Source organism: Aeromonas sp. TS_SC_11, from assembly GCF_057318915.1.
On record NZ_CM170470.1, the window covers coordinates 1,699,122 to 1,754,020 of the forward strand.

At 58.6% G+C, this 54,899-nt stretch carries 57 protein-coding genes and 5 tRNA genes (2 of these 62 cut by a window edge); 38 read left to right on the top strand and 24 right to left on the bottom strand.

The window, feature by feature from the left end; translation table 11 throughout:
* From AC1P02_RS08015 to AC1P02_RS08030, 4 genes are all read left to right on the top strand, one after another.
* A tRNA-Arg gene (locus AC1P02_RS08015) sits at positions 1–39 on the top strand; it begins 38 nt to the left of the window's first position.
* A 26-nt stretch (positions 40–65) separates the two neighbouring features.
* Positions 66–142 (top strand) — tRNA-Arg (locus tag AC1P02_RS08020).
* 27 nt (positions 143–169) lie between these two features.
* Positions 170–246: transfer RNA gene (locus AC1P02_RS08025), tRNA-Arg, on the top strand.
* 26 nt (positions 247–272) lie between these two features.
* A tRNA-Arg gene (locus tag AC1P02_RS08030) sits at positions 273–349 on the top strand.
* A 326-nt stretch (positions 350–675) separates the two neighbouring features.
* Here the strand turns inward: AC1P02_RS08030 and pbpG are convergent.
* The 6 genes from pbpG to pepA form a co-directional block, all read right to left on the bottom strand.
* Complete coding sequence (gene pbpG / locus AC1P02_RS08035; RefSeq protein ID WP_277735618.1) at positions 676–1,503, bottom strand: D-alanyl-D-alanine endopeptidase; 828 nt, start codon at positions 1,501–1,503, stop codon at positions 676–678.
* A 136-nt stretch (positions 1,504–1,639) separates the two neighbouring features.
* Complete coding sequence (locus AC1P02_RS08040) at positions 1,640–2,305, bottom strand: DedA family protein (RefSeq protein WP_059168790.1); 666 nt, start codon at positions 2,303–2,305, stop codon at positions 1,640–1,642.
* A gap of 18 nt (positions 2,306–2,323) precedes the next feature.
* On the bottom strand, positions 2,324–3,616 hold the full coding sequence (locus tag AC1P02_RS08045) for a hemolysin family protein (protein ID WP_087757130.1): 1,293 nt from the start codon (positions 3,614–3,616) through the stop codon (positions 2,324–2,326).
* A 184-nt stretch (positions 3,617–3,800) separates the two neighbouring features.
* Positions 3,801–6,653, bottom strand: coding sequence for a valine--tRNA ligase (locus AC1P02_RS08050; RefSeq protein WP_058395343.1), 2,853 nt, complete (start codon positions 6,651–6,653; stop codon positions 3,801–3,803).
* A 65-nt stretch (positions 6,654–6,718) separates the two neighbouring features.
* Complete coding sequence (locus tag AC1P02_RS08055; RefSeq protein ID WP_485184871.1) at positions 6,719–7,174, bottom strand: DNA polymerase III subunit chi; 456 nt, start codon at positions 7,172–7,174, stop codon at positions 6,719–6,721.
* Between the two features lie 174 nt (positions 7,175–7,348).
* Positions 7,349–8,857 carry a leucyl aminopeptidase gene (gene pepA / locus AC1P02_RS08060; RefSeq protein WP_005315741.1) on the bottom strand — a complete coding sequence of 503 codons (1,509 nt, stop codon included), beginning with the start codon at positions 8,855–8,857 and terminating at the stop codon, positions 7,349–7,351.
* A 172-nt stretch (positions 8,858–9,029) separates the two neighbouring features.
* Here pepA and lptF point away from each other — a divergent pair, with 172 nt between their 5' ends.
* Together lptF and lptG are read left to right on the top strand one after the other, a co-directional pair.
* Complete coding sequence (gene lptF / locus AC1P02_RS08065) at positions 9,030–10,142, top strand: LPS export ABC transporter permease LptF (protein ID WP_034524441.1); 1,113 nt, start codon at positions 9,030–9,032, stop codon at positions 10,140–10,142.
* Positions 10,143–10,167: 25 nt separating this feature from the next.
* The gene (lptG, locus tag AC1P02_RS08070) at positions 10,168–11,238 is read left to right on the top strand and encodes an LPS export ABC transporter permease LptG (protein ID WP_005315733.1); all 1,071 of its coding nucleotides are present in this window, start codon (positions 10,168–10,170) and stop codon (positions 11,236–11,238) included.
* A gap of 72 nt (positions 11,239–11,310) precedes the next feature.
* On the opposite strand, the gene AC1P02_RS08075 is transcribed toward lptG, so the two are convergent.
* Positions 11,311–11,832 carry an RDD family protein gene (locus AC1P02_RS08075; RefSeq protein ID WP_485184874.1) on the bottom strand — a complete coding sequence of 174 codons (522 nt, stop codon included), beginning with the start codon at positions 11,830–11,832 and terminating at the stop codon, positions 11,311–11,313.
* Positions 11,833–11,975: 143 nt separating this feature from the next.
* Here AC1P02_RS08075 and AC1P02_RS08080 point away from each other — a divergent pair.
* The 5 genes from AC1P02_RS08080 to AC1P02_RS08100 all read left to right on the top strand — a co-directional run bounded on the left by AC1P02_RS08080 (position 11,976) and on the right by AC1P02_RS08100 (position 16,554).
* Positions 11,976–12,061, top strand: a tRNA-Leu gene (locus AC1P02_RS08080).
* Between the two features lie 605 nt (positions 12,062–12,666).
* Positions 12,667–14,112, top strand: coding sequence for an ammonium transporter (amt, locus tag AC1P02_RS08085; RefSeq protein WP_422502331.1), 1,446 nt, complete (start codon positions 12,667–12,669; stop codon positions 14,110–14,112).
* Positions 14,113–14,303: 191 nt separating this feature from the next.
* Positions 14,304–15,656 carry a 23S rRNA (uracil(1939)-C(5))-methyltransferase RlmD gene (gene rlmD, locus AC1P02_RS08090; RefSeq protein WP_485184877.1) on the top strand — a complete coding sequence of 451 codons (1,353 nt, stop codon included), beginning with the start codon at positions 14,304–14,306 and terminating at the stop codon, positions 15,654–15,656.
* A 117-nt stretch (positions 15,657–15,773) separates the two neighbouring features.
* Positions 15,774–16,286, top strand: coding sequence for a GNAT family N-acetyltransferase (locus tag AC1P02_RS08095; RefSeq protein WP_485184879.1), 513 nt, complete (start codon positions 15,774–15,776; stop codon positions 16,284–16,286).
* An 85-nt stretch (positions 16,287–16,371) separates the two neighbouring features.
* Entirely contained in the window at positions 16,372–16,554 is a 183-nt protein-coding gene (locus AC1P02_RS08100; RefSeq protein WP_096118862.1) for a DUF5363 family protein, read from the top strand.
* On the opposite strand, the gene tppF is transcribed toward AC1P02_RS08100, so the two are convergent.
* Complete coding sequence (gene tppF / locus AC1P02_RS08105) at positions 16,523–17,134, bottom strand: type IVa pilus pseudopilin TppF (protein ID WP_485184881.1); 612 nt, start codon at positions 17,132–17,134, stop codon at positions 16,523–16,525. The two genes, AC1P02_RS08100 and tppF, sit on opposite strands and share 32 nt — an antisense overlap.
* 43 nt (positions 17,135–17,177) lie before the next feature.
* On the opposite strand from tppF, the gene AC1P02_RS08110 reads away from it, so the two are divergent.
* The 7 genes from AC1P02_RS08110 to deoD all read left to right on the top strand — a co-directional run bounded on the left by AC1P02_RS08110 (position 17,178) and on the right by deoD (position 24,380).
* Complete coding sequence (locus tag AC1P02_RS08110) at positions 17,178–17,966, top strand: TatD family hydrolase (protein ID WP_485184883.1); 789 nt, start codon at positions 17,178–17,180, stop codon at positions 17,964–17,966.
* 213 nt (positions 17,967–18,179) lie between these two features.
* Positions 18,180–19,454 carry a NupC/NupG family nucleoside CNT transporter gene (locus AC1P02_RS08115; protein ID WP_005320408.1) on the top strand — a complete coding sequence of 425 codons (1,275 nt, stop codon included), beginning with the start codon at positions 18,180–18,182 and terminating at the stop codon, positions 19,452–19,454.
* A gap of 123 nt (positions 19,455–19,577) precedes the next feature.
* Positions 19,578–19,748 carry a XapX domain-containing protein gene (locus tag AC1P02_RS08120; RefSeq protein ID WP_005320410.1) on the top strand — a complete coding sequence of 57 codons (171 nt, stop codon included), beginning with the start codon at positions 19,578–19,580 and terminating at the stop codon, positions 19,746–19,748.
* A gap of 403 nt (positions 19,749–20,151) precedes the next feature.
* A complete protein-coding gene (deoC, locus tag AC1P02_RS08125) occupies positions 20,152–20,925 on the top strand; it encodes a deoxyribose-phosphate aldolase (protein WP_005320412.1) in 774 nt (257 codons plus the stop codon).
* Positions 20,926–21,031: 106 nt separating this feature from the next.
* Positions 21,032–22,363 carry a thymidine phosphorylase gene (deoA, locus tag AC1P02_RS08130; RefSeq protein ID WP_059112475.1) on the top strand — a complete coding sequence of 444 codons (1,332 nt, stop codon included), beginning with the start codon at positions 21,032–21,034 and terminating at the stop codon, positions 22,361–22,363.
* A gap of 14 nt (positions 22,364–22,377) precedes the next feature.
* Positions 22,378–23,586, top strand: a complete 1,209-nt coding sequence (locus AC1P02_RS08135; RefSeq protein WP_485184887.1) for a phosphopentomutase — start codon at positions 22,378–22,380, stop codon at positions 23,584–23,586.
* 77 nt (positions 23,587–23,663) lie between these two features.
* Complete coding sequence (gene deoD / locus AC1P02_RS08140; protein ID WP_005320418.1) at positions 23,664–24,380, top strand: purine-nucleoside phosphorylase; 717 nt, start codon at positions 23,664–23,666, stop codon at positions 24,378–24,380.
* A gap of 73 nt (positions 24,381–24,453) precedes the next feature.
* Here deoD and AC1P02_RS08145 read toward each other — a convergent pair whose 3' ends face one another.
* Positions 24,454–25,071: an AhpA/YtjB family protein gene (locus AC1P02_RS08145; protein WP_021140887.1), complete on the bottom strand. Its 618-nt coding sequence runs from the start codon at positions 25,069–25,071 to the stop codon at positions 24,454–24,456.
* Between the two features lie 119 nt (positions 25,072–25,190).
* Between AC1P02_RS08145 and serB the strand changes: the two genes are divergently transcribed.
* Together serB and AC1P02_RS08155 are read left to right on the top strand one after the other, a co-directional pair.
* The gene (gene serB, locus AC1P02_RS08150) at positions 25,191–26,201 is read left to right on the top strand and encodes a phosphoserine phosphatase SerB (RefSeq protein ID WP_485184890.1); all 1,011 of its coding nucleotides are present in this window, start codon (positions 25,191–25,193) and stop codon (positions 26,199–26,201) included.
* Positions 26,202–26,255: 54 nt separating this feature from the next.
* Complete coding sequence (locus tag AC1P02_RS08155) at positions 26,256–27,161, top strand: alpha/beta hydrolase family protein (protein ID WP_485184892.1); 906 nt, start codon at positions 26,256–26,258, stop codon at positions 27,159–27,161.
* A gap of 69 nt (positions 27,162–27,230) precedes the next feature.
* Here AC1P02_RS08155 and AC1P02_RS08160 read toward each other — a convergent pair whose 3' ends face one another.
* Positions 27,231–29,609, bottom strand: coding sequence for a PilZ domain-containing protein (locus AC1P02_RS08160; protein WP_485184894.1), 2,379 nt, complete (start codon positions 29,607–29,609; stop codon positions 27,231–27,233).
* Positions 29,610–29,709: 100 nt separating this feature from the next.
* Between AC1P02_RS08160 and radA the strand changes: the two genes are divergently transcribed.
* Positions 29,710–31,074, top strand: a complete 1,365-nt coding sequence (radA, locus tag AC1P02_RS08165; RefSeq protein ID WP_005320438.1) for a DNA repair protein RadA — start codon at positions 29,710–29,712, stop codon at positions 31,072–31,074.
* Positions 31,075–31,166: 92 nt separating this feature from the next.
* Here radA and AC1P02_RS08170 read toward each other — a convergent pair whose 3' ends face one another.
* Both AC1P02_RS08170 and AC1P02_RS08175 read right to left on the bottom strand, forming a co-directional pair.
* Entirely contained in the window at positions 31,167–31,547 is a 381-nt protein-coding gene (locus AC1P02_RS08170; protein ID WP_485184896.1) for a PilZ domain-containing protein, read from the bottom strand.
* A 102-nt stretch (positions 31,548–31,649) separates the two neighbouring features.
* A complete protein-coding gene (locus AC1P02_RS08175) occupies positions 31,650–32,132 on the bottom strand; it encodes an Rsd/AlgQ family anti-sigma factor (RefSeq protein WP_005320446.1) in 483 nt (160 codons plus the stop codon).
* A gap of 341 nt (positions 32,133–32,473) precedes the next feature.
* Between AC1P02_RS08175 and hupA the strand changes: the two genes are divergently transcribed.
* Together hupA and AC1P02_RS08185 are read left to right on the top strand one after the other, a co-directional pair.
* Positions 32,474–32,746: a nucleoid-associated protein HU-alpha gene (hupA, locus tag AC1P02_RS08180; RefSeq protein WP_005305063.1), complete on the top strand. Its 273-nt coding sequence runs from the start codon at positions 32,474–32,476 to the stop codon at positions 32,744–32,746.
* A gap of 101 nt (positions 32,747–32,847) precedes the next feature.
* On the top strand, positions 32,848–33,273 hold the full coding sequence (locus AC1P02_RS08185; protein ID WP_005320448.1) for a hypothetical protein: 426 nt from the start codon (positions 32,848–32,850) through the stop codon (positions 33,271–33,273).
* A gap of 85 nt (positions 33,274–33,358) precedes the next feature.
* Here AC1P02_RS08185 and AC1P02_RS08190 read toward each other — a convergent pair whose 3' ends face one another.
* Together AC1P02_RS08190 and dusA are read right to left on the bottom strand one after the other, a co-directional pair.
* Entirely contained in the window at positions 33,359–33,508 is a 150-nt protein-coding gene (locus AC1P02_RS08190; protein WP_021140465.1) for a hypothetical protein, read from the bottom strand.
* Between the two features lie 2 nt (positions 33,509–33,510).
* Entirely contained in the window at positions 33,511–34,497 is a 987-nt protein-coding gene (gene dusA, locus AC1P02_RS08195) for a tRNA dihydrouridine(20/20a) synthase DusA (RefSeq protein ID WP_058395320.1), read from the bottom strand.
* Positions 34,498–34,635: 138 nt separating this feature from the next.
* Between dusA and zur the strand changes: the two genes are divergently transcribed.
* From zur to AC1P02_RS08210, 3 genes are read left to right on the top strand one after another with little or no spacing between them, the layout of a single operon-like run.
* On the top strand, positions 34,636–35,094 hold the full coding sequence (gene zur, locus AC1P02_RS08200; protein ID WP_005320451.1) for a zinc uptake transcriptional repressor Zur: 459 nt from the start codon (positions 34,636–34,638) through the stop codon (positions 35,092–35,094).
* Positions 35,084–35,545: a chemotaxis protein CheX gene (locus AC1P02_RS08205; RefSeq protein ID WP_005320452.1), complete on the top strand. Its 462-nt coding sequence runs from the start codon at positions 35,084–35,086 to the stop codon at positions 35,543–35,545. The genes zur and AC1P02_RS08205 overlap by 11 nt, the downstream gene beginning before the upstream one ends.
* 4 nt (positions 35,546–35,549) lie before the next feature.
* Complete coding sequence (locus AC1P02_RS08210; protein ID WP_005320453.1) at positions 35,550–35,780, top strand: hypothetical protein; 231 nt, start codon at positions 35,550–35,552, stop codon at positions 35,778–35,780.
* Positions 35,781–35,855: 75 nt separating this feature from the next.
* Here the strand turns inward: AC1P02_RS08210 and brnQ are convergent, their stop codons facing one another.
* Both brnQ and AC1P02_RS08220 read right to left on the bottom strand, forming a co-directional pair.
* Positions 35,856–37,118 (bottom strand): branched-chain amino acid transport system II carrier protein, encoded by a 1,263-nt coding sequence (gene brnQ / locus AC1P02_RS08215; RefSeq protein ID WP_005320459.1) that lies wholly within the window; start codon positions 37,116–37,118, stop codon positions 35,856–35,858.
* A 236-nt stretch (positions 37,119–37,354) separates the two neighbouring features.
* Entirely contained in the window at positions 37,355–38,065 is a 711-nt protein-coding gene (locus AC1P02_RS08220; RefSeq protein WP_059112464.1) for a tRNA1(Val) (adenine(37)-N6)-methyltransferase, read from the bottom strand.
* A 128-nt stretch (positions 38,066–38,193) separates the two neighbouring features.
* On the opposite strand from AC1P02_RS08220, the gene srmB reads away from it, so the two are divergent.
* Positions 38,194–39,417, top strand: a complete 1,224-nt coding sequence (srmB, locus tag AC1P02_RS08225; RefSeq protein WP_005320462.1) for an ATP-dependent RNA helicase SrmB — start codon at positions 38,194–38,196, stop codon at positions 39,415–39,417.
* A 188-nt stretch (positions 39,418–39,605) separates the two neighbouring features.
* Here srmB and yaaA read toward each other — a convergent pair whose 3' ends face one another.
* Genes yaaA through tapT form a run of 3 tightly spaced genes read right to left on the bottom strand, consistent with a single transcriptional unit; the run spans position 39,606 to position 42,590 of the window.
* The gene (gene yaaA, locus AC1P02_RS08230) at positions 39,606–40,379 is read right to left on the bottom strand and encodes a peroxide stress protein YaaA (protein WP_087757148.1); all 774 of its coding nucleotides are present in this window, start codon (positions 40,377–40,379) and stop codon (positions 39,606–39,608) included.
* A 31-nt stretch (positions 40,380–40,410) separates the two neighbouring features.
* Positions 40,411–41,520, bottom strand: a complete 1,110-nt coding sequence (gene tapU, locus AC1P02_RS08235) for a type IVa pilus ATPase TapU (protein ID WP_021140458.1) — start codon at positions 41,518–41,520, stop codon at positions 40,411–40,413.
* Positions 41,521–41,555: 35 nt separating this feature from the next.
* Positions 41,556–42,590, bottom strand: coding sequence for a type IVa pilus ATPase TapT (gene tapT, locus AC1P02_RS08240; protein WP_005320466.1), 1,035 nt, complete (start codon positions 42,588–42,590; stop codon positions 41,556–41,558).
* A 39-nt stretch (positions 42,591–42,629) separates the two neighbouring features.
* Between tapT and AC1P02_RS08245 the strand changes: the two genes are divergently transcribed.
* From AC1P02_RS08245 to AC1P02_RS08265, 5 genes are all read left to right on the top strand, one after another.
* Positions 42,630–43,331 (top strand): YggS family pyridoxal phosphate-dependent enzyme, encoded by a 702-nt coding sequence (locus AC1P02_RS08245; RefSeq protein WP_265466461.1) that lies wholly within the window; start codon positions 42,630–42,632, stop codon positions 43,329–43,331.
* A gap of 90 nt (positions 43,332–43,421) precedes the next feature.
* Positions 43,422–44,246, top strand: coding sequence for a pyrroline-5-carboxylate reductase (gene proC / locus AC1P02_RS08250; RefSeq protein ID WP_485184905.1), 825 nt, complete (start codon positions 43,422–43,424; stop codon positions 44,244–44,246).
* Positions 44,247–44,274: 28 nt separating this feature from the next.
* Positions 44,275–44,826 carry a YggT family protein gene (locus AC1P02_RS08255; RefSeq protein ID WP_485184907.1) on the top strand — a complete coding sequence of 184 codons (552 nt, stop codon included), beginning with the start codon at positions 44,275–44,277 and terminating at the stop codon, positions 44,824–44,826.
* Entirely contained in the window at positions 44,826–45,125 is a 300-nt protein-coding gene (gene yggU / locus AC1P02_RS08260) for a DUF167 family protein YggU (protein ID WP_021140455.1), read from the top strand. Before AC1P02_RS08255 ends, yggU begins: the two co-directional genes overlap by 1 nt.
* An 18-nt stretch (positions 45,126–45,143) precedes the next feature.
* Complete coding sequence (locus AC1P02_RS08265) at positions 45,144–45,563, top strand: DUF4426 domain-containing protein (protein WP_005320482.1); 420 nt, start codon at positions 45,144–45,146, stop codon at positions 45,561–45,563.
* Positions 45,564–45,631: 68 nt separating this feature from the next.
* Here AC1P02_RS08265 and AC1P02_RS08270 read toward each other — a convergent pair whose 3' ends face one another.
* Together AC1P02_RS08270 and AC1P02_RS08275 are read right to left on the bottom strand one after the other, a co-directional pair.
* The gene (locus AC1P02_RS08270; RefSeq protein WP_011899099.1) at positions 45,632–45,931 is read right to left on the bottom strand and encodes a hypothetical protein; all 300 of its coding nucleotides are present in this window, start codon (positions 45,929–45,931) and stop codon (positions 45,632–45,634) included.
* 109 nt (positions 45,932–46,040) lie between these two features.
* Positions 46,041–47,645 (bottom strand): peptide ABC transporter substrate-binding protein, encoded by a 1,605-nt coding sequence (locus AC1P02_RS08275; protein WP_485184910.1) that lies wholly within the window; start codon positions 47,643–47,645, stop codon positions 46,041–46,043.
* 181 nt (positions 47,646–47,826) lie between these two features.
* Here AC1P02_RS08275 and AC1P02_RS08280 point away from each other — a divergent pair, with 181 nt between their 5' ends.
* The gene (locus tag AC1P02_RS08280) at positions 47,827–48,534 is read left to right on the top strand and encodes a ParB-like protein (RefSeq protein ID WP_005320489.1); all 708 of its coding nucleotides are present in this window, start codon (positions 47,827–47,829) and stop codon (positions 48,532–48,534) included.
* A 55-nt stretch (positions 48,535–48,589) separates the two neighbouring features.
* Here the strand turns inward: AC1P02_RS08280 and AC1P02_RS08285 are convergent, their stop codons facing one another.
* Positions 48,590–49,252 (bottom strand): CatB-related O-acetyltransferase, encoded by a 663-nt coding sequence (locus tag AC1P02_RS08285; RefSeq protein WP_461603498.1) that lies wholly within the window; start codon positions 49,250–49,252, stop codon positions 48,590–48,592.
* Between the two features lie 305 nt (positions 49,253–49,557).
* On the opposite strand from AC1P02_RS08285, the gene AC1P02_RS08290 reads away from it, so the two are divergent.
* Positions 49,558–49,986, top strand: a complete 429-nt coding sequence (locus tag AC1P02_RS08290; RefSeq protein ID WP_059112457.1) for a DUF2753 family protein — start codon at positions 49,558–49,560, stop codon at positions 49,984–49,986.
* Between the two features lie 3 nt (positions 49,987–49,989).
* Here AC1P02_RS08290 and AC1P02_RS08295 read toward each other — a convergent pair whose 3' ends face one another.
* Entirely contained in the window at positions 49,990–50,739 is a 750-nt protein-coding gene (locus AC1P02_RS08295) for an enoyl-CoA hydratase-related protein (protein ID WP_485184914.1), read from the bottom strand.
* Between the two features lie 89 nt (positions 50,740–50,828).
* Here AC1P02_RS08295 and AC1P02_RS08300 point away from each other — a divergent pair, with 89 nt between their 5' ends.
* From AC1P02_RS08300 to AC1P02_RS08310, 3 genes are all read left to right on the top strand, one after another.
* Positions 50,829–51,269: a copper chaperone PCu(A)C gene (locus tag AC1P02_RS08300; protein WP_021140449.1), complete on the top strand. Its 441-nt coding sequence runs from the start codon at positions 50,829–50,831 to the stop codon at positions 51,267–51,269.
* Between the two features lie 92 nt (positions 51,270–51,361).
* Complete coding sequence (locus AC1P02_RS08305; protein WP_034283590.1) at positions 51,362–51,991, top strand: TIGR04219 family outer membrane beta-barrel protein; 630 nt, start codon at positions 51,362–51,364, stop codon at positions 51,989–51,991.
* 21 nt (positions 51,992–52,012) lie between these two features.
* Entirely contained in the window at positions 52,013–52,690 is a 678-nt protein-coding gene (locus tag AC1P02_RS08310; protein WP_125729987.1) for an SDR family oxidoreductase, read from the top strand.
* 186 nt (positions 52,691–52,876) lie between these two features.
* Here the strand turns inward: AC1P02_RS08310 and AC1P02_RS08315 are convergent, their stop codons facing one another.
* Positions 52,877–53,827, bottom strand: coding sequence for a LysR family transcriptional regulator (locus AC1P02_RS08315; RefSeq protein ID WP_485184917.1), 951 nt, complete (start codon positions 53,825–53,827; stop codon positions 52,877–52,879).
* Between the two features lie 216 nt (positions 53,828–54,043).
* On the opposite strand from AC1P02_RS08315, the gene aguA reads away from it, so the two are divergent.
* A protein-coding gene (gene aguA / locus AC1P02_RS08320) for an agmatine deiminase (protein WP_485184919.1) crosses the window boundary here: on the top strand, positions 54,044–54,899 show its 5' portion. Its footprint extends 242 nt past the window's final position; the window shows 856 of its 1,098 coding nt (coding positions 1–856); it begins with the start codon at positions 54,044–54,046; its stop codon lies beyond the right edge, outside the window.

Genomic DNA, 54,899 nt, shown 5'->3' on the forward strand with positions numbered 1-54,899 from the left:
ACCAGGTGGTCGGAGGTTCGAATCCTCCCGGGCGCACCATTTTGAGCAGTACCAAAAGTTTGTGAGCGCCCGTAGCTCAGCTGGATAGAGTACCTGGCTACGAACCAGGTGGTCGGAGGTTCGAATCCTCCCGGGCGCACCATTTTTAGCAGTACTCAAAAGTTTGTGAGCGCCCGTAGCTCAGCTGGATAGAGTACCTGGCTACGAACCAGGTGGTCGGAGGTTCGAATCCTCCCGGGCGCACCATTTTGAGCAGTACCAAAAGTTGATGAGCGCCCGTAGCTCAGCTGGATAGAGTACCTGGCTACGAACCAGGTGGTCGGAGGTTCGAATCCTCCCGGGCGCACCATATAGACAGCCTCGACTTAGGTCGGGGCTGTTTTTTATGTGCCGGATCTGGCCAGACAGCCCCTGATGCCTGGCAACATGACCAATCGTCCCCCTTTCTCTTTCCTTATCTATGGGTTTCCACCCGGCTTCATCCCTGCGTTCACCTCGTCCTGCTGATCCCCTCAATACCTTGCACCATAGCGCCATTCTGCGCTCCTCTGCCAAATAGCGGGATGAGCCAAGCCGATGGGCAAGCGTGGCAGGCTCGACGTGACGAGACCCGTAGAGCTGCGGGCAATGAAAAAGGATGCCGCAGCATCCTTTTTCCCATATCTGTTCAGAGACTCAGCTTTTCAGCCATTTACGAATGCGGTTGGCATCGCCGATGGGGGTGCGCTTGCCCACAGAGTTGAGCAGTACTATGGCCAGCTCACGGCTGTCTGGTTTGGCGCGCATCACCAGACAGCGGCCAGCCTCATCGGTGAAGCCCGTTTTGGAGAGGCGCACACCCCAGTCAGGGTTCTTCACCAGCGGGTTGGTGTTGTTGAACATCAGGCGATAGGCGGGGGTGTTGAAGCGCATATCCCGGTTTGCATCCTGAGTGAACTGGCGGATCAGCGGCTGGCGATAGGCGGCGGAGATGAGTTTGGCCAGATCCTGGGCGGTGGAGACGTTGCGCGTCGACAGGCCGGTGGAGTCATGGAAGCGGCTGTTGCGCATGCCAAGCTGCCTGGCTTTGTTGTTCATGGCGCGGATGAAGGCCTGACGGCCGCCGGGATAGTGGCGTGCCAGGGCCGAAGCCATGCGGTTTTCGGAGGACATCAAGGTCAAATGCAGGGCATCACGGCGTGTCACCTTGGTGCCGAAACGGATGCGTGAATAGGTGTGCTTGACGTTGTCCCTGTCATTCTGATCTATGGTCAGGGTCTGGTTGAGGCTCTGTCGCCCCTCCAGTACCACCAGCGCCGTCATCAGCTTGGTCAGCGAGGCGATCGGCCGAACCCGGGTGGCGTTCTTCTGATACAGAGTCTTGCCCGTGTTGACGTCCACTACAAGGGCACTGCTCGATCGCAGTTGCAGTTTGGCCGGGTTGGGGGCAGCCAATGCTGCTGGCAAACCCAGCAGTCCAACCAATGCATATACCAGCGCCATTGCGCTAACCCGACACCGCATACTACCGACTCCGTTTACATCGAAAAAAGGCGCTAGATTCACGCATTTTTACTCTGGTTTTACAAGGGTGCCCGTGGGAATTCACCACTATTTTGGTAAAAAAAGGGCCATCTTGCGATGGCCCTTGGTATTTGACTCACTCTCGTGGGAGAACGGCTTTGCGTTTGCTCAGCCAGCGCCAGAGCAGGGCGACAATGCCCCCCAGCAAGAGCACCAGCGGCAGGTAGAGAATGATGCTGAGAAACTGTGACTCATACTGGGCGGCGAGCTTGGTGTGGCTCAGGTAGTAACCCAGCCCGACCAGCGGGCAGATCCACATGATGGAGCTGATCAGGTTGACGATGAGAAAGCGCCCCTGGGGGATCTCGGTCGCCCCGACGATATAGGGATAGGCAGTGCGTACGAAAGCAATATAGCGGGCGGTGATCAGGGTCAGGATGCCGTACTTGTCCAGCAGATAGAAGACCTTCTCCTTGTGCCTGTCTTCAACATGAGACAAGAGGCGATGGTACATCCTGGTGTGGCCGAGGAAGCGACCCTGCATATAGCCCAGCCAGGTACCGACGAAGGTAGCTAGGATAAGTAGCGGCACTATGCTGAGGGAGAGCACATCCTGATAGATGAGTACTCCCGTCAGGATCAGCAGGCTATCACCGGGCAAGAAGGCGGTGGGGATGAAGCCATTCTCCAGCACCAGAAAAGTCAATAACACGCCACAGACCATAAAGGCCATCTTGGGATCGGACAAGGTCACCAGATCCTGATGCATAAAGGCGTGAGCCAGTTGGTAAAACTGCTCCATTCTTGCAAACTCCGCAGGTTAGCTGGGTTGATCGAGCAAAGGCATGGCGAGCACCTTGTCGATGCGCAGACCATCCATGTCAACAATTTCCAGTTGCCACTGTTCCAGGGTGACCAGATCTCCGGTCCTGGGAACACGGCCAAGGAGCAGCATAATAAGCCCTCCGAGGGTGTGGTAGTGATGTTTTTCTTCTTCCGGTAGTCGAACCAGTCCGAGGCAGTCCTTCAACTCCGGCAGGGGAATGAGGCCGTCCAGCAGCCAGCTGCCATCGGCTCGCTGGAATGCCCAGTTATCCTCGCTGTCTTCCTGTTGAAAATCGCCAGCCAGCGTCTCCAGCAGATCCTGCTGAGTGACCAGCCCCTGCAACTCGCCATATTCGTCCACCACCAGCACCATGTGCTCGGCGTGGGTGCGAAAATGGTTGAGCAGCTCGAGTCCGTTGAGGGTCTCCGGCAACAGGCTGCCATCCTGGGTCAGGGCCGCCAGATCGATGGGCTCCCCCTTGATGTAGGCGTGCAGCACCTTGCTGACGTTGATGATGCCCACCAGATCGGAAAGGCTGCCATCACAGACAGGGAAGAAACTGTGGCGATACTCCACCAGTCGCTGCAGATTCACCTCCAGTGGCAGCGCGAGATCCAGATAACGGATGTCGCTGCGCGGCACCATCAGGGAGGCCAGGCTGCGTTCGTCGAGACGAAACACGTTGCGCAGCATAGTGTGTTCATGATCTTCGATGACCCCGGCTTCCGAACCCTCCGCCAGCATGGCGTGGATCTCCTCTTGGGTCACGTTGGCACCACCATCCTGCTTGGCCTTGAGAATACGCAGGCTGGCGTTGGTGGAGGCCGACAGCAGCCAGACGAAGGGGCGCGTGATGGCAGCCAGCCACATCATGGGGCGGGCTACCAGACAGGCGAGGCGTTCGGCATTGAGCTGACCGAGGCGTTTGGGCACCAGTTCACCGACAACGATTGAGAGGTAGGTGACGATGACGATCACCAGCACGGTCGCAAGCATGCTGCTGCTCTTGGCGGCCATGCCCCACTCCTGCAGCCAGAGTGCCAGCGGTTGGGCCAGCAGTGACTCGCCGTAGATGCCGTTGAGCAGACCTATGCTGGTGATGCCTATCTGGACGGCGGAGAGGAAGTTGGTCGGATCTTCGCTCAGCCTGAGGGCAATGGCAGCAGAACGATTCCCTTCGCTCGCCATCTTGCCAAGGCGGGCCTTGCGTGCGGTAACAATGGCGATTTCCGACATGGCAAAGACGCCATTGAGCAAAATCAATCCAAACAGGATCAATATTTCCATACTGCCACAGCACTCCTGGTAGAAAAGATCGCTGGCAGTGTAATGAATTTGGGGGAAATGCGCTTGTGAAAGCAGGTGATTTGGCTCGCTAAATTTGTATGAAAGTGTGAGTAAACCAGCGGGGATGGGGACAGATAAACAAAAGCCCCCTGTAAAAGGGGGCTTTTTCAGGACAGCAATCGGCTTACAGGGCGGCGATTTCGGCCTGCTGGGTCTCGAGCGTCACCAGCTGGGCACGGTACTCTTCCAGCTTCTCGCGCTCCTTGGCGATGACGGCTTCCGGCGCCTTGGCCACGAAGGCCTCGTTGCCGAGCTTGCCTTCGATGCGGGCGCACTCGCCGACCAGTTTGGCCACTTCCTTGGCCAGACGGGCCAGTTCGGCATCCTTGTCGATGAGACCTGCCATCGGGATCATCAGCTCGGTGGCACCGATCAGCTTCTTCACTGACAAGGGAGCCACTTCACCGTCCGCCAGTACGCGGATGGATTCCAGACGGGCCAGGGACTTGAGGAAGGCCTCGTTGTCACCGGCGCGCTGGGTGTCCTTGGCATCGCACTTGAGCAGCACGTTCAAGGCCACGCTCGGCGCCACGTTCATCTCGGCGCGGATGTTGCGAATGCCGACGATAAACTCCTTCACCCACTCCTGATCCGCCATCGCAGCGTCGTCTACCTTGGCGGCATCGAACTGCGGGAAGGCTTGCAGCATGATGGTGTCGGCGTGCACGCCGGTCAGCGGCGCCACCGATTTCCAGATGGTTTCGGTGATGAACGGGATGATCGGGTGCGCAAGACGCAGCAGGGTTTCCAGCACAGTCACCAAGGTGTGACGGGTGGCACGCTGCTCGGCCTCGGAGCCTTTGCCTAGCACCGGCTTGGTCAGCTCCAGATACCAGTCGCAGAACTGGTTCCAGATAAATTCGTACAGCACACCGGCGGCGATGTCGAAGCGGTAGGTATCGAGCGCGGTGCGGAAGTCGCGGATGGCGACCTGCAGCTGGGACTGGATCCAGCGATCCGCCAGGCTGAACACCATCTCACCACCGCCAAAGCCACAATCCTGATCTTCGGTGTTCATCAGCACGTAGCGGGAGGCGTTCCACAGCTTGTTGCAGAAGTTGTTGTAGCCATCCAGGCGCTTCATGTCCCAGTTGATGTCACGACCGGTAGAGGCCAGCGCCGCCAGGGTGAAGCGCAGGGCATCGGTGCCGTGAGCCTCAATCCCTTCCGGGAACTGCTTGGCGGTACGCTTGCCGATCTTCTCGGCCATCTGCGGCTGCATCATGTTGCCGGTGCGCTTCTCCATCAGGTCTTCCAGGGAGATGCCGTCGATCATGTCGAGCGGATCCAGCACGTTGCCCTTGGACTTGGACATCTTCTGGCCTTCTTCGTCACGGATCAGACCCGTGATGTAGACGGTCTTGAACGGGACTTGCGGCTGGCCGTTTTCGTCCTTGATGAAGTGCATGGTCATCATGATCATCCGGGCGATCCAGAAGAAGATGATGTCGAAGCCGCTCATCAGCACGTCGGTCGGGTGGAAGGTCTTGAGCGCTTCGGTGTTGTTCGGCCAGCCCAGGGTGGAGAAGGTCCACAGGGCGGAGCTGAACCAGGTGTCGAGCACGTCTTCGTCCTGACGCAGGGTGGTCACGGACGGGATGCTGTGCTTGGCACGTACTTCCGCCTCGTCACGGCCCACGTAGACATTGCCGGCATCGTCATACCAGGCCGGGATGCGGTGACCCCACCACAACTGACGGGAGACGCACCAGTCCTGAATGTCGCGCATCCAGGAGAAGTACATGTTCTCGTACTGCTTGGGCACGAACTGGATGCGGCCATCTTCCACCGCTTCGATGGCGGTCTTGGCCATCGGCGCCACGCGCACGTACCACTGGTCGGTCAGCATGGGCTCGATGGGCACGCCACCGCGATCGCCGTAGGGCTGCTGCAGCACGTGATCCTTGATTTCGGCCAGCAGGCCCAGCTCATCCAGCTTGGCCACGATGGCCTTGCGGGCGGCGAAGCGCTCCATACCTGCGAACTCGGTCGGCAGGGCGGCGTCGTAGGCGGTGCTGGGGTTGCCGTTGGTGTCGACCACTTCGGCCTCGGCGCGCACGTGGGCGTCCAGGGTGAAGATGTTGATCATCGGCAGGTTATGGCGCTTGCCCACTTCGTTATCGTTGAAGTCGTGGGCCGGGGTGATTTTCACGCAGCCGGTGCCCTTCTCCATGTCGGCGTGTTCGTCGGCGACGATGGGGATCAGACGGTTCACCAGCGGCAGCAGTATGTGCTGGCCGATCAGCGCCTTGTAACGGGGATCTTCCGGGTTCACTGCCACGGCGGTATCGCCCAGCATGGTCTCCGGACGGGTGGTGGCGACGATCAGGTGATCCTGACCTTCAGCTGTCTTGGCACCGTTGGCCAGCGGATAGCGCAGGTGCCACATGTGGCCCTTGATCTCGCGGTTTTCCACTTCTAGATCGGAGATGGCGGTGTTGAGCTTGGGATCCCAGTTCACCAAACGCTTGCCGCGGTACATCAGGCCATCTTCGTAGAGACGGACAAACACTTCCTGCACGGCGCTCGAGAGACCCTCATCCATGGTGAAGCGCTCGCGCTCCCAGTCCACGGAGTCGCCGAGGCGGCGCATCTGGCGGGTGATGGTGCCACCGGACTCTTCCTTCCACTGCCAAATCTTGTCGATGAAGGCATCACGGCCGTAGTCGTGACGGGTCTTGCCTTCTTCTGCGGCGATCTTGCGCTCCACCACCATCTGGGTGGCGATACCGGCGTGGTCGGTGCCCGCCTGCCACAGGGTATTCTTGCCCTGCATGCGGTTGTAGCGGATCAGGGTATCCATCAGGGTTTGCTGGAAGGCGTGACCCATATGCAGGCTGCCGGTGACGTTCGGCGGCGGGATCATGATGCAGAAGGAGTCTTTGCTGGTGTCGCCGTGGGGCTTGAAGTAACCCTGGGCTTCCCAGTGCTGATAGAGCGCCTGTTCGATGGCGTTGTGATTAAAAGTCTTTTCCATGGTCTCGCCGTAATCTGGATGGATGGAGTCTGGTGTTGATTCGTCGTGGATCGAGGGTGGTGCAGTCAGGGCTGCGCCGGATCCGGTGCGGCAAGGACGGGCTGATCCCTCATCTCGAGGGTATGGCCCGCCTGGCGATAGTGCTTGTAGCGCTCGCGGGCTTGCTGCTTTTGCGTTTCGTCAGTGGGGACAAAATCTACCACTTGAGCGAAGTGTCCTGCAAACAAAGGTGTCTCTCTGGCCAGATTGATGAGGCGGGCGTAGCGCCGTTTCGGCGGCTGATGGCCTATCTCCACCGGCGCCTGACCGCTCTCGCCTTGCAACTGGTGCGGCACGAAACGCTCCGGTGGCAGTTGCCACAACAACTCGTCCAGGCGCAGGGCCTGCGCCTCATCGTCGCAAAACAGGTAGAGGTGGCCTGCGCCCCACGACTCGGCCGACAGTTGGCAGGCGAGCCGTTCGACGGCGCTGGCCTGTGCGTCATCCTGTTCGTTCATCAGGTAAAAAGTCACTTGGCTCATCAGGTTGATCCCGTTTTGCGGTGACGGACTATTGACCGCCGAAGAGGCTGACAGGGAGTTTTCCCGCCTGCTGCTCACTGATTCAAGAATGAAACAAGGAAGAGGCGGGCCTCTTCCTTGTGGTACTGGGCAACTCCCGGGCTTCCGATGCATTCATCGAAAGGGGCAGGGGAGTTACTCTTTTTCTTCGATATCCACGCCTGCCCGGTTGAGCAGGAACTGGGTCAGCAGGGGAACCGGGCGACCGGTGGAGCCTTTGTCCTTGCCACTCTTCCAGGCGGTTCCGGCGATATCCAGGTGAGCCCAGTTGTACTTCTTGGTGAAGCGTGACAGGAAGGCGGCAGCGGTAATGGTACCGGCCGGACGTCCGCCTATGTTGGCCATGTCGGCAAACGGGCTCTCCAGCTGTTCCTGATACTCGTCGAACAGCGGCAGGCGCCAGGCGCGATCGCCGGCCTGCTCGGAGGCGTTGAGCAGCTCGTGAGCCAGCGGGTTGTGGTTGGCCAGCAGACCCGTGGTGTGGTGACCCAGCGCTATGATGCAGGCACCGGTCAGGGTGGCCACGTCGATGACGGTCTCGGGATCGTAACGATCCACATAGGTGAGCGCATCGCACAGCACCAGACGGCCTTCCGCATCCGTGTTCAGCACTTCAATGGTCTGGCCGGACATGGAGGTGAGGATGTCACCTGGGCGATAGGCGTTGCCACCCGGCATGTTCTCGCAACCGGCCAGCACGCCAATGACGTTGATGGGCAGCTGCAACTGTGCCAGGGCATGCATGGTACCGAGCACGGAGGCGGCGCCACCCATGTCGTACTTCATCTCGTCCATGCCTTCGGCCGGCTTGATGGAGATGCCGCCCGAATCGAAGGTCAGACCCTTGCCGACCAGCACTATGGGCTTGGCATCGGCGTTGCCCTTGTATTCGATGATGGCCATCATGGCTTCATTCTCGGAGCCACGGGCTACCGCCAGATAGGAGTTCATGCCGAGCTCGGCCATCTCCTGCTCGCCGATCACCTTGGTGGTGATATTGTCGAAAGAGTCGGCCAGACGGCGGGCTTGGGAGGCAAGATAGGCCGGATTGCAGACGTTGGGCGGCATGTTGGCCACGTCGCGGCAGACTCGGACCCCTTTCGCCACGGCCAGACCGTGGGCGATGGCTTTTTCACCAATGGTCAGTTCCCGACGCGTCGGCACATTGAATACCAGCTTGCGCAGCGGACGGCGCGGCTCGGCCTTGTTGGTCTTGAACTGATCAAAGTTGTAGAGGCCCGCCTTGGTGGTTTCCACCGCCTGACGCACCTTCCAATAGGTATCCCGCCCCTTGACGTGCAACTCGGTCAGGAAGCAGACAGCCTCCATGGAGCCGGTCTCGTTCAGGGTGGTGATGGTCTTGTTGATGATCTGCTTGTACTGGCGTTCGTCGAGTTCCCGCTCCTTGCCACAACCGACCAGCAGCACGCGCTCACTGAGCACGCCCGGTACTTGATGCAGCAACAGCATCTGGCCTGGTTTCCCTTCCAGGTCGCCACGGCGCAGCAGCGAGCTGATGTAGCCATCGCTGATCTTGTCCAGTTGTTCGGCAACCGGAGAGAGACGACGGGGCTCGAATACGCCGACCACGACGCAAGCACTGCGTTGCTTCTCAGGACTGCCACTCTTTACACTGAACTCCATGGAATCTCCTACATCCTAAAGACAAAAGGCACCTTTTATTGAATAATGCGGTGCTTGTTGGGGTATCAGAGGCGGAGCGAACAGCCATAGGCTCCGCAGTTCAAACTGGTAAAAATCCAATATACGGCCCTATTTTTCAGGCATTCGACTAAAAACACAAGTTTACTTGGGAATGACTGTGATCGTTTTCCGATATTTGTTCAGGGAAACCCTGAAAACGCAGCTGGCAGTGTTATTCGTATTGCTGCTTATCTTTGTCAGCCAACAATTTATCAAGATCATCGGCGATGCCGCCGATGGTGAGGTACCGACACGCCTGGTTTCCACCCTGTTGCTGCTCAACCTGCCCAATATGGCCTTGTTGATGCTGCCTATCAGCCTGTTTTTAGCCATCTTGTTTGCTCACGGGCGCCTGTATGCCGAAAGTGAGATGACGGTGCTGCATGCCGTGGGATTCAGCCACCGCTTCGTGATGCGCTGCGCCATGGTGCTGGCCCTGTTGACTGCCGCCGTTGCGGCCTTCAACACCGGCTGGATAGCTCCCCAGGCCAAGGAGCGGGAGTATCAGGTGATCGATGAATTCAAGGCCGATCCGGGAATCTCCTTCCTGCAGGCGGGTCGTTTCATGGAGCTCGACAAGGGACGCCTCGTTGCCTACATCCAGGAGTTGAATGACAAGGGGTCTCTGCTGCAGAAGATCTTCGTGCTGCAACGCTCCCATGATGGCAAGCCGCCCTCTGTGGTGGTCGCGACGGAAGGGGTAGTGACCCTCGACAGCAATGGCCTGCAATGGTTGACCCTGAAAGATGGCTCTCGCTATGAGGGGCACTTCAGCACCAGGCAGTTCCAGATCTCCGAATTTGACGAGTACAGTCTGGTGATCCGTCAGCAGGAGATGGAGCGTTCCAACCGCAAGGCGGCCGCCAGGCCGACGGTCGAGCTGCTGGGGACTCAGGACAACGGCATGATGGCTGAGCTGCAGTGGCGTATCTCGTTGCCGCTCTCCATTCTGGTGCTCACCTTCCTGGTGGTGCCACTGGCGCGGGTCAACCCCCGTCAGGGCCGTTATGCCAAGCTGCTGCCGGCCATCTTGCTCTATCTCTCCTACTTCCTGTTGCTCAGCGCGGCGCGCTCGGCCATCGACAGCGGACGCCTGCCCCATTGGCCGGGTATGTTCCTAGTGCCCCTGGTCTATCTGCTGTTGATCGGCCTGCCGCTCAACTTGCAGGGCACCAGTTGGTGGAACGGGGTGAAAGGACGCTATTTCAACAGAAAATCAGCATGATGCTGCAACTTAGGAATCTCGCCTGATGTTTGGCATTCTCGATAGATATATCGGCAGGGTCATTTTCATGTCGATCCTGTTGTGTGAACTGACCCTGGTCGGGCTGGCTGCGCTCATCAAGTATGTGGAGCAGCTCAAGTCGGTCGGGGAAGGCAACTACGACATGATCAATGCGCTCTATTACGTCCTGCTCTCCATGCCCAAGGAGGCGGTTCAGTTCTTCCCGCTGGCTGCCCTGCTGGGCGGACTCATAGGGCTGGGTCAGCTGGCGACCAGCTCTGAGCTGGTGGTGATGCAGGCGGCAGGCCGCTCCAAGATCAGTATCGTGATGGCGGCGCTCAAGACTGCGATCCCCTTGATGATACTGGTGGGATTGATGGGTGAGTATGTGGCGCCCATCGCCAAGCGGATGGCCGACGACGTCAAGGCTGGCGCGCTGTCAGAGGGGCGATTGACTGTTTCTGCTTATGGGGTCTGGGCACGTGATGGCAACAACTTCGTCAATATCAACGGGGTGCGCAACGATGGCGCACTTACCGGCATCACTCTCTATCGCTTCACGCCAGAGCGTAAACTGATCGATATCCTCCAGGCTCGCGAAGGCGTGTTTGAGCAGCATCACTGGCTGCTCAAGCAGGTCCAGATCACCCGTTTTGACGATCCCGCGCAGATCCTGAGCGAGACGCAGGCCCAGATGGAGTGGAGCTCCGAGCTCACGCCCAAGCAGCTCGGTGTGGTGAGTATCGACCCCGAAAACCTGCCGGTGGCCGGTCTGCTCGACTACATAGGTTATCTGGACGCCAACAAGCAGGACGCCGGGCGTTACAAGCTGGAGATGTGGCGCAAGCTGTTGTCGCCGCTCTCCGTGGTGGCCATGATACTGCTCGCCTCCTCCTTCATCTTCGGCCCGCTGCGCTCGGTGAGCATGGGGGCTCGCATGCTGATGGGGATCATGACAGGTTTCGCCGTCTATGTGAGCGATCGTGTGTTCGGGCCCATCAGTCTGGTGTACGCAGTGCCGCCGATCCTGGCCGCCATTGCTCCCAGTCTGTTGTTTGGCGGTATCTCCTTCTATATCTTGAGCCGCAAACAGTAGCGGCCTGCATAGACCAAACAAGAAGGGCACCCACTGGGTGCCCTTCTTGTTATTCATACCCTGCTCGCCAGATCACTTGTTCAGCTGCTCCAGATTCTCCTGCTTGCTCAACACCACCACTTCGCACTCGGACCAGATGTCCTGAAAGGCGCGGGGTGTCTTGCGGTTGAACAGACACATCAGGTTGCCAAGGCCGAATGCCGCCGTCGCCAGCCGGATCAGGGCCTGGGTGATGCGGATGTTGCTGCCATCCGCATTCTGAATGCGCAGTCGCCAGGCGCGCATGCCTATGGTCTGACCGGCACGGGTCCAGAACCAGGTGTAGAAACCGCAGATGATGAAGGCGAGCCAGGCGCTGTAGATCGGGCTGGTCAGCAACCAGGAAGCGTCTTTGCCTTCCGGAAGGGTAGCTGCGCCGGTTGCCAGCAGCAGATGCGCGACCCCCATACCGATAAAGCCTGCAATGATCAGCAAAGAGATGACCACAAGATAGTCATAGAGCAGAGCGCCGAGGCGGCGTAGCAGACCAGCCGACGGGTAGTGCGGGGTAGCGGTAGAGACAGGTTTTGGTGAGACGGGTGTACGCTTGGCCATCGTTTTTATTCCATTAATATGATGCGGGCATTCTATGTAACTGACCTTGTATCGGCAAGGCGTTGAATAAATGAGCAAACGAGAGCGTGCACAAGAAAAACACCTTGCATGGCATCGCGCCATTCGTATAATCCCTCGCAGTTGCCCGGGTGGCGAAATCGGTAGACGCAGCGGATTCAAAATCCGCCGATGAATAATCGTGTCGGTTCGAGTCCGACCCCGGGCACCATCAACTAATTCAATGACATAAGGCCACCCAAGCGGGTGGCCTTTTGTTTTTTCAGTGCCTGAACAGGATGCAGTCTCGCCAAAGTGGAGGCATGTTCATGACTGTGTCCTGTCAGATCCCGGCCAATATCAAAGACTATCCTTGTTGATGACCTTTGATATTGCGTCAATGCTCGCTTCTCTCCACTGCTTTCTCTCTGTATCCGCATTCATCACGGGCGGTAGCCAGGTATATCCCCGTTGTTACCTGCTGTTTGGTCGTCACCGGTCTGTCATCTGTCCTGGCTTATGCTCTGCTCTATTTCGGTGCGAGCGAGTTACCCTGCACAGCATAAGTGCGCCCTTGCTCCCGCGCTGACGTACCTTGTGCTCAACTCTGGTGCATTGCTCAGCCGGTATGATTACAACATATTGATCTTAAATGATTTAGTGAGTTGGCCTGTTTTATGCTTTGAGATTGCCATGATGCTGGACAAGTCGATGCACTGCCGAGTAACAGTGGTGCAACAAAGTGGATTCAGTGTGCGGCGTAACGCATGGATTCGATATTCATATCAGGAAATGGACCCGGACTGGTGCCGGGACGACAGGGAAGGAGAAGGCAGTATGCTCAAGAGACTCGTGATGACAGGCCTGTTGGCGCTTGCCGCCTTGCTGGCCAGCCCCAGTTGGGCTGAAGAGGTAATAGTGACCGCATCGGTCGATGTCGTGCAGGCAGCGGTGCCAGTGGTGGCTGCCGTGACCATCAACAAGGGGGACAACACCTGGATGCTGCTCTCTGCCGCCTTGGTGATCCTGATGTCGATCCCCGGGTTGGCGTTGTTTTATGGCGGTCTGGTACGTAGCAAGAACATGTTGAGCGTGCTGATGCAGGTATTTACCCTGTTTTCGCTCATCTGCGTGCTGTGGGTGATCTACGGTTATTCACTGGCCTTTACCGAGGGCAACAGCCTTTACGGTTCTTTCAGCAAGGTGCTGCTCAAGGGGGTAACCCCTGATTCCATCGCGGCCACTTTCAGCAAAGGTGTCGGTATCAGCGAGTTTATCTACGTGGTGTTCCAGGGGGCTTTCGCGGCCATTACCTGCGGCCTCATCGTGGGGGCCTTCGCCGAGCGCATCAAGTTCGCCGCCGTCTTGCTGTTCTCGGTGATCTGGTTCACCTTCGCCTACATACCGCTGGCCCACATGGTGTGGTACTGGGCGGGCCCGGATGCCTATACCACGGCTGATGCCGCAGCCGCAGCAACGGCGACGGCTGGTTATCTGTTCCAGCATGGTGCACTGGATTTTGCCGGTGGCACAGTGGTGCACATCAACGCCGCCGTAGCTGGTTTGGTGGGGGCCTATCTGGTGGGAAAACGTCTGGGCTACGGTCGTGATCCCATGACACCGCACAGCCTCACCATGACCATGATAGGGGCCTCCCTGCTCTGGTTCGGCTGGTTCGGGTTCAACGCAGGCTCAGCACTGGAAGCCAATGGCATAGCCGCACTGGCCTTTATCAATACCTGGGTGGCCCCGGCAGCCGCAGCGCTCTCCTGGACGATGGCCGAGTGGGTGATGAAGGGGCGTCCCTCCTTGCTGGGCGCAGCCTCAGGTGCCGTCTCCGGTCTGGTGGTGATCACCCCGGCGGCCGGTTTTGTCGGTGTAGGTGGTGGCCTGGTGATGGGCCTGATTGGTGGCGTGGCGGGGTTATGGGGAGTTCATGGTCTCAAACGCTTGCTTGGCGCCGATGACAGTCTTGACGTGTTTGGTGTGCATGGTGTGTGCGGCATTCTCGGTGCCCTGCTGACCGGCGTCTTTGCCAGCCCGGATCTGGGTGGTACCGGGGTGTGGGACTATGTCACCAACCAGGTTGCGCAGGGTTACTCCATCCTGACTCAGGTGAAGATCCAGGCTATCGGGGTTGGAGTCACCATCCTCTGGTCCGGTGTTATCTCTGTGGTGGCTTTCAAGCTGGTGGATCTGATGGTCGGTCTGCGAGTTAAAGAAGATGCGGAGCGTGAAGGGCTGGATGTCACCACCCACGGTGAGAAAGCCTATAGCCTGTAACCCAGTCGTGGCCCTGTGCCAACAAGAGTGCGCCGCCGGTTATGCCGGCGGCTTTTTTATGCCTGCAAAAGTAGAGTGCGCTTTACCCAACCTTTTATGCCTGCAATTTGGGCAGATCTCCGCTAAACTCTGCCACCCTTAATGGGCTTGCCCCATTTTCCCCATCATTTTCTATGCCTTTGGAGCCGCTCATGCCGTTAGTGGGACATCAACACCAGATCAAGATCCTGGAACTGACTGACAAGGGAGATGGCAAAGGACGCCTGTTCGACCGCCCCCTGTTCGTCGAGGGTCTGCTGCCCGGTGAGCAGGCGCTGGTGGAGCTGACCGAGGTCAAGCCGAACTATCTGCACGGCAAGGTCACCGAGCTGCTCCAGCCCTCTGCCGATCGGGTCGCCGACTTTTGCCCCAACACAGAGTGCGGTGGTTGTCAGGTACGCCCGCTGGCCTATCCGGCCCAGCTCAAGCTCAAGCAGGCTCTGGTGCAGAGCGCACTGGAGCAGGCCGGGTTGGGTAACACCACAGTCAACCCCATCCTCGGCATGGAGAGCCCGTTCGCCTATCGCAACAAGGCCCAATACGCGGTGCGTGGCTGCGAAGCCGGTGCCGAGATCGGCTTTTATCGCAAGCACTCTCACGATCTCATCACCGCCGACGATTGCGCCGTGCAGGACTCGTTGCACGTGGAGCTCAATGCCCGTGTGCGCAACTGGATGCGCGAGCATGACATCGCGGCCTATGACGAGGTGAACCACACTGGCTGCGTGCGCAACCTGATGACCCGCAAGGGTTTCAAGAGCGGTGAGCTGATGGTGGTGTTGGTGACCCTGGGTGAAGCGCTGCCATTCGAAGCGGAGCTGCTGGCTACCCTGAGCGATCTGCCCATCACCACCCTGGTGCAGAACATCAACGATGAGCGCACCAACCGCATTCTGGGAGCCAACAACCGGGTGCTGCTGGGGGAAGGGGTGATCCGCGACAAGATCCATGAACTCGAGTTCGAGATCTCGCCGCTCTCCTTCTTCCAGAACAACCCGACCCAGACTGACGTGCTCTACTCCAGCGCCCTCGAGTATGCCGAGCTGACAGGCAACGAGACTGTGTTCGACATCTATTGCGGTATCGGCACCATCTCCCTCTTCCTGGCTGGCAAGGCCGCCAAGGTGGTGGGGATAGAATCGGTCGAGAGCGCCATCAGCGATGCCCGTCGCAACGCGGCCCTCAACGGCATAGAGCACACCGAATTCCATGTGGGCAAGGCCGAGCAGCTGATGCCCGAGCTGTACGCCCAGGGCGTGACCGCCGATGTGGTGGTGATGGATCCGCCCCGCAAGGGTTGTGACAAGGCGGTACTGCAGACCCTGGTGGCCATGGCGCCGCGCCGTCTGGTCTATGTCTCCTGCAACCCGCAGACCCTGGCCCGCGACCTCGCCTGGTTGGTCAAGCAGGGCTTTGTGCTGGACGAGGTGCAGCCGGTGGACATGTTCCCTCACTCCATGCACGTTGAAGCTGTTGCCAGACTCAGTCTGCCTGCCGGCAAGTGATCTGCCGGTATCGCCATTGATTGAACTGGCCAGATGGCTCTGATAAAAACGACTCCAAATGGAGTCGTTTTTTTTATGACCGTGATCCGGCACTGCAGCCAAACAGGGAGGGTGAGCATGACGATTCGTCTGGCAAACGTGGAGGATGCGGCGGCGCTGGACCACTTCTTCCAGCAACTGGATCGGGAGACCCGCTTCATGCTGTATGAGGCAGGGGAGCGCCCCTCCGATGTCGAGGGTCAGCGCCAGCGTCTGGCGGCTATGCGGGTCAGCTCCAATCAGCGGATGTGGCTGCTGAGCCTGGGCGGTGAGGTGCAGGGTTTTGCCGTCCTGTTGGGAGGGAACATGCATCGCAATCGCCATTGTGCGCTGGTGGTGATGGGGCTGCGGCCGAGTGCGCGCGGTCAGGGCTGGGGAGAGCGGTTACTGCGCACGCTTATTGAGGCGGCCAGCGATCTGGGTATCAACCGGCTGGAGCTGGGTGTCATGGCCCATAACGAAGTGGCTCATTCACTCTACCGCAAGTGTGGTTTCAGGGATGAGGGGCTACGGCGGCAGGCGTATCGACTGGATGAGGGCTATGTCGACGAGATCAGCATGGGGCTGCTGTTGCCGTCCGAAGCGCCATGATGCCGTTGGCCCGATTGTGCTTGGCCGGTATGAGGCAATGGAGCAGGGTATAGAACCGCTTTATAGCAACCCCAAGGAGCAGACGATGAAAGGTGTCTTGTTACGCTGGCTGGCCCGCTACGATGCGTGGTGCGAGGAGTGGGGACTCACCCCGGAGAACCGGCGCTGCTGCATGCCGGTTCGTTATGATGACGATGAGACAAAGAAGGCTGCGCCAGAGTGCGATGCAGAGTCTCTCAATCAAAATTGCGAGTCACGACGCCAGTAACGCTGTTGTAGTCAAAACTCAAGCCATCCGGGTAAGCTGGAAAGCGGGAGATGGAGTCACGCAGGGTATAGCGGCAGTTGTCATGGCGCAGCTGTCCGTCGATCTGGGCATCGGCCGGGATGAGTTGTGAGATGTAATCGCTCTCTGCATCAGTATGAAGTTCATCGCTCGCTGTCTGATTGGTATCGAGCAGGCCTTCGAACAGACTCTCGCAATCATCCCGGCTACTGACGGAGATCTGATCACTGTCGCCACCCGGGAAAATGGTATCGGGGCTCTGGCCTCCCTGGTCTTCCTTGGTGCCCACCGGCCAGCCAAACCGGTTGATGTCGAGATCCTGCTTACCCATGCCGCTAAAGTTATAGAGTGCCAGCGGCTCCCCTCTCGTCTTGACCGCCCAGCCAGCATGGGCCAGTTGCACCGCACCGGCAAAGCTGGCTGCGGTGGTGGAGACAGTGCTCTTGAGCGCATCATCCTTGATATTGATGAAGCGGGGCAGGGCGATGACGGCCAGGATCCCCAGCACTATGATGACCAGCACCAGTTCAATCAGGGTAAAGCCAAGGTTCGAGTGTTTCATTATTGAGTAGACCCATCAAATACGACAAACAGGTGAAAGTGACATGCAACTGATCGACACCCATTGCCATCTCGACTTTCCGGTCTTCGATCCCGACCGGACGGCGCTGCTGGCCGAGTGCCGGCAGTTGGGGGTCGGCGAGTATATCATTCCCGCCGTGGGGGAGGAAAACTGGACCCGGGTGATGGCGTTGAGCGAACAGCATGCGGGCATTGCCTATGGACTGGGTATTCATCCCTGGTACGTGGGCGCCCAGACGCCAGGGGTATTGACCCGGTTGCAAGGATGGCTGGCTGCCCGGCCCCGCGGTCTGGTGGCGGTTGGGGAATGCGGGCTGGATCTGCGCTCCCATGTGCCGCAGGAGGGTCAGCTTGAACTGTTCGAGGCGCAAATCAGGCTGGCCATGGATCATGAGCTGCCACTGATAGTCCACTCGGTACGGGCCAACGATACGGTCGCGAAAATATTGCGACGCTTCAAACCGGCCAGAGGCGGAGTCATTCACGCCTTCAGTGGTTCCCTGCAACAGGGACAGGCGTTCTGGCAATTGGGGTTTCGGTTGGGCGTCGGAGGAGTGATCAGCTTTGATCGGGCCAACAAGACACGGGAGGCGATCCGCGATCTGCCGCTGGAAGCCTTGCTGCTGGAGACGGACGCGCCGGACATGCCGTTGCAGGGTCAGCAGGGGGCGCCAAACACCCCCGCCAACTTGCCAAAAATTGCGCAACTATTGGCCGAGTTGCGGCAACAGCCATTGTCTCATGTTGCTTCGGTGTTACATGAATCCACTTTGCGTACTTTCCAGATTGAAAGAGGCTTTGGTAACATTTGATTAACGCCAGGTTGCGTTTTGCTGAAAGTTGCAGGGAGTAAAAATCGTTTGCGGTCTAATTTGGCGACCTTCAGCGCATTTCATGCTTATAAAATGTGACCAGCATTCTACTTTGTCTTCCCGTAATTAGTATAATGCGCACCCTTGATTGACAGCAGAAATACACAAGTTGTTAACAAGCTGGAAGGTGCTACTAAAGAGGAAGTGTTAATAATGAATTTGATAATGGGTCTGGTGGGGATGGCAACGCTCATCCTTATCGCGGTGCTGTTTTCCAGCAACCGCAAGGCAATAAGAATTCGCACCGTGGCCGGTGCCTTCGCAATCCAGGCTGGTCTGGGTGCATTTGTACTGTATGTCCCTGTGGGTCGCGATATTCTGGTGGGTGTATCTGATGCCGTTTCCAGCGTCATCGGTTATGGCCAGAATGGTATCGACTTCCTGTTCGGTGGCCTGGTCAGCAACAAGATGTTTGAAGTGTTCGGTGGCGGCGGCTTTATCTTTGCCTTCCGCGTTCTGCCCGTCATCATCTTCTTCTCTTCCCTGATCGCGGTTCTCTATTATCTGGGCATCATGCAGTGGGTGATCAAGCTGCTGGGTGGTGGCCTGCAAAAAGTACTGGGCACTTCCCGTACCGAATCCCTCTCTGCGACTGCCAACATCTTCGTTGGTCAGACTGAAGCGCCGCTGGTCGTGCGTCCTTTCATCTCCAAGATGACTGACTCCGAGCTGTTCGCCGTCATGTGTGGTGGTCTGGCCTCCGTTGCCGGTTCCGTGCTGGCCGGTTATGCCTCCATGGGCGTCAAGATGGAATACCTGATTGCCGCCTCCTTCATGGCCGCGCCGGGTGGTCTCCTGTTCGCCAAGCTGCTGGTGCCGGAAACCGAATCCCCCAGCTATGACGAAAACTCTGCCGATGGCGACCTGGAAGACAAGCCTGCCAACGTGATCGATGCCGCCGCTGCCGGAGCATCCGCCGGTCTGCAACTGGCCCTGAACGTAGGTGCCATGCTGTTGGCCTTCATCGGCCTCATCGCCATGATCAACGGTATCTTCTCTGGTGTGGGTGGTTGGTTCGGCATGCCGGAGCTTTCTCTGGAACTGCTGCTGGGCTGGTTGTTCTCCCCGCTGGCTTTCCTGATCGGTGTACCCTGGAGCGAAGCCGTGGTTGCCGGTTCCTTCATCGGCCAGAAGCTGGTGGTGAACGAATTCGTGGCCTACCTGAACTTTGCACCGTATCTGAAGGATGAAGTGCTGATCAACGGCGTGGCCATGTCCGATCACACCAAAGCCATCATCTCCTTCGCCCTGTGCGGCTTTGCCAACCTGTCCTCCGTTGCCATCCTGCTGGGTGGTCTGGGTTCAATGGCACCGAACCGTCGTGGCACCATTGCACGATTTGGTCTGAAAGCTGTACTGGCTGGCTCTCTGTCCAACCTGATGTCTGCCACTATCGCAGGCTTCTTCCTGGCACTGACTGCCATGTAATATTTGCCTGACACTCAGGTAAAGACGAACGCCACAGCGAAATGCTGTGGCGTTCGCGTTTGGGGCGGTGACAACCGTTTTCCTTTCTAAACTAATAATAAAATGAGTCAAATCGGAGGTTATATGAATGAAGTGCTACTGGCGATGGCGGCCGGCTTTATTGTTGGCTTGTTGTTTTCTTTCCTCAAATTGCCGATCCCGGCACCACCCGTCCTGTCCGGGGTGATGGGGATCGTCGGAGTCTATCTTGGGGGCATTGCTTACTCCTGGGTACTCACACGTTTCTTCTCTTGACGCACTTTCCAGTACCGGATTTGCCAGATGTGAGGTACCTCTGAAATTGGCAAATCCGGCTTGCAAACACGGGGTATCTCGGCTGAAATAGGCATTGCCAGCAGGGTGCTGGCATTGACTAATACCCGATCAAGTCGGGTGTTGGCGGTCAAATGGAATTGATTGGGAAGTCGGGTCAGAAGTCGTCGGCCTTTCTCAAGTCTTCATGGAACCAAGTCCGCACTTTTGTAAGAAAGTGACAGGGCTCTTGCCTTATTTACAGTCGTAGTGCCTGCATGGTGCCTGTGCATTCGCGCTGTAATTCCATTCCCGTATCCTGGGGAGTCGTGTCTTGCTGGTTGCGTTGCGACAAGCAGACGCTTGCCCTTGAGATCTGGATTAAATCGAGACTTTGGAGAATAGAATGACTGATCTGAAACTGGCCGCTCAACGCGCCCTGAACCTGATGGACCTGACCACCCTGAACGATGATGACACCGATCAGAAGGTTGTCGACCTGTGCCGCAAGGCCAAGTCACCGGCCGGCCTGACCGCCGCTGTCTGCATTTACCCCCGTTTCATCCCCATCGCTCGCAAAACTCTGCGTGAAATCGGTGCCGCCGACGTGCGCATTGCGACCGTGACCAACTTCCCCCATGGCAACGATGACATCGAGATCGCCGTGGCCGAGACCCGCGCCGCCGTCGCCTACGGTGCTGACGAAGTGGACGTGGTGTTCCCGTACCGCGCCTTCATGGCTGGCAATGAACAGGTTGGCTTCGATCTGGTCAAAGCTTGTAAGGAAGCCTGTGGCGACAAGGCACTGCTGAAAGTGATCATCGAGACCGGCGAGCTGAAGGAAGAAGCGCTGATCCGTCGTGCTTCCGAGATCTGTATCGATGCCGGTGCCGATTTCATCAAGACCTCCACTGGTAAAGTGCCGGTCAATGCGACCCCGGAAGCGGCCCGCATCATGATGGAAGTGATCAAGGCCAAGAACCCGAAAGTTGGCTTCAAGCCGGCCGGTGGCGTAAAAGATGCCGCTGTAGCGGGTCAGTACCTCGCCATGGCCGAAGAGATCCTGGGTAAGGAGTGGGTATCCGCCCGTACCTTCCGCTTTGGTGCATCCAGCCTGTTGGCCAGCTTGCTGGCCACGCTGGGGCATGGCGACAAGCCTGCCAACACCAGCGGTTACTAAGTTGATGAGAGGGCGAGCGCGGCTCGCCCTGTTATGCCCCCGTCAGACGGCGTGCGGGCAGGGATAACGGCTTATGTAACGCCAGCAATGGCGGAGGGAATGAAAGATGTTTTTGCCTCAAGAAATTATTCGCAAGAAGCGCAACGGTGAAGCGCTCAGTACCCAAGAGATTCAATTCTTCGTTCAGGGCATTACCAACAACACCATAGGCGAGGGCCAGATTGCGGCGCTGGCGATGGCGGTTTACTTCAAAGACATGACCATGGATGAACGGGTCGCCCTGACCTGTGCCATGCGTGACTCCGGCATGGTATTGAACTGGGAGCACCTCAATCTGGGGGGCCCCATTGTCGACAAACACTCCACCGGTGGCGTGGGTGATGTGGTCTCCCTGATGCTGGGCCCCATGGTCGCCGCCTGCGGTGGTTTCGTGCCCATGATCTCCGGCCGCGGTCTGGGTCATACCGGTGGTACTCTGGACAAGCTGGATGCCATTCCCGGCTACCAGACCTCGGTCGACAACGATCGTTTCCTGAAAGTGGTGAAAGAGGCGGGTGTGGCCATCATTGGCCAGACCGGCGATCTGGCGCCCGCCGACAAGCGCATCTATGCGGTACGCGACATCACGGCGACCGTTGAATCCATCGCCATGATCACCGGCTCCATCCTCTCCAAGAAGCTTGCATCCGGGCTGGAAGCGCTGGTGATGGACGTCAAGGTGGGGTCAGGTGCCTTTATGCCGACGTTTGAAGCATCTGAGGAACTGGCCAAGAGCATAGTGGCCGTGGCCAACGGTGCCGGTTGCCGCACCTCTGCCCTGCTGACCGACATGAACCAGGTGCTGGCCTCCAGCGCCGGTAACGGGGTGGAAGTGCGTGAAGCGGTGCGTTATCTGACCGGTGAATATCGCAACCCGCGCATTCACGAAGTCACCATGAGCCTGTGTGCCGAGATGCTGATCTCTGCCCATCTGGCCAGCGATGACGCCGATGCTCGCCGCAAACTGCAGGCGGTGCTGGACAACGGCAAAGCGGCCGAGATCTTCGGTCGCATGGTGACCGGCCTTGGTGGTCCGTCCGATTTCATGGAACGTTATGACAGTCACTTGCCCAAGGCTGCTATTGTGCGCCCTGTGTATGCAGCCAATGCCGGCTTCGTGACCGCCATGGATACCCGCGAACTGGGTCTGGCCGTGGTTGCCATGGGTGGCGGTCGCCGCGCGGCGGGTGACAAGCTCGATTACGCCGTCGGTCTGACCGACTTTATCCGACTGGGTCAAAGCGTCGATGCTGACAAGCCGCTCGCGCTGATCCACGCTCAAACTGAAGATCAATTTGCTCAGGCTGCCAGCATGGTGCAGGCGGCCGTCAAGATCGGTGATACCCAGCCCCAGGCGTTGCCTGAGGTTTACCGTCGCATCGGTCTGGCTGATTTGTAACAAGGGGAAAACCCATGAAACGTACCTTTATTCTGATGATGGACTCTTTCGGTATTGGCGCTGCTGCCGATGCCGACAAGTTCGGAGATGTGGGCGCCAATACCCTTGGCCATATCGCCAAGGCCTGCGCTGCGGGTGACATTGAAGGCCGTGGCGCCCTCAATCTGCCGAACCTGAACAAACTGGGTCTGGGCCATGCGGGCGAACTCGCTTCCGGCTACTTCCCGGAAGGGTTGAAGAAGGATATCGAGGTTGTCGGTGCCTACGGTTTCGCTCAGGAGCTCTCTTCTGGCAAGGACACACCGTCCGGCCACTGGGAGATTGCAGGTGTGCCCGTGCTGTTCGAGTGGGGCTACTTCAAGGATCACCACAACAGCTTCCCGCAGGAGCTGCTAGACGCCATCGTCGAGAAGGCCGGTCTGCCTGGATATCTGGGCAACTGCCACGCCTCTGGCACCCAGGTGCTGGACGATCTCGGCGAAGAGCATATGCGCACCGGCAAGCCGATCCTCTACACCTCTGCCGACTCCGTGTTCCAGATCGCCTGTCACGAAGAGACCTATGGCCTCGAGAAGCTCTATGAGCTGTGCCACATAGTGCGCGAGCTGCTGGAGCCCTACAACATAGGTCGCGTCATCGCGCGTCCGTTCGTGGGCAGCGGCAAGGGCAACTTCAAGCGTACCGGCAACCGTCACGACTACTCTGTGCTGCCGCCGGCGCCGACCGTGCTGGATTACATGAAAGAAGCGGGTGGTCAGGTGGTCTCCATCGGCAAGATCGCCGACATCTATGCCAACCAGGGCATCACCAAGCAGGTGAAGGGCACGGGTCTGACCGAGCTGTGGGATCGCACTCTGGAAGAGGTGAAAGCGGCCGGTGACAACACCATCGTCTTCACCAACTTTGTCGACTTCGACTCCTCCTACGGTCACCGTCGTGACGTCAAGGGCTACGCCGATGCGCTGGAGTACTTCGACTCCCGCCTGCCGGAGCTGTTCGAGATACTGCAGGACGGCGACGTGGTGGTGCTGACCGCCGACCACGGCTGCGATCCGACCTGGGGTGGCACGGATCACACCCGTGAATACATCCCCGTGCTGTTCTTCGGCAAGCCGGTCAAGGCGGGTTCCGTCGGTCGGCGCGAGACCTTTGCCGACATCGGCCAGAGCATAGCGGCCTACCACGGTTTGCCGAAATTGGAATACGGTACCAGCTTCCTGTAATTTACCCGCCCGTCACCCAGGTGGCGGGCAACCAATAAAGACAATAAAACTCAACCTAGTGTGAAGGAATCAAGAGAATGGCAACTCCTCATATCAATGCGAAAGATGGCGCCTTTGCTGATACCGTACTGATGCCGGGTGACCCCCTGCGCGCCAAGTACATCGCCGAAACCTTCCTGGAGAACGTCGAGCAGGTGTGTGACGTGCGCAGCATGCTCGGCTTTACCGGCACCTACAAGGGTCGTCGCATCTCCGTCATGGGCCACGGCATGGGCATTCCGTCCTGCTCCATCTACGCAAAAGAGCTGATCACCGACTACGGTGTGAAGACCCTGATCCGCGTGGGTTCCTGTGGTGCCGTGCGTGAAGACGTGAAACTGCGCGATGTAGTGATCGGCATGGGTGCCTGCACCGATTCCAAGGTCAACCGTCTGCGCTTCAAGGATCACGACTTCGCTGCCATTGCAGACTTCGACCTGGTCGCCAATGCAGTGCAAGCCGCCAAGAACAAGGGCGTGCCGGTGCGCGTGGGTAACATCTTCTCCGCCGACCTGTTCTATACCCCGGATCCCTCCATGTTCGACGTCATGGAAAAATACGGCATCCTGGGGGTCGAGATGGAAGCTGCCGGTATCTACGGCGTGGCCGCAGAGTACGGTGCCAAGGCACTGACCATCTGCACCGTCTCCGACCATATCCGTACCGGCGAGCAGACCACCTCCGAAGAGCGTCAGCTGACCTTCAACGACATGATCGAAATCGCGCTGGACTCCGTCCTGCTGGGCGACAAGTAATCCCCATTCACATCATGCAAAACGGCGACCCTCGGGTCGCCGTTTTTTTATGAGCCGACTGCCTGTTGCCGGTTCAGCTTGCCGGCGTATCCGATGAGGGCGGACTCTTCTTCTTGTGTTTGCGCACCCGCATGTAGTTGCGGCGTACACCATAGGAGATAAGCAGACCGGCCAGCAGCGCCACCAGCAGCATCAGCCGCTGTTTTTCCTGGATCACTTTGAGCCGGGTGTCCTTCTCCGCCAGTAATTGATGCTCTTCCAGCGTGATGCGCAGGTAACCCAGCGTCTGTTCCTCATCCAGTATCTCCTGCACAAACTGGATGCGTCCCTTGCCCTGCTCAGGCAGCGACTTGTTGTCACCGCCGATGGGGAGCAGGCTGTCCAGTGGCACGGCCTGATCCGATTGGGCGAGGGGAATGCCACGGGCATCATAGAGGGTGGCATCGAGGATCTCGGGCTCGGCGGCCAGATCCTGGGCCAGCCGTTCCAGCTCGCTGTTCTTGTCCTCCTTGATCCAGCGTTTCATGTCGCGGGCAGCATAGGCGACCAGTGCCTGGGCCCGGTTGCGCGCCTCGCTGTGCAGCGATGCCTGGCTCTCGCTCTGCATGTGGATGAGCACACCGAGCACCCAGAGGCCGAGCAGTATACCGGCGCCCAGGCTGAGAACGCGTTTGATGGGAAGATGACGCAAGCGTTGAGCCTCCTGATGACAAGCGGTGGCGGGATCTTGGCGCTTGCCTGTACAAAAAGCAATACGCTACTCTGGGCCAGTTTTGTAACCCCATGATCACCAAGGAAGGTTCTATCCCTATGCTGTTGTCCCAATTACCCGCTGCCTTGTCCGAGTGGCCAGAGTGCCTGCACAGCGCCCCCTGGTGGCAGCTGACGCCACAAGCCTTGCTGCCCGTTGCCCAGCCGCTGGACGGCGCCTGGCTGGTGCTGTTTGGCAAGCCTCTTGCCGCCCGGCATCTGGCGCGTCTGGCCGAGCTGCTGGCGGCGCAGGATATTCAGGCGCAGCTCTATCCGCCGAGTACACCAGCCGGGGTGCCCTTGCTGTTGCTGGGCACGGACAGGTTCTCCCCCGAGCTGGTGCAGTTGCTCAAGGCCGAGGAGTGGGACATCGACATCTGCCATCTGTCCGCGCTGCCTACCCTGAACGAGCCCGGCTTGCTGGTAATGGACATGGACTCTACCGCCATCCAGATCGAGTGCATCGACGAGATTGCCCGTCTGGCTGGCGTGGGAGATCAGGTTGCCGCCGTGACGGCCGCCGCCATGCAGGGCAAGCTGGAGTTTTCCGACAGTTTGCGTAATCGGGTCGCCCTGTTGGCGGGCGCACCAGTGACCATTCTCGATGAGGTAGCGGCCCAGATGCCCTGGATGCCAGGGCTGCAGCTGATGGTCGATACCCTCAAGCAGGCCGGTTGGAGGGTGGCGATCGCCTCGGGCGGTTTCACCCGTTTCGCTGGTGAGTTGCAGCAGGCGCTGGGGCTGGATGCCATCTTCGCCAACGAGTTGGCAGTCGAGGGGGCACAGCTGACCGGCCAGGTGAGCGGGCGCATCGTCGATGCCAGCGTCAAGGCAGACGTGCTGCAACAGCTGGCGACAGCGTTCGGTATTCGTCCTGCCCAGACAGTGGCCATTGGCGATGGTGCCAATGATCTGAAAATGATGGGGGTGGCCGGACTCGGCATCGCCATTCATGCCAAACCGCTGGTGCGGGCCCAGGCTGCAGCCACCCTAAACCATCATGACCTGGAAGGGGTGATCTGCCTGCTGGGGGCTCTTGCCTGTCGCGATCGTCGCTGGGATCGCAGCTGACCCCTGATTAGCCGCGCACAACTGACCCCACGTCACGGAGGACGTCACATCGAGATGGAACTGTTACAGCAATCCCTGTTTATCCCCTGTGGCGCACATCAACTGCATGTGCGTCACATACAGCCGCGGGTGGCGGTACATGGCGAGCCAATCCTGATGGTGCACGGCGCCATCGAGAATGGCCGCATCTTTTATACCGAATCGGGCAAGGGACTGGCCTGCTTTCTGGCACGCCACGGTTATCAGGTCTATGTGGCCGATCTGCGGGGGCGGGGCTTGAGCACTCCGGCCATCGCCGAGCAGTCGGAGCATGGCCAGCATGAGTTGATCACCGAGGATCTGCCCGCTTTGCACCGCTGGATTGCGGCGCGTCACAGCGGTTTCAAGCTGCACTGGATGGCCCACTCCTGGGGGGGCGTCATCATGGCCTCGACCCTGGTGCGTTTTCCTGAGCTGATCGAGCAGATCGCCAGCTTGGTGTTTTTTGGCACCAAGCGCGGGGTATCGGTACAAAACCCCGAGCGCTGGTTGAAGGTGGACCTCATCTGGAATCGACTGGCGCCCTGGCTGGCCCGTCGCACCGGTTTTCTGGCGGCCCGCCGTCTGAAGATGGGGGCGGATGACGAACCGCTGCGCTACTTGCAGGAGACGATTCCCTGGGTCAAATGCGGCCCCTGGAAGGACCCGTACGACGGCTTTTCCTATGACGAAGCCGCGGCGCGGGTCAACTGGCCGCCGCTCTGGATGATCTCGGCCAAGGCTGACAAGGTGCTGGGTCACCCGACCGATGTGCGTCGTTTCACTGTCGAGATGGGGTCAGCTGCGCGCCACACCCGGCTTGGCAAGGATAACGGCAACCGGCTCGATTACGATCACATCAATATGCTGACTGCGCCGCAGGCGCAGGAGGATCACTTCCCGCAGATCCTCGCATGGCTGCTTAACCCGCAGACGGCGTGATGGCGAGACAAGGCTGGTTTGCCTGGTCGATATCCGCGCTTGGGCCGGTTCATTGGCATGAGTTGCCGCTCAATTGATGGGCGGGGTGATGCCGAGCCGGAACAGGGTGGCCTGACTGGTATCGGTCAACTCACCCACGCCCACCACGCTCCACAGCTCCTCTTCCAGCTTTTTGGCCTTGTGAATGGCGAACTTGGCGATGTAGTCCAACTCGTTGGCGATAAAGTTGGTGTCGGGTCGTCCGGTGCGGGATATGCCGACCAGCACAGAGTAGAAGTCCCCCTGGCGCAAGGCCTGTTCGATGAAGCTGCGTTTTTCCGCCAGGCTCTGAAAGCTGCTGGCCAATCGGCTGGTAAACACGGGCAGGCCGGCTGGCGAGTGCAGGCTGGCGATGTAGACCTCTTCCTCCTGGGGCTTGTCCTCACGCTCGATGGCGCGCAGCGGGTTCATGACCAGCTGTTTGAGCAGGTCTCCCTGGAACAGGGGATAGAGGTTGTCTTGATCGCTGCGCTCGGCATAGGCCCGCAGCAGACGTGACAGGCTGCGTGTATGAGGGGCATGGCCGATGGAGGCCGGTCTCGGAGCTCCTTTCAGTTTGTTGATGTACACAGGGGTACTGAAGACATGGTGGGTGTAGATGTTGCGTAGCGCCCTGGCCATGCCGCGATAACGGCGCTGTTCCTGCGCCGCCTTGAGTTTGTTCTGGTTGCTTTCGATCAGCAGGCTGAAGAACTGGCGGCCGGTATGGCGCTCCGGGTCCCCCTCGATGCAGAGATGCAGCACAGTCCGTGTCTGGTTGATGCTGACCAGCCGGTAGGAGAGGTGTTGCAAGTCCATGCTCTTGGAGAGCTCCTGCAAACGGGGCAAGGCGATGGTGACTATGTCGTCTTTCGCGCAATCGATCGCCTCTTCCAGCTCTATCTGCATGCCGTGGGCCGAGATGTCGCGGGTCCAACCTAGCCATGCCTTGCCATTATGCTTGATGGCCACGGCAGTCTTGTGGATGTAGCGTGCCTCTTTGCGCAGTTGAACATAGTGCAGCGTCTCGATTTCAAAGGGGGCCGCCCCTGTATCGTGGCCGAAGCGCTGCAACTCGTTGGCGTTGTGCTGCAAAGTGGCGTCGTATTGAAACTCTTCCCGCTGGTTTTCAAGGCCAATCTCCTGCAACAAGCCGACATGGCTTATCTGCTTGAGCCGTTCTTGCAGCAGCATGTCCTGCAACTGCAGGCTCTCCTGGTTCTGTTGGCTGGCTAGATCTGCCTCGTGCAGCGCGCAGCGTTCGAGGCTGAATTTATAGACGCGCCAGCTGGGCCGACGAGCACCAACCTGGAAAAACAGTGAGGTCAGGCCGCTCTGCTGCAACTCTTCCAGGGTGGCGGAGAAAAAATAGAGGTGGCTGCGAACCGAGTGGGTGAAGCTGTAGATCAGGGTCTCACGCAAGGTACCCGCTGCGGGCAGCAGGGACTGCATACGGGCTGCCGAAAAGAGGCTGGCGAGCATGTCGCGGTTCTTGGCATCGCGCCAGTATTCGAGAATGTGCTGGTTATTCTCGGTGCGAAGGGCAATCTCGAGGCTGGGGCTGTCTCCCGAGCCGAAGAACAGCGGCATGCCGGTCATGCGAGGCAGGTAGAACTGCTCGTAGCCCTTGATGATGGCGGCCGACAGCAGGTAGTCGACACTGACCCGATAGCGGCTCTTGTTATTCTCGATAAATTCCGTGAGGAAGGCATCAAAACCCGGGTGCTCACCTGTCTTGACCAGCCTCAGCCAATATTTCCCCTCCTTGCTCTCTTCCCCCAGGATCTGGTAGCTGACCGGTTGGTGCAGGACTGGGTTGGGATGGTCCCGTTCCAGGCCGGTAAAGAAGACTTCGACCTGGGCCCCGGTCTGGTAATTGGGCAGATAGGAGACAGAGACGCGAATGCCGCCGATGGAGAGATCCGAGCTTTTGGCAAACAGCTTTTCTCCATCGGCAAACTTGATCACCACGGGAGAGCTGAAGTGCATTCGCTCCTGACGTCGACCATAGTAGCTGGCGAAGGGAATGGCATTGACGTCGAATTGTCGAAAGGGGCTGGTGGGCGGCTGCAACTGATTGTCGCTCTTGTGCTGGTGGTGCTTCTGCCAATATTGCAGCGTCTCGTAAACGCCGAGGGTGTACAGATCGCGATAGAGATAGCATTGGGACTGGAACAGGCCTATGGCCTCGGCAGGCATGAAGTGGGTGACCCCTTCAAACTCATGAACCAGACACTCCTCTCCCAGTTCGTCACGCATGTCGATGACCCGCCGGCAGGGAGTACATCTGCGCTTGATCTCCATCTTGATCAGAAAACGGCTGTTGCTGTTTTCACCTTGAGTCAGGCGGTTGAAGATGTCATCGAAATCTTTTTCTCTGAGCAGAGGAATGAGCTGTTCGATCAGGTGTTGTTGTTGTTCTGAATCCATGTGTTCCTGCCACGGAAAGTCATTTTTCCGATTCTGGGTTTGATCTGTCGGTCGCAAACAAGTATATCAAGCAGGAATTCATCCTGTCCCCGAGTTATCCATGGCCAAAAATAAAACTGCCTATGTTTGTACCGAATGTGGTGCCGACTTCACACGCTGGCAAGGCCAGTGTGGTGAATGCAAGGAGTGGAACACCATCACCGAGGTTCGTCTGGGGTCGGTGACGCCGGGCAAGAACGCCCGCTATACCGGCTACGCTGGCGCCATCGGCAGTCAGGTACAGACGCTGGCGGAGATCGCCACCACAGAGATCCCCCGCTTCTCCTCGGGTTTCAAGGAGCTGGATCGGGTGCTCGGCGGTGGTGTGGTGCCGGGTTCTGCCATCCTGATCGGCGGTAATCCGGGGGCGGGCAAGTCCACTCTGTTGCTGCAGACCATGTGTGGTCTGGCCGAGCGGATGAAGACCCTTTATGTCACGGGTGAAGAGTCGTTGCAGCAGGTGGCGATGCGCGCCGGCCGGCTGGGATTGCCCACTGACAAGCTGCGGATGCTGTCGGAGACCAGCGTCGAGCAGATCTGCATCATAGCTCAGCAGGAGCAGCCGCAGATCATGGTCATCGATTCCATCCAGGTGATGCATGTGGCGGATGTGCAGTCATCCCCCGGCTCCGTCTCCCAGGTGCGGGAGGCCGCGGCCCTGTTGACCCGTTATGCCAAGCAGAATCACGTCGCCATCTTCATGGTGGGCCATGTCACCAAGGACGGCACCCTGGCAGGCCCCAAGGTGCTGGAGCACTGTGTCGACTGCTCAGTGCTGCTGGATGGTGCCAATGACTCGCGTTTTCGCACCCTGCGCTCCCACAAGAACCGCTTCGGTGCCGTCAACGAACTCGGCGTGTTCGCCATGACGGGGCAGGGCATGCGCGAGGTGAGCAATCCCTCAGCCATCTTCCTCAGCCGGGGTGAAGAGCAGGCACCTGGCTCCATCGTCATGGTGATCTGGGAGGGCACCCGGCCACTGTTGGTCGAGCTGCAGGCGCTGGTGGATTACTCCCAGCTCTCCAATCCGCGTCGGGTGGCGGTGGGGATGGATCACAACCGGCTTGCCATGCTGCTGGCCGTGCTGCACCGCCACGGCGGGCTGCAGATGGCGGATCAGGATGTCTTCATCAACGTGGTGGGGGGCGTCAAGGTTGAAGAGACCAGTGCCGATCTGGCTCTGTTGCTGGCCATGGTCTCCAGCTTTCGCGACCAGGCCTTGCCCAAGGATCTGGTGGTCTTTGGCGAAGTGGGTCTGTCCGGCGAGATCCGGCCCGTGCCGTCCGGTCAGGAGCGGTTGCAGGAAGCGGCCAAACACGGTTTCCGCCGTGCCATAGTGCCCTACGCCAATGCACCCAAGCACCCCATTGAAGGGATGGAAGTGGTACCGGTGAAGAAGCTGGCAGATGCGCTTGAGGCGTTGTAACCCCCCATCCAGCGCAGTTTGCACAGCGTGAAGATTCAGCAATAAAAAGGAGCGCAAACTGGCGCTCCTTTTTATTGATTCTGGACTGGGGCTCAGGGATGAGGATGTTCCAGGTGCTCGTCCAGCAGTTGCTCCAGTTCACGGTGGAGCAATTCCTCGTCGCCGACATTGAGCTCTATCATCCGCTTGAGGTGGGTCGCACTGTCGATATCGATATGGTGGCAGTAGAACCCCAGTTTCTTGCTGGCTTCATGGGTCAGCTCCACCTGCATCTTGATCTCGATGTCGCTGCCGCTCAGGACAAAGCCGAGTTCATACTCTTTGTTATCACGGCTCTCCCAGTCATCGGGCCGGATCAGAAGCGCCCCTTGCAGAGAGACATCGACCAGTTGGGTCCGCCATGTTTTATCTCCCTGGACGAGGTCGGCCATGGTCAAGTAGAGGATCCGTGAGAAACGGCGACGCTCGGACATTATCATCTCCTGTCAGCAATAGGGATTAGCGCTATAAGGTCATGACATAGAGTGTAATGCACCTTGCGCATCAGGATCTTGAACTGGCTCCGAAATTGGATATCAAACCCGTTGGGCGCTGAGTGACTCTACCACTTGCAGTGCCTTGACCAGCCGATCTTCCTGTTTGAAGCGATCCTCCAGCACAGGTCCCAACTGATTCAAATCCTCATCAAGCAGCAACATTTGAGCTTCGTCTGCGTTGCTGTACTTGTCGTTGAATTCCAGTGCGAATTCAGTGCATTCCCGAATATGGGGATAGATGCGCTTGGCCAGTTCCAGCTTGTCACCGCTGGCCTGTTCAAAGGCGGCGACCACATGGTTGTAGATCTCGAAGTGACCGGCGCTGACGTAGTCGACAAGCTGATCGCAAAAGCGTTGCAGCTCGGATGGACTGGGCAGTGAGCGTTGCTTGTTGCGGGCGGGGGTCAGCCCGGCGAGCCGCATGTATTCGACCAGCAGTGCCTGCCTGGCATCCAGCCAGTCATCGATAGCACGGTGTTTTCCTGCCAATGCGCGCTTTGTTTTTTCCAGTTCAGTTAACATAATCCCTCCGTGGGGCATAGGCATGGAGTGCTATCGCTACAGGCCTCCGGCCTTTCTTATTGACTGACGACACTCCCTATAACTAGGGAAAATCCGGTTGACCGTCAATAGGTGTATGGGGATATTGTTACGTCAGGTGGTGTTTTGGCTACAAGACGTCATCATTTGTTCTCCCCTTCCTGTCGCTTACGATAACGAAGTGGCGAGATATGTGACTATTTCCGCAGATCTTGATGAAAACCCCAGCATTCAAGCCAATCTGGCTGATAAAGCCTTTGCCTGAGTGTTTTTTTTTGAATAGAGTGGCCCGGTGCTAAATGCCCGATCATAAAGGAAATGTTATGAACAAAGCTCAACTTGTCGATGCAATTGCAGCCAAAGCAGATCTGAGCAAAGCTCAGGCCAAAGTGGCTCTGGAAGAGATCATCAATGGTATTACCCAGAGCCTGAAAGAAGGCGATGCCGTGCAGTTGGTGGGTTTTGGTACCTTCAAGGTGAACCATCGCGCGGGCCGTACCGGTCGTAACCCGCAGACTGGTAAAGAAATCCAGATTGCAGCCGCGAATGTGCCGTCCTTTGTGGCAGGCAAGGCGCTGAAAGACGCCGTCAAGTAATCGTGCAAAACCCGGCGCCAGCCGGGTTTTTTATTGCCATCGTCAGCGGAATTTGTTTCAGATACACTCAAGATATGGCGTGCGCCGTAGTGAGGTGGATGATGGAACAGAAAAATGCCATTCGGCAGGTTGCCGTACCTTGGGCTCCGTCCCGCCAACTCCCACCAGGCCTGGTTGTGGCCGAGCTTCATCAGGATATCTGGAGTGACTCCCTGACCGTCATGCTGGGTCGGGCGCGCAGTATCGATCTGCCGCCACAGATCCTGTGTCGAGTCTATTTTCGTCATATCTTCGCCGTTCGGGTCATGGAGGACTGTGATCTGTCGGAAGGCAAGGAGAGCCATGCCATCGAGGAGCAGATCCAGCTCATCACCCCGTCCCGTTTCGCCAGCTGGTTCCATCAGGAGTCGGAGGGTCTGCATCTGGATGAGGATCTGCAGCACTATCGCATCTCGACCTGGGACTACTGTGCCGACGTACTGACATCATTTGCGCCCGAACTGCAGTTTGTGGACAAGGGGGAGTAGCTCAGGAGCGATGGCCCCATAGAGAAAAGCGGGTAACACCTAGTGTTACCCGCTTTTTCATTGGTTGGCAGGGAGGTGACAAGGATCAGCTCAGCAAATGATCCTTGTGCAGGCCCAGCACGATCAGCAGACCGAGAAAGTAGAAGGCGCTGAGCTTGATGCCGAGGATGGCCAACAGTCCGGCACAGAGCCGGACGACTGCCTTGTGCAGCCATGAACCCGTGAAGCGGTACATGATTACTCTACCGATTCGGCGCTGGCGAATTCCGGCACCTTGGCCATGGCATCCAGCACGACTTGAATGCCGGCGCCCTGCTTGCAGGCGTTCTCGCTAAGGTGACGACGCCAGGCACGGGCTCCCTGCATGTTCTGGAACAGGCCCAGCATGTGGCGGGTCATGTGGGAGAGGTAGTTGCCTTTGGCCAGCTCCTGCTCCATGTAGGGGAGCATCATTCGCACCACCTCATGGCGGCTCGGGATCTCGCTCGCCAGACCGAACAGCTGACTGTCTACCTGCGCCAGTATGTAGGGGTTCTGGTAGGCCTCACGCCCCATCATGACCCCATCCACCTGCTGCAGATGTTCCAGCGTTTGCTCGAGGCTGGTGACACCGCCGTTGAGGGCTATGGTCAGCTCGGGATAATCCTGTTTGACCCGATAGACGCGGGGATAGTCGAGTGGCGGGATTTCGCGGTTTTCACGTGGGCTCAGACCACTGAGCCATGCCTTGCGGGCATGGACGATGAAGGTATCGCAACCGGCATCGCGCACCTGCTCGATAAAGGCCTGCAAAAATTCGTAGGAGTCCTGATCGTCGATACCGATCCGGGTCTTGACCGTCACCGGGATATCGACCACATCGCGCATCGCCTTGACGCAGTCGGCCACCAGCGCCGGTTCACCCATCAGGCAGGCACCGAAGCGGCCATTTTGAACCCGATCGGACGGGCAGCCGACGTTGAGGTTGATCTCGTCATAGCCGCGCTCCCGGGCCAGCTTGGCGCAGTGGGCCAGATCCGCCGGATTGCTGCCACCCAGTTGCAGGGAGACGGGGTGCTCCTGCTCGCTGTAACCCAGATAATCTCCTTTGCCATGGATGATGGCACCCGTGGTCACCATTTCGGTATAAAGCAAGGTCTGGCGGGTCATCAGACGGTGGAAATAACGGCAATGCCGATCGGTCCAGTCCAGCATGGGGGCGATGGAAAAACGCTGCGCCTGCATAAAAATCATCCGGGTTGGCTAAACAAAGGGGCAGGATTTTATCACAACGTGAGGCAGCCCCAGAAAATGAATTTTGTCGCCGCGCCATGCGAGGCCCTGTGGTAGTATCCGGCTAATAGAAAGGGTATTTGCGTGATCATGAATCAAGACCAACTTTTACAACGAGCCGAACGACTCTGCGAACAACGCGGGATCCGCTTCACCCCTACCCGGCGCCAGGTATTCACTCTGCTGGCCGCCCACGGCAACGCCATTAGCGCCTATGATCTGCTGGCTCAACTGCAGCAAACCGAGGCTCATGCCAAGCCGCCGACTGTCTATCGAGCGCTCGATTTTTTGCTCGAGCAGGGTTTTGCCCACAAGGTGGAGTCGCTCAACGCTTTCATATTCTGCTGTCATTTTGACCATGCCCATCCGATGCAGTTGCTTATCTGTGACGAGTGCGGGGATGTGGTAGAGCTTCATGACACTGCCATCGATAGCGCGTTTTCCGAGCAGGCCCATCAGCATGGCTTTACTATTACCAATAAGACAATAGAGGCACATGGACAATGTGCTCGCTGTACGCCCACTGTAGGAAGTCAACATGAAGGCTGATTTTGTAAACCCATTCCTGCTTTCCCTGCTTAATGTGCTTTCTACCATGGCACAGTTGGAGCTCAGACCAGGGAAACCCAAGCGCAAGATGGACGAACTGGCGCGCGGCGATGTCTCAGGTCTTATCGGCATGGTCGGCCCGCAGACCCGGGGTTCCCTCTCCATCAGTTTCGAGAAGGGACTGGCACTGGAGATCATGCGCCGCATGCTGGGTGAAGCCCCGGCGACCATCAATGAAGAAGTGACCGACATGGTGGGCGAGATCACCAACATGGTGACCGGCGGCGCCAAGCGCATGCTGGGGGAGAAGGGGTACGAGTTTGATATGGCGACCCCCATCATTGTTTCGGGTCCGAACCACACCATTACCCATAGGGCCGACGGCACCAAGATCATGATGCCGTTCGAGTCAGACTACGGTCGTGCCACCATCGAAATCTGTTTCGAGTAATGCTATGTGGAAAGCGCTGAAATGGCTTTTCATCGGCTGGGTTTTGCTACTCATATTGTCTGATGTCCAGATCAGCACCTCGCTCTACAAGTACGACGACAACAAGGTGGTAGTGAGTTTTCCGCGCTGGCAGGCAGACAGGCCCTGGGGCACGTTTCAGTGGCATGCCGGTCGGATTGAGACGCACTGGTATGGCCTGGAAGGCAAACCCAAACCGATAGTCCCGCTGCTTTGATGTTGTGGTGACGGATCAGAGAAAAGAGAGAGGCCAGCATATGCTGGCCTCTTTTTATATCGGAACAAATTGTTGTCAGGCGGCTTCGGCAGCCAGCTTCTCGCTGGAGCGCACCGCCATGCCCAGGCCACAGGCCAGCAGGGTCGGCAGCAACCAAGCCAGGCCCTTGTCAAACAGTGGCAGGAAGGCAAAGGCATCCATCTTCATGCCGGCAGCACCCAGACCATCCAGGCAACCGAACAGGAACGCCACCATCAGGACAGAGCGAAATGCCAGACGGGGACGACCGAAGTATCCCTTCAGGAAGGTGACCAGCACCAGTGCCACTGCGACCGGATAGATGGCAACCAGCACAGGGATGGAGAGGCTGATAAGCTGGCTCAGACCCACGTTGGCGACGATGGCGCAGATGGTACCCAGCAGGACAACCAGCTTTTTGTAGCTCATGCCTGTGAGATTGTGGAAGAAGTCGGAGCAGGCGGAGATGAGGCCCACTGCGGTAGTGAAGCAAGCCAGAGTGATGATGCCGGCCAGGATAAACTGACCCGGTTGACCGAACAGGCTCAGCACATAGGCGTTGACGATGGCGCCGCCATTGCTGACATCGGTGGCAACCCCGGCTGCGGTATTACCCAGCTGGAACAGGGAAACATAGACCACGGACAGACCGATGGCAGATATAAGGCCTGCAATGGCCAGATATTTGAACTGGCTCTTGTAGTCGTTGATCCCCTTCTGGCGCAGCAGATCGATGATCAGGGCACCAAACATCAGGGAGGCCAGGGTATCCATGGTGTTATAGCCTTCCAGGATCCCCTTCACGAACGGGCCCTCGAGATAGTCACCGGTGGCGCTCGGTATTGTGCCTTGCGGTGCGACGAAGACGCCGACGGCCAGGGTCAGCAACAGTACCATCAGAACCGGCATCAGGTATTTGCCGATGGTATCCATCAGCTTGCCCTGATTGAGGGAGACCAGTATGGCAATGCCGAAGAAGATCACTGTATAGGCGGCAAGACCGGCTTGACCCATATCACCGATAAAGGGCTTGAGGCCCATTTCATAGGCAACCAGACCGGTACGGGGAGCAGCAAAGGCTGGGCCAATGATGATATAGATGGCCACGGCCAGTGCTGTTGCCAGTCCGGCAGGCAGAAATTTGGTCATGCCAGCCCAGCCATTGCCCGCTTTGGCAACAGCAATGATGGTGATGAGGGGCAGGCCCACGGCTGTGACCAGGAAGCCCAGCATGGCCAGAGAGAGGTGCTCACCTGCCATGTAGCCTGCCAATGGCGGGAAAATGATGTTACCGGCGCCCAGATAGAACGCAAAGGTCATGAAGCCCAATCCGAGTACATCGGATAATGTGAGTGATTTCGTCAAGTTCAACCTCGTCTGTCTTGTAAACTATTGCTTGTTATAGTTTTTTATTGGTCAGTGACCGGCGTTGTTCAGGGGGAAAAAAAAGGAGCCCCGCGTGTTTTTTCATCACAACCAGTGGTTTGAGCTGGTCTGGAGCGGGCGCTCGTTTGAGAGTCAGCATAATGGCGTGAAAAAATAGTTCAAGACGAAATTTACATCTTCAAATAGAAGGGGTGGGTCAGTTGGATGTATCTGTCGGAATAGGCTCCCCCAGCAGAATGGATCACAATCTCACCCTGCTCACACCTGTTTAATCCTCTGCCAAGTAGCAATAAAACACGATTTGCCTCTTTCCCGGCTCTGGTGATAACAGCTGTATAACAAACCCCATGCAGATCATAATCTGCCGAGATGCATAAAATTTCATCGGCCATGGCGGTCGGCAACACCAGCGCGACTTGTCCGACAGGGGTCAGCAAGCGATCGCATGCTGCCAGCAGATCCCGGCTGTCGAGGGAGCCTGTATGTCGAGCCAGTGCCCTGGCAGGGTCGCGCAGAGACTGGCCTGCTCCAAAGTAGGGAGGGTTGGAGACGATAAGGTCATAGGGGGTCGCCTGATAATCCTGAATGGCGCCCTCCATGATGTTGATCCGGGTTTCCCAGGGGGAGGCCGCCACATTCTCTCTGGCCTGAGTCGCTGCATTCATATCCAGCTCCACCGCATCTATGATGCAGTCGGATCTGCTGCGTTGGGCCAGCATGAGTGCAACCAGGCCGCTACCGGTACCTATGTCCAGTACCCGGCGGGTGTCGGCCACCGGTGCCCAGGCGCCCAGCAGTATGCCGTCCGTGCCGACTTTCATGGCGCAGCGGTCGTGCTCGACGTGAAACTGTTTGAAGGTAAAGCCGCTATTTCGTCCCATCTGACCCCCGCCATATGCCAGTTACACACAAAATGGTCGGCGATTATAGCGACTAAGCCACAGTCACCATAGGAGCCGACGGCATAATCGCCTATAATCTGCCGTTTCCTTAATGACCGAGTATTGCCATGAGCCAGTCCTTTGATGATTTCGACCTGCATCCAGCCCTCAACCGGGCCTTGGCCGAGATGGGATTCACCCGCCCGACCACCATCCAGCAGATGGTGTTGGAGCCAGCCCTGGACGGCCGCGATATTCTGGCATCCGCTCCGACCGGTACCGGCAAGACGGCGGCCTTCGTGCTGCCTGCCCTGCAACATCTGCTGGATTTCCCGCGCCGCAAGCCGGGCCCGTGCCGCATGCTGATCCTGACCCCGACCCGCGAGCTGGCGTTGCAAGTTACTGCCCACGCCAAGGCGCTGGCGGTGCACACCAACCTCAGCATCGAGACCATCATTGGCGGCGTCAGCCACGAAGAGCAGCTGCCTGCCCTGACCAAGACCACCGACATAGTGGTCGCTACTCCGGGCCGTCTGCTCGAGTACATAGATAAAGAAGAGTTCGAGAGCCACGACATCGAAGTGCTGGTGCTGGATGAAGCTGACCGCATGCTGGACATGGGTTTTGTCAAGGATGTGAATCGGATAGTGGCTGAGGCGCGCTATCGCAAGCACACCATGCTGTTCTCTGCGACCCTGGAAGGGGCCGGGCTGGAGAAGTTTGCCAACGAGATCCTCAACGAGCCGGTAGAGCTGCATGCCGAGCCGCCCCGCAGCGAACGTCGCCCAATTACCCAGTGGGTACATCTGGCCGATGACGCCGCCCACAAGCTGGCTCTGTTGATCCACATCCTCAAGGATCCGGAAACCCAGAAAGCCATCGTCTTCGTCAGAACCCGCGAGCGCCTGGCAGAACTCTCTGGCCAATTACAGGCTGCGGGTATTCCATGTGCCTGGATCCGTGGCGAGATGGAACAGAGCAAGCGTGTCGAGTCGATCCGCAAGTTCCATGCAGGGGAAGTCCCCTTCCTCGTTGCCACCGACGTTGCCGCCCGTGGCATTGACCTGCCCAACGTCAGCCATGTCATCAACTATGACATGCCCTATGGTACAGACGTCTATGTGCACCGCATAGGTCGTACCGGTCGTGCCGGCAACCGTGGTTGCGCCATCAGCCTGGTGGAAGCCCACGACATGGGCATGGTCGCCAAGATTGAACGTTATACCGAAGAGCGTCTCAAGCGCCGGGTGATCGATGAGCTGCGTCCCAAGCACAAAGAAGCACGAGTGCCGGTGAAGAAGAAAAAGCCGAAGGATGGCAAGAAGAAGAGTGCCAAGAAGAAAAAGAAGTAAGCCATACCTGCAGCAACGGCCATCCTCGGATGGCCGTTTTGCCAAGTGGATCCTGGATGGCGGAGTAGCGCGGGAATCGCGCGCAGAAAAAAGCCGACGCATAGACGTCGGCTGATAAAAAGTGCTTACAACAGAGGATTCACGTATTCAGACCCGGGGATCCTGAATTTGGTTCCCTCTTTCTATAATTAATTTTCGGCACGTTTAAACATCAGGGTATGAGCGTCAGACTCTTCTGGCACGAAGTAGTAACCATCGACGTTGAAACCAGTCAGTTGCTCAACCTCGGTCAGCCTGTGTTTGATGATGTGGCGGGCCATCATGCCGCGCGCCTTCTTGGCGTAGAAGCTGATGATCTTGAACTGGCCATTCTTCTCGTCCTTGAACACAGGGGTGACGATCCTGCCCTTCAGGGCTTTCGGTCGTACCGACTTGAAATACTCGTCAGAGGCCAGGTTGATCAGCACCTCGTCCCCCTGCGCCGTCAGCGCTGCATTGATGTGCTGGGTAATCACATCCCCCCAGAACTGGTAGAGGTCCTTGCCGCGACTGTTATCGAGCCGGGTCCCCATCTCCAGCCGATAGGGCATCATGAGATCGAGCGGGCGCAGTACGCCGTAGAGGCCGGAGAGCATGCGAAGGTGCGCCTGGGCAAAGTCGAAATCCCCGTCGCTGAAATCTTCTACGGCAAGCCCTGTGTAGACATCCCCCTTGAACGCAAGCAGCGCCTGGCGGGCATTGTCTGGATGGAAATCAGGTTGCCACTGGGCAAAACGGGCGGCATTGAGGCCGGCCAGCTTGTCGCTGATCTTCATCAGGCTTGCGATCTGATCCGGTGTCAGCTGGCGGGCCCGGGTGATCAGCTCAGCCGAATGATCCAGCAATTGGGGTTGGGTGAAACGGGAGGTCACCAGAGGCGACTCGTAATCCAGCGTCTTGGCCGGGGAAACCACAATCAGCATAACGATCCTTTATAGCGGTGACACACGTCCCTCATTCATCCAGGGTGACGTTGTCGAGTGTGCCTGCACCCATCTGCTCACGGCCGGACAGCTTGATCAGCAGTCGCAGGTCGTTGGCTGAGTCGGCATGGGCAAGGGCCTCACTGTAGCCAATTTGGCCGGCACAAAACAGGGTAAACAGCGCCTGATCGAAGGTCTGCATGCCAAGCTCGGTGGATTTGGTCATCACCTCCTTGAGACGATGAACCTCGCCTTTGCGGATGATATCCGTGATGAGCGGCGTGTTGAGCAGTACTTCAAAGGCCGCGAAGCGGCGGCGACCATCCAGGCTTGGCACCAGTTGCTGGGCGACGATGGCGCGCAGGTTGAAGGAGAGATCGAACAGTAATTGACGGTGTTTCTCCTGCGGCACCAGATGGAGGATGCGATCCAGCGCCTGGTTGGCATTGTTGGCGTGAAGGGTCGCGAGGCAAAGATGGCCGGTCTCGGCAAATTGCAGTGCGAACTCCATGGTTTCCTGGCTTCGGATCTCGCCGATGAGGATAACGTCAGGGGCCTGGCGCAGGGAGCTCTTCAGCGCCACATCGAATGATTCTGTATCTATGCCCACTTCCCGCTGGGTGATCAGACTGCGGCCGTGCTGATGCACGAACTCCACCGGATCTTCCACCGTCAGGATATGGCCATCCGCATTCTGGTTTCGATAGCCGATCATGGCTGCCTGAGTGGTGGACTTGCCCGTTCCGGTGGCACCGACGAACAGCACCAGGCCGCGCTTGGCCATGGCTACCTCCTGCAAGATAGGCGGCAGGGTCAGTTCGTCAAAGGTGGGAATGCGTGTCTCGATACGGCGCACCACCATGCCCGGCAGCTCCTGCTGCCAGAAGGCACTCACCCGAAAGCGTCCCAGTGCCTCGCGGTGGATGGCGTAGTTGCCCTCCCTGGTGCGGATGTAGCGCTCGAAATGCTCAGGGCTGAGCGTTTCCCTGACCAGGGTCAGCGCGCTCTGCTTGTCGAGCGCTTCGCTGCCGAGGGAGAACAGATGCCCGTTGATCTTGAGGGTGGGGGGCGTACCAACCGTGATGAACAGATCCGAGCCTTTGCGTGCGACAAGTTCGGCCAACAGGGCATCCAGATTCATAACGACTCCTTCCTTAGATTCGTTTTCCGTTGTGGTTACACGCTATTGGGGTCGACCGCCTTGGCCTTGGCATCGAGTGACGCAACTACACCACGGCTGACCAGCTGCTTGAGGCTCTGATCCATGGTCTGCATGCCGTGGGTCATCCCGGTCTGGATCACCGAGTAGAGCTGGGCGATCTTGTCCTCACGGATGAGGTTACGCACCGCCGGAATGCCCATCATGATCTCGTGTGCCGCCACCCGGCCGCCACCAATGCGCTTGAGCAGGGTCTGGGAGATAACCGCCCGCAGGGATTCGGAGAGCATGGATCGCACCATGTCTTTCTCCGCACCGGGGAAGACGTCGATGATACGGTCGATGGTCTTGGCTGCCGATGAGGTGTGCAGGGTGCCAAACACCAGGTGGCCGGTTTCGGCCGCCGTCATTGCCAGGCGAATGGTCTCGAGGTCACGCATCTCGCCCACCAGTATGATGTCCGGGTCTTCCCGCAGTGCCGAGCGCAGGGCGTTGCTGAAGCTCTTGGTGTCCCTGTGAACTTCCCGCTGGTTCACCAGACAGCGCTTGTTCTCGTGCACGAATTCGATGGGGTCTTCGATGGTGAGTATGTGGTGATGGAAGTTCTCGTTGATGTAGTTGACCATGGCCGCCAGTGTGGTGGACTTGCCCGAGCCGGTCGGTCCTGTCACCAGTACCAGGCCGCGCGGGTATTCGGAGATCTTGCGGAAGATTTCGGGAGCATCGAGATCCTCCAGGCTCAGCACCGTGCTGGGGATGGTGCGGAATACGGCCCCCGAACCGCGGGATTGCTGGAAGGCATTGACCCGGAAGCGGGCCAGATTGGGGACTTCGAACGAGAAGTCGACCTCGAAGTTCTCTTCCAGTTCCTTGCGCTGGTGGTCGTTCATGATGTCGTAAATGAGGGCATGCACTTCCCTGTGTTCCAGGGCGGGCAAATTGATCTTGCGAACCTCACCATCAACCCTGATCATCGGGGGAACCCCGGCCGAGAGGTGTAGATCCGAGGCTTTATGCTTTACACTGAAAGCCAATAACTCTGTGATATCCATAGACTTGTCATTCTCCCATCACAAGATCACTAACGAAATATGAGCCAGATTGCCCAGCACCTGCTTCAGGTAAAGGAACGTATTGTACAGGCCGCTCGCCGGGCGGAGCGCTGTGTCGATCACATCAACCTGCTTGCAGTCAGCAAAACCAAGCCGCTTGAGGCCATTCGCGAGGCCTATGCCGCCGGTCAGCGACGCTTCGGTGAGTCCTATGCCCAGGAAGCGGCGACCAAGATAGATACACTGCGCGAGCAAGCCGTCTGTACAGACATAGAGTGGCACTTTATCGGCCCCTTGCAATCGAACAAGTCCCGGCTGGTGGCCGAACGGTTCGACTGGGTACAGAGCGTGGATCGTGACAAGCTGATCGCGCGTCTCAACAACCAGCGTCCAGCCGGGTTGGCGCCGCTAAATATCTGTCTGCAAATCAATATTAGCGGAGAGAGCAGCAAATCCGGAACGTCGGAGCAAGAGATTTTCCGGCTGGCAGAGCTGGTCTCCCACAGTGAAAGGCTGGTATTGCGGGGGCTGATGGCCATTCCGGAACATACCAGTGACGAAGCGGTATTGGCTGCCCAGATGGTGCGCATGCAGACTCTGTTCACCGAGCTTGCGCAACAATACCCGAGCGTCGATACCCTCTCGATGGGGATGACCGAGGATCTCGAACTGGCCATCGCCCATGGCAGCACCATGGTGCGGGTCGGTACCGCCATCTTCGGTGCCCGTGACTATTCATAAGCAAGACCACCTGATGCAATATGGAACCCTCGCCTTTATCGGCGCAGGCAGTGCAGGTGTGTGCAGCCATTTCATCCACAGGAGTGTTTGATGCAGCAGAGAATCCTCGCCTTTATCGGCGCAGGCAATATGAGCCGCAGTATCATTGCCGGCCTTGTCCAGGCGGGTTATCCGGTCGAGCGTATCATCGCCGCCAATCCCAGCCGCCCCAAGCTGGATGCGCTGGCGAGCGAATATGGCATTCGCATCACCCAGAATAATGCCGAGGCGGCCCGCGAGGCCGACGTCATAGTGCTGGCGGTCAAGCCCCAGCTGATGGCGGGCATGCTGAGTGCGCTGGTCGGTGAGCTGGGGTCCCTTGAGGGCAAGCTGCTCATCTCCATCGCGGCCGGTATCAAGGTGGTGCGTCTTGGCGAGATGGCGGGCGGTCACGCTCGCATTATCCGTACCATGCCCAATACCCCTTCTCTATTGGGGTTGGGCATGACGGGTCTCTATGCCCCACCCGGGGTTGAGCAAGCCGATCGCGACTTTGCCGAGCAGATGATGCAGGCCGTGGGCAAGACCCTCTGGACTGCGCAAGAGTCCGGCATCAATGGCGTGATAGCGGCGGCCGGCAGTGCGCCCGCCTACTTCTTCCTGTTCATGCAGGCGATTGCCGAAGAAGCGGAGGCCATGGGCTTCAGCCCCGAGCAGGCCCGCCTGCTGGTGCAGCAGACAGCCCTTGGCGCCGCCGCCATGGTGGAGCAGAATCCCGATTTGTCGCTGCAAGCCCTGCGCGAGCAGGTGACCAGCAAGGGGGGCACCACGGCCGAGGCCATCAAGACATTCCAGGAACAGGGGCTGATGCCGCTGACCGCTCACGCCATGCAGGCAGCCGTTGCACGGGCTGCCGAGATGGAAACTCTTTTCTGAACACTCTTCTCTTACCGCTGGAGCTCAGATGAACACCGCTTACTTTCTGATTAACACGATTTTTGATATCTACCTCATGGTGGTGCTGCTGCGCGTCTGGTTGCAGTGGGCCTGCGCCGACTTCTACAACCCCATGAGCCAGATGGTGGTCAAGGTGACCAATCCGCTGGTGATACCGCTACGCCGGGTCATTCCTGGCTTCGGTGGGGTGGATATGGCCTCGGTGCTGCTGGCGGTTATCATTGCCTTCGCCAAGCTGGCACTGCTCAAGAGCATGAACGTGCTGCTGGCCGACTGGCTCACCATCAGCCTGTTTGCCGCCCTGACAGTGCTGAAAAAAGCGGGTTCCATGATCTTCTGGGTACTGCTGATCCGCGCCATCCTGAGCTGGGTCAGCCAGGGTCGCAACCCCATCGAACACGTGATGCACCAGCTGACCGAGCCCTTCCTTGCCCCTATCCGCCGCATCCTGCCGGCACTGGGCGGGCTGGATCTTTCCGTGCTGGTCGCTTTTATCGGGCTGCAGGCCATCAACTATCTGCTGGGTGATCTGTTCGGCCAGCTGTGGTGGATGATTTGATGCCAGCCGTCCTGCGGGAAGGGGATGAGCTGATATTGCATCTGATGATCCAGCCCAAGGCGAGCCGGGATCAGATCGTCGGATTGCACGGAGACGAGTTGAAAGTGGCCATCACGGCGCCGCCGGTGGATGGCCAGGCCAACAGCCACTTGATCAAGTACCTGGCCAAGCAGTTCAAGGTGGCCAAGGGACAGGTTCGCATAGTGCGCGGGGAGCTGGGACGGCACAAGACGATTGCCATCGAGTCGCCCAGGCAGATCCCCGCCGAGATCCATGCCCTGCTGGAGACTCAGGGATAACACGAGAAGGATGACACCATGAAAACAGCCTGGATAAGCTGCCTGCTGGCACTGCTGATGACGTTGCCGCTGCGGGCGGAACAGATGAAGGAGCTGGGGCCCTGGCAAGTGCACTACAGCGCCTTCAACTCCAGCTTCCTTACTCCGGACGTGGCCAAGGCCTACGGTCTGGAGCGCAGTCGCTACAATGGCATCATCAATATCGCTGTGCAGAACAAGCAAGGGGTGGCACAGGCGGTGGGGATCACGGGCGAGGCCAAGAACCTCACCGGCACCCTGCGCACCCTGACCTTCCAGGAGGTCAAGGAGGGGGACGCCATCTACTATCTGGCTGTGCTGCCCTATCGCAACCAGGATACCTACCAGTTCACCTTGAAGATCATGGGGGAGGGGCAGCAACAGACGCTCACCTTCCAGCAGACCTTCTACGTCGACTGAGGCAAGTGTCTCGTTCGATAAATGAAAAAGCCCCGAACTCAGGTTCGGGGCTTTTTCATTTGGCTGATTCAGCTGGCGGGCGTGAAGTCGTGGATCTCCCCCGGTCTCGGGTTGAAGCGGGGGTCCTGATCCTGGTGATGCGTCGCCCACTCCATGGCCTGACAGAAGCTCTCCTGCTTGGCAAATTCGTCGCGCATCTGATCGATGGCCCGCTCGGCCAGGCGTCGCTTCATCTTGCTGGCATTGCGATCGCTGAATTGCTGGTGCTGGGTCAGCATCCAGTCCGTGAACGCCTGACGGCATTGTGACTCGCTTGCAGCGTGGGCAGGCAGTGTGACCAGCAGGGGGATCATCAATAAGAAACGCATAACAAACCGGATAAGAGAGTGAAGGTTGATGGAAAGGGCGGCATTTTATGCCGAAAACTTGAGCATGAACAGCCCTGAATGGGGGCCAGTCAGGCTGGCCCCCGTATGATCAGTGCTTGATGAGGTAGAGCTGGCGGCTATAGGCCACGTCTTCCGGGTTGTTGATGGGATACCCCCTGAGCCAGGGTTTGATCAGCCGTGCATTGGTGTACTGATAGATGGGGGCGATCGGCGCCTCATCTTGCAAGATTGACTCGGCTTCGTCGAACAGGCGGGCTCGCTCACCGGGATCCCGGCTCTTGGCCGCTTGAGTCAGGATCTCGTCATAGCGTGCGTTGGCGAAGCGGGCCATGTTGCCACTGTGCCGTGAGCCCCACAGGCCGAGGAAGGCGGAAGGATCGTTGTAATCGGCCACCCAGGAGGAGCGGATCACCTCGAACTGACCGCTCTGGCGGCTGTCGAGATAGGTCTTCCACTCCTGATTGGTGAGCTCGACTTGCGCCCCCAGTTTCTGCTTCCACAGGTTGGCGATGGCCAGCGCCATCTTCTTGTGGATTTCGGCGGTGTTGTAAAGCAGGGTCAGCTTGAGTGGCTTGCCCGGGCCGTAACCGGCCTCCTTGAGCAGCGCCTTGGCCTTCTCATCCAGCGCCTGCTGGCTGCTGCTGGAGAGCAGGTTGGCCTTGGGTTCAAAATCGGCCGTCACATCCGGCGTGAAGCGATAAGCCGGTTTCTCGCCAGTGCCCAGTACCTTGGCGGCAATGAGGCCGCGGTCGATGGTGTAGGAGAGCGCCTTGCGTACCCGCACATCGTTCAGCGGTGGCAGCTGGGTATTGAAGGCGTAGTAGTAGGTGCCGAGTTGATCCGGGGTATGGACCTCACCCGGGATCTGCTGCATCAGCTTGTGATACTGCTCCTTGGGGAAGGATTCCGTGATGTGCAGATCCCCTGCCAGGTAGCGATTGGTGGCAGCGGTCTCCTGGTTGATGGGGACGAAGGTGACCTTGGTCAGCACTGTATGAGCCCTGTCCCAGTAATGGGGATTGGGGGCCAGCTCCAGCTTCTCGTTCACCACCCGTTGGCTCAGCACGAAGGCGCCGTTGCCGACCAGCTTGCCCGGCTGGGTCCACTGGTTGCCGTATTGTTCCATGCTGGCCTGATGCAGGGGTGACAGGCTGGGGTGGGTCAGCAGGCTCAGAAAATAGGGCACAGGCTGGGAGAGGGTCACCTGCAGCGTGTGCTCGTCGAGGGCTTTTACCCCGAGCGCCTCGGGCGGCAGCTTGCCAGCTACTATCTCGTCCACCTTGGTGAAGTGAGCCAGCTGGGCAAACCAGGCGAAGGTAGCGGCCTCCTTTGGATCAACCAGCTTGCGCCAGCCGTAGACGAAGTCGGCAGCCTTGACCTTGTCACCGTTGGACCAGCGTGCATCCGGTCGCAAATGGAAGGTAAACTGCTGATTGTCCTTGTTGTCCCACCGCGTCGCGACGCCAGGCAGCACCTTGCCATCCGGCCCCTGGGTCAGCAGCCCCTCGTAGAGGTCTCGCAATACCTGCAGTTCGGGCAGGCCGACCAGCTTGAGCGGGCTCAGGCTTGCCGGTTCATCTTTCAGGTGACGCACGACGGCCTGTTCGGCGGCGAGTTGGGTGCCGGGCGGAACATCGGCGGCCTGGACACAGGCACAACCCAGCAGGGCCAGCAAGGGACTCCATCCTTTCATGGTTAATCCTTCAAATAGTGTGAAGCGGGGAGAAAACTCGGCGAGAAATGATCGCCGGCAGACGGGAAATCATGATATCCCCTTTGCTGGTCAGACCGCCAGTATGAGTCCCGGTATTTCAGGGACGGTATGGAACCTTATTTGACCCGCTGATCTGCGATCAGGGGAAGAGGAGTGAACGATGAGAGCATGGATCCTGTTGGCCTTGGCCATCAGTCAGGGCGCCTGGGCGCTGGCGCCTTGTGAGCGCGAGACTCAGGTCGGCAGCTGGTGCGAGGTGAACATAGATCAACTGCATCCGACCCAGGGCGGTGTTGGCCAGATCCAGGTCGACAATACTCAGGCAGAACTAGCGGGCAAGAGCGAGAAGCAGCTTGATAAAGTGATGAAAAAGAAAGAGATCCCCATCGTCATAGCACCGGATGGCGGCTACTGGCTGGTGGACAGGCATCACCTCACCAAGGCGCTGTGGCAACTGGGGGTGAAGCAGGCCAGGGTCAAGGTGATAGCGCGGCTGCAGGACAAGTCCAGCTTCTGGAGCCAGATGCAGGGCAATCACTGGGCCTGGCTCAAGGATGAGAAGGGAGCCCCCCTGACTCCGGAGCAGTTACCTGTCCATATCGGCGACTTGCCCGATTACCCCTACCGGACTGTGGCGGGCATGCTGCAGGATGCGGGTTATTTCGAGAAGCGGGATCAGGTCTATTTTGTCGAGTTTGCCTGGGCCAGCTGGCTCGGCCAGCAGCTGAACTGGCTACCGGTCGATGGCGCCAGCTTGATGGAACGCCTCAATCAGGCCAAACGGCTGGCGTGCAGCAGCAAGGCCAGTGATCTGCCCGGTTATCCCGGCAAGCAGTGTCGGGTCAATCAGTCACGCAGCGGCAGCTGAATCAGGGAAACAGCAGGTCGAGTACGGGGCGCCCGGGCGCCCCGTACTCGTGTTTTTACTCCTGTTCGGCTGAGTGCCAGCGAGCGGCGGCCTGCTCCAGCAGCGCCACCTCTCCTTGCTGGATCAGCGGCAGCAGGGCTTGCACCTGCTCATCCGGCCAGTCCCACCAGGCCAGTGCTTGCAGCCGTGTTGTTTCTTGCACAGCAAAGCGCTGGCGGATCACCCTGGCGGGCGTACCCGCCACCATGCAGTAAGGTGGCACGTCCTGTGTCACCAGGCTGCGGGCGGCGATAATGGCGCCATCCCCGATAGTGACTCCCGGCATTATCATGGCGTCCATCCCGATCCAGACATCGTTGCCGATACGGGTATCGCCGGCGGGGCGGTAGCTGCGCTTGAGGGCATCCAGATCAGCGAAGGGATAGGTACTGATAAACGCCGGGTTGTGGGTGTGGTTGCCTCCCATGATGATCTTCACGCCCGCGGCGATTTGCACATAGTCGCCGATATGGAGCCTGTCTATGTGCCAGAGCGGCTCCCAGCCGGTGTCGGGTGAGCGGCTCCAGCTGTCACCGTGCAGATAGCGCACGGCCTCCTCTTCAAAAGGACCGTCCCAGGCCCCCGAGTAGTAGCTATGCTGCCCCTTGAGGCTGATGTTGGGATTGGTCACCGTCAGATGCAGGTACTCGACCTGCGACCAGTGTTGGCAGTGCTTCATGGCTGTGTTCCTCGTTCAATGGATAAAGGGATAAATGGCGCGAGGAGCGCAGCTAATAGATCCAGACCAGCAGGCGGGGCACGCACAGTGTCGAGCAGCCCAGCACCTGGGGTAAACGGGGTCGCAACATGAAAAGGGGATCCTGACAGTGGAGGCCAGATAATGGGACCGGATGGTAAGACATGAGAAGGACGATGCCAACCGGTTGAACGCCTTGCTGGTTAAATCCTGCACAAAAGGTCCGGTTGATATTCATTCTCAACTGGGCATGATAAGGATCCCACCCATAGACTCGGGAGATCAGCATGACCCATCATATCTGGCAGCGTTACATGCTGGAGGCGGAAAACGCACTGGGCGCTGGGGCGCTGGGTGCGGCTATTTGCCTCTATCAGCAAGCCCTTGCCGAAGTGTACGAACTGGCCGGCGATGATCTGGATGAGCTGGCCAGCATGCGGGTGGCAACCTGCCATCGACTGGCGGATTTCTGGCGCGCCATGGAAGAGCCTGCCTATGAGCTGCGCTACCTCAAGCTTGCCTCCGAGCTGGTGACGGCACTGGTGCCCCAGTGCCCGAACCGGGAGTGCGAGTCCCTTGTCAGCGAGCTGGGTTGCTGCCAGGCGGCGCTCATCTCCTTCCTCAAGCGCCACCCCAATCCCGAGATCGCCCGACTGATCCAGCTGCAGGACAAGGTACAGGGCTGCGAGCTGATAGGCCGGTTTCGTCTGAACTGAGGATCAGGCCCTGTGTTTGAGCCTTTGCGCGATCCTGTGTTGCGCCTCTTCCCCCTGCAAGGCGAGGGAGAAGGCGCGCGCCTCCAGATCGATGATGAAGTGCACCGCCTGTTTCAGCTCCTGTTTGAGCAGTGCCTTGCTCTTTTGCAGCGCCTTGGGCGGCTTGGCCGCCAGCTTCAATCCCTGATCCCGAGCCAGTGCCAGCAGCTCGTCGGCGGCAACTACCCGGTTGGCCAGACCCAGGCGCAGTGCTTCATCAGCGTCGATGGCCTCGGCCAGCAGCAAGAGTTCCGCCGCCTTCAGATGACCCACGGCGCGGGGCAGCAGCAGGCTGGAGGCAAACTCCGGCACCAGCCCCAGTTCGACGAACGGCAGTTGCAGCCGGGCATTACCCCCCAGATAGACAAGATCGCAGTGCAGCAGCAAGGTGGTGCCGATCCCGACTGCCGGCCCCCCGACGGCGGCGATGACGGGCTTGGGAAAATCCGCCAGTGTGTGCAGGAACTGCAGTATGGGGTCATCGGCATCCAGACTAGATTTGCCCATGAAGTCCGCCAGATCGTTGCCGGCGGTGAAACAATCGCGCTGCCCCTGTATCAGCAACACGTGTACGGCGTCATCTTGTGTCGCTTGCCGCAGTGCCTGAGTGAGCGCACGATACATGTCGGTATTGAGGGCATTGCGCTTGTCGGGGCGATTGAAGGTCAGGGTGAGCAAGCCATCCTGCTGCTCGGCAACGATAATGGGGTCCATGTCTAAATCCTTGTTATCACAGGCTGCCAAAAGATTACTGCTGCGGTAAGCTTCACGGCGTTTAACAACATCATAAAAGGATTTCAACCATGTTTAAACGTGCGTTTTACTCCCTGCTGGCGCTCGGTCTGGCCGCACCGGCCCTGGCCAAGGTCGAAGCCGTCGATGGTTATGTGCGCCTGTTGCCTCCGGGATCTCCCAATACCGCGGCTTTTCTGGTGCTGAAAAATGACGCCGACAAGCCGGTGAAGCTGGTGGCCGCGGCCTCGCCCGAGGTAGGGCGCGCCGAGCTGCACACCCATCTGCATGAAAATGGCGTCATGAGAATGCGCCAGGTCGAGAGCATAGCGATCCCGGCCAAGGGGGAAGTGGCACTGAAACCGGGCAGCTTTCATGTGATGTTGTTCGAGGTGCGCGAGTTGTCACAAGGCACTCCTTTCCCGCTGACCCTGACCATGGATGATGGCCAGACGCTGGAATTGAACCTGCCAGTGAAGCCGATTGAACCCATGGCAGGGATGCAGCACTGACATTAATGGACGCTTGTTCAGCTTTTTGCACTGTGTATTCCCGCCACACTGGGTAAAATGATGGCCTTTCCAGTCCATAAGAGAGTGAAATGATGAAGAAGACCTTGATTGCCGGTTGTGTGCTGGCCCTGTTCAGCCAGGCTGCCATGGCCGCTGATGACTGGCGTATCGCTGCCGGTGCCGATGTATGGAACGCTCAGGGCAGCGGCCAGATTGACGGTATCGGGGCCAACGGCAGCTATGACGAGAACTACAACTGGAGCGGCTACCTGCAACTGGAGCACGGTATCATTCTGCTGCCCAACGCCAAGTTCGAGATCTCCGATTTCGGTACCAGCGGTGGTGCCCTCAACAACGATCTGATGGCCTACGACCTGAGCCTCTACTATCGCCTGTTCAACAACGACCTGTTCCAGATCGATCTGGGCCTGACCGGTCGTCGTTACGATGGCGATTTCAACACCCAGCACTACTCCTATGACAAGGATGTGCTGATGGCTTACACCGGTGCCGAAGTGCGCATTCCGGGTACCGGCTTTGCCGCCTTTGGCGATGCCCGCGTGCAGGATGCCGACAACTATGACTACCGTCTGGGTGGCTCCTACAAGTTTGCTGCCGTACCTCTCAAGGTCCGTGCCGGCTGGCGTGATGCGAGCATTGACTTCGATCGCGTTGATCAGCGTGTAGATGGCTGGTTCATCGGCGGCGAATTCACATTCTGATCTGACTGACAGGAGCTGATAATGGGTCACATCATAGTGACGGGGGCCGGGTCCGGTCTGGGCCGAGCCCTGACCATAGGACTGGTTGAACGGGGCCATCAAGTCTCCATGATGGGGCGTCGTTATCAGCGACTGCAGCAGCAGGAACTACTGCTCGGGAGTGCCGTGATCGGCATAGTCGCCGATCTGGCGCACCACGAAGACGTGGATGTGGCGTTTGCCGCTGCCGTGGAGTGGGGTGGTCTGCCGGAGCTGGTGCTGCACTGTGCCGGCACCGGCGAGTTCGGTCCGGTCGGTGTCTACACCGCCGAGCAGATCCGCCGGGTGATGGAGAGCAATCTGGTCTCCACCATACTGGTGGCCCAGCAGACGGTACGTCTCATCGGCGAGAGGGGCGGAGTGCTGGCCAATGTGCTCTCCTCCGCTGCTCAGGTAGGCAAGGCCAACGAGAGTCTCTACTGTGCTTCCAAGTGGGGCATGCGCGGCTTTCTGGAGTCCTTGCGCGCCGAGCTAAAGGACTCTCCATTGCGACTGGTGAACCTCTATCCGAGCGGGATCCGCAGCGAATTCTGGGACAACTCGGATCACGTCGACCCGAGCGGTTTCATGACACCGGAAGATGCGGCCGCCTATATGCTGGATGCGTTGGAAGCCAGAAGCAGCTGTCATGTGACAGACCTCTTTATCGGTCGCAACTAGGCCCCTTCGTCAACCAGTACGCCACTGCTGTGATGCACTTCAAGGCCCGCTGCCCACCTCTGGGCTGCGGGCCTTATCACAAGCGCCCAGATGGCGCATCGAGTTGCCTCACGTCAAACACGGGCTGCTTCTCCTCGAATGCCTTGCTTCCCACCGCCTGCCAGGCGCCCGTTCAACTCCTTCCCGCTACGCCAATCTCCCCAACATCATTTGCACGCTTGCTGTTGATGGCTGACTCACCAGTTCCTTCATCAGGTCTTTCAGCCATATCAGTGCGGGTTGCTGCGCATGCACCGGGTGCCAGACGCAGTTGAGGTGGTAATCCGGTACATCCGCAGGCAGGGGCAGGCTTTTCAGCGGCCAGTGGTTGGCGAGCAGTTCGGCCACCATGCTGGGCAGCACTAGCAGGTGGTCGCTCTGGCTGACAATGGTCGCTGCCGACATATAGCTCTGGCTGTTGACCGAGATGGTGCGGCTGTGGCCCTGGGTGCTGAGGTAGCGATCCAGACTCGCCTCCGAGGTGCCCAGCGGCGAGTGGAACACATGGGGCATCTCGATAAGCTGCTGCAAGGTGATCCGCTCCTCCTCCAGCTCCAGAGTGGCGCGCACCAGACCGGCCAGGGGCTCGGTGAGCCAGGTCTCCTTGCCCAGATACCTCGGCACCTGCATGTATTCGTCAAACCCTAGCACCAGATCGATCTCGCCGCTCGCCAGCTCAGCTTCCGGCAGCGTATCGCGCAGTATGCGGATCTCTATGGTGACCCCGGGTGCCAGCTTCTTGAGGCGCTGCATAAGCGGCGGGATCAGTACGCACTCCACATAGTCAGTGGTGCAGAGCACGAAGCGCCGTTTGGACTGGCTCGGTTCGAACACCTCCTCGTCGCTCAGTTGCTGCTCCAGCAGCCGCAGCGCCTGCTGTACCCCCAGATGCAGTCGCTGGGCGCGGGGGGTGGGCAGCATGCCTTGCGGGGTTCGGACAAGCAGCGGGTCGCCAAAGAAGGTGCGCAGCCGGCCGAGGGCGTGGCTCATGGCAGGCTGACTGATAAACAGCGCTTCGGCGGCGCGGGTGACACTGCCCTGTGTCATCAGGGCGTCAAAGGCGAGCAGCAGATTGAGGTCGAGCTGGTGCAGTTTCATGGAGGGATTATTTGCCTTGTTTATGGGACAATCCATCCTATTCATTTGATGGATGTGAGCGCAACTTCTTACACTGCGGCCACACTCATTTTTCCCGGGTGCGCCAGGCGGTTGCGCAGCCGATGACCAACTGGTGGGCCGTCCGGCACGCTGCCGGGGCGATCGACCGCCCATTTCCTCTCTTACCGGCCCTGTGAGGCCCGCAAGGATATTGCGATGAGCATCAAGACTATTGACTCCACCCCTGCTGCTGACGGTTTCACCATGCCCGCCGAGTGGGCGCACCAGCAGGCCGTCTGGATGATCTGGCCGTTTCGCCCGGACAACTGGCGTGAGGCCGGTCGCTTCGCGCAAGCCACCTTCGCCAAGGTAGCCGATGCCATCGGCGGCGCTACCCCTGTCTTTATGGGCGTGCCCGCCCAGTTTATGGAGCAGGCCCGCGCCATCATGCCTGCTCACGTGACGCTGGTCGAGATGGCCAGCGATGACTGCTGGGCCCGCGACACTGGCCCGACCGTGGTCACCAACGCTGCTGGCGAGTGCCGTGGTGTGGATTGGGGCTTCAACGCCTGGGGCGGCCACAAGGGCGGGCTCTACTATCCCTGGGATCAGGATGAAAAAGTGGCGGCCCAGATGCTGGAACAGCACGGCATGGATCGCTACGACGCGCCGCTCATTCTGGAAGGGGGCTCCATCCACGTCGATGGCGAAGGCACCTGCATGACCACAGCCGAGTGCCTGCTCAACGAAAACCGCAACCCGCACCTGACCAAGGATCAGATCGAAGCTTATCTGCGCGACTATCTGGGCGTGAAGAGCTTTATCTGGCTGGACGAAGGCGTCTACATGGACGAAACCGACGGCCACATCGACAACGTCTGCTGCTTCGTGCGCCCGGGTGAAGTGGCCCTGCACTGGACTGACGATGAGAACGATCCCCAGTACGCCCGCTCCCTGGCCGCCCTCAAGGTGCTGGAAGCGGCGGTCGATGCCAAGGGTCGCAAGCTGAAAGTGTGGAAGCTGCCCCAGCCGGGCCCGCTCTACTGCACTGAAGAGGAGTCTGCCGGTGTCG

Coding starts and splice junctions, on each gene's coding strand:
- pbpG (WP_277735618.1), bottom strand. CDS start 1,503: ATGCGGTGTCGGGTTAGCGCAATGGCGCTGGTATATGCATTGGTTGGA.
- AC1P02_RS08040 (WP_059168790.1), bottom strand. CDS start 2,305: ATGGAGCAGTTTTACCAACTGGCTCACGCCTTTATGCATCAGGATCTG.
- AC1P02_RS08045 (WP_087757130.1), bottom strand. CDS start 3,616: ATGGAAATATTGATCCTGTTTGGATTGATTTTGCTCAATGGCGTCTTT.
- AC1P02_RS08050 (WP_058395343.1), bottom strand. CDS start 6,653: ATGGAAAAGACTTTTAATCACAACGCCATCGAACAGGCGCTCTATCAG.
- AC1P02_RS08055 (WP_485184871.1), bottom strand. CDS start 7,174: ATGAGCCAAGTGACTTTTTACCTGATGAACGAACAGGATGACGCACAG.
- pepA (WP_005315741.1), bottom strand. CDS start 8,857: ATGGAGTTCAGTGTAAAGAGTGGCAGTCCTGAGAAGCAACGCAGTGCT.
- lptF (WP_034524441.1), top strand. CDS start 9,030: ATGACTGTGATCGTTTTCCGATATTTGTTCAGGGAAACCCTGAAAACG.
- lptG (WP_005315733.1), top strand. CDS start 10,168: ATGTTTGGCATTCTCGATAGATATATCGGCAGGGTCATTTTCATGTCG.
- AC1P02_RS08075 (WP_485184874.1), bottom strand. CDS start 11,832: ATGGCCAAGCGTACACCCGTCTCACCAAAACCTGTCTCTACCGCTACC.
- amt (WP_422502331.1), top strand. CDS start 12,667: ATGCTCAAGAGACTCGTGATGACAGGCCTGTTGGCGCTTGCCGCCTTG.
- rlmD (WP_485184877.1), top strand. CDS start 14,304: ATGCCGTTAGTGGGACATCAACACCAGATCAAGATCCTGGAACTGACT.
- AC1P02_RS08095 (WP_485184879.1), top strand. CDS start 15,774: ATGACGATTCGTCTGGCAAACGTGGAGGATGCGGCGGCGCTGGACCAC.
- AC1P02_RS08100 (WP_096118862.1), top strand. CDS start 16,372: ATGAAAGGTGTCTTGTTACGCTGGCTGGCCCGCTACGATGCGTGGTGC.
- tppF (WP_485184881.1), bottom strand. CDS start 17,134: ATGAAACACTCGAACCTTGGCTTTACCCTGATTGAACTGGTGCTGGTC.
- AC1P02_RS08110 (WP_485184883.1), top strand. CDS start 17,178: ATGCAACTGATCGACACCCATTGCCATCTCGACTTTCCGGTCTTCGAT.
- AC1P02_RS08115 (WP_005320408.1), top strand. CDS start 18,180: ATGAATTTGATAATGGGTCTGGTGGGGATGGCAACGCTCATCCTTATC.
- AC1P02_RS08120 (WP_005320410.1), top strand. CDS start 19,578: ATGAATGAAGTGCTACTGGCGATGGCGGCCGGCTTTATTGTTGGCTTG.
- deoC (WP_005320412.1), top strand. CDS start 20,152: ATGACTGATCTGAAACTGGCCGCTCAACGCGCCCTGAACCTGATGGAC.
- deoA (WP_059112475.1), top strand. CDS start 21,032: ATGTTTTTGCCTCAAGAAATTATTCGCAAGAAGCGCAACGGTGAAGCG.
- AC1P02_RS08135 (WP_485184887.1), top strand. CDS start 22,378: ATGAAACGTACCTTTATTCTGATGATGGACTCTTTCGGTATTGGCGCT.
- deoD (WP_005320418.1), top strand. CDS start 23,664: ATGGCAACTCCTCATATCAATGCGAAAGATGGCGCCTTTGCTGATACC.
- serB (WP_485184890.1), top strand. CDS start 25,191: ATGCTGTTGTCCCAATTACCCGCTGCCTTGTCCGAGTGGCCAGAGTGC.
- AC1P02_RS08155 (WP_485184892.1), top strand. CDS start 26,256: ATGGAACTGTTACAGCAATCCCTGTTTATCCCCTGTGGCGCACATCAA.
- AC1P02_RS08160 (WP_485184894.1), bottom strand. CDS start 29,609: ATGGATTCAGAACAACAACAACACCTGATCGAACAGCTCATTCCTCTG.
- radA (WP_005320438.1), top strand. CDS start 29,710: ATGGCCAAAAATAAAACTGCCTATGTTTGTACCGAATGTGGTGCCGAC.
- AC1P02_RS08170 (WP_485184896.1), bottom strand. CDS start 31,547: ATGTCCGAGCGTCGCCGTTTCTCACGGATCCTCTACTTGACCATGGCC.
- AC1P02_RS08175 (WP_005320446.1), bottom strand. CDS start 32,132: ATGTTAACTGAACTGGAAAAAACAAAGCGCGCATTGGCAGGAAAACAC.
- hupA (WP_005305063.1), top strand. CDS start 32,474: ATGAACAAAGCTCAACTTGTCGATGCAATTGCAGCCAAAGCAGATCTG.
- AC1P02_RS08185 (WP_005320448.1), top strand. CDS start 32,848: ATGGAACAGAAAAATGCCATTCGGCAGGTTGCCGTACCTTGGGCTCCG.
- AC1P02_RS08190 (WP_021140465.1), bottom strand. CDS start 33,508: ATGTACCGCTTCACGGGTTCATGGCTGCACAAGGCAGTCGTCCGGCTC.
- dusA (WP_058395320.1), bottom strand. CDS start 34,497: ATGCAGGCGCAGCGTTTTTCCATCGCCCCCATGCTGGACTGGACCGAT.
- zur (WP_005320451.1), top strand. CDS start 34,636: ATGAATCAAGACCAACTTTTACAACGAGCCGAACGACTCTGCGAACAA.
- AC1P02_RS08205 (WP_005320452.1), top strand. CDS start 35,084: ATGAAGGCTGATTTTGTAAACCCATTCCTGCTTTCCCTGCTTAATGTG.
- AC1P02_RS08210 (WP_005320453.1), top strand. CDS start 35,550: ATGTGGAAAGCGCTGAAATGGCTTTTCATCGGCTGGGTTTTGCTACTC.
- brnQ (WP_005320459.1), bottom strand. CDS start 37,118: ATGACCTTTGCGTTCTATCTGGGCGCCGGTAACATCATTTTCCCGCCA.
- AC1P02_RS08220 (WP_059112464.1), bottom strand. CDS start 38,065: ATGGGACGAAATAGCGGCTTTACCTTCAAACAGTTTCACGTCGAGCAC.
- srmB (WP_005320462.1), top strand. CDS start 38,194: ATGAGCCAGTCCTTTGATGATTTCGACCTGCATCCAGCCCTCAACCGG.
- yaaA (WP_087757148.1), bottom strand. CDS start 40,379: ATGCTGATTGTGGTTTCCCCGGCCAAGACGCTGGATTACGAGTCGCCT.
- tapU (WP_021140458.1), bottom strand. CDS start 41,520: ATGAATCTGGATGCCCTGTTGGCCGAACTTGTCGCACGCAAAGGCTCG.
- tapT (WP_005320466.1), bottom strand. CDS start 42,590: ATGGATATCACAGAGTTATTGGCTTTCAGTGTAAAGCATAAAGCCTCG.
- AC1P02_RS08245 (WP_265466461.1), top strand. CDS start 42,630: ATGAGCCAGATTGCCCAGCACCTGCTTCAGGTAAAGGAACGTATTGTA.
- proC (WP_485184905.1), top strand. CDS start 43,422: ATGCAGCAGAGAATCCTCGCCTTTATCGGCGCAGGCAATATGAGCCGC.
- AC1P02_RS08255 (WP_485184907.1), top strand. CDS start 44,275: ATGAACACCGCTTACTTTCTGATTAACACGATTTTTGATATCTACCTC.
- yggU (WP_021140455.1), top strand. CDS start 44,826: ATGCCAGCCGTCCTGCGGGAAGGGGATGAGCTGATATTGCATCTGATG.
- AC1P02_RS08265 (WP_005320482.1), top strand. CDS start 45,144: ATGAAAACAGCCTGGATAAGCTGCCTGCTGGCACTGCTGATGACGTTG.
- AC1P02_RS08270 (WP_011899099.1), bottom strand. CDS start 45,931: ATGCGTTTCTTATTGATGATCCCCCTGCTGGTCACACTGCCTGCCCAC.
- AC1P02_RS08275 (WP_485184910.1), bottom strand. CDS start 47,645: ATGAAAGGATGGAGTCCCTTGCTGGCCCTGCTGGGTTGTGCCTGTGTC.
- AC1P02_RS08280 (WP_005320489.1), top strand. CDS start 47,827: ATGAGAGCATGGATCCTGTTGGCCTTGGCCATCAGTCAGGGCGCCTGG.
- AC1P02_RS08285 (WP_461603498.1), bottom strand. CDS start 49,252: ATGAAGCACTGCCAACACTGGTCGCAGGTCGAGTACCTGCATCTGACG.
- AC1P02_RS08290 (WP_059112457.1), top strand. CDS start 49,558: ATGACCCATCATATCTGGCAGCGTTACATGCTGGAGGCGGAAAACGCA.
- AC1P02_RS08295 (WP_485184914.1), bottom strand. CDS start 50,739: ATGGACCCCATTATCGTTGCCGAGCAGCAGGATGGCTTGCTCACCCTG.
- AC1P02_RS08300 (WP_021140449.1), top strand. CDS start 50,829: ATGTTTAAACGTGCGTTTTACTCCCTGCTGGCGCTCGGTCTGGCCGCA.
- AC1P02_RS08305 (WP_034283590.1), top strand. CDS start 51,362: ATGAAGAAGACCTTGATTGCCGGTTGTGTGCTGGCCCTGTTCAGCCAG.
- AC1P02_RS08310 (WP_125729987.1), top strand. CDS start 52,013: ATGGGTCACATCATAGTGACGGGGGCCGGGTCCGGTCTGGGCCGAGCC.
- AC1P02_RS08315 (WP_485184917.1), bottom strand. CDS start 53,827: ATGAAACTGCACCAGCTCGACCTCAATCTGCTGCTCGCCTTTGACGCC.